Annotated in this window: 51 protein-coding genes and 2 tRNA genes (2 of these 53 only partly in view); 23 read left to right on the top strand and 30 right to left on the bottom strand. The window is 66.9% G+C overall.

Going from position 1 to position 56,705, the window contains the following annotated elements; genetic code table 11:
• Positions 1-85, top strand: partial view of a hypothetical protein gene (locus tag AC5RUP_RS12420; protein WP_494091384.1) — the end only. 227 nt of this gene lie to the left of the window's left edge; the window shows 85 of its 312 coding nt (coding positions 228-312); the start codon falls outside the window, past its left edge; its stop codon occupies positions 83-85.
• A gap of 13 nt (positions 86-98) precedes the next feature.
• Here the strand turns inward: AC5RUP_RS12420 and AC5RUP_RS12415 are convergent, their stop codons facing one another.
• The 5 genes from AC5RUP_RS12415 to bcp all read right to left on the bottom strand — a co-directional run bounded on the left by AC5RUP_RS12415 (position 99) and on the right by bcp (position 4,823).
• Complete coding sequence (locus AC5RUP_RS12415) at positions 99-1,064, bottom strand: ABC transporter permease (protein WP_494067128.1); 966 nt, start codon at positions 1,062-1,064, stop codon at positions 99-101.
• A complete protein-coding gene (locus AC5RUP_RS12410; protein ID WP_493979914.1) occupies positions 1,065-2,066 on the bottom strand; it encodes an ABC transporter permease in 1,002 nt (333 codons plus the stop codon).
• 148 nt (positions 2,067-2,214) lie between these two features.
• Entirely contained in the window at positions 2,215-3,906 is a 1,692-nt protein-coding gene (locus AC5RUP_RS12405; RefSeq protein ID WP_494131761.1) for an ABC transporter substrate-binding protein, read from the bottom strand.
• Between the two features lie 276 nt (positions 3,907-4,182).
• Positions 4,183-4,264 (bottom strand) — tRNA-Leu (locus AC5RUP_RS12400).
• Between the two features lie 85 nt (positions 4,265-4,349).
• Positions 4,350-4,823 (bottom strand): thioredoxin-dependent thiol peroxidase, encoded by a 474-nt coding sequence (gene bcp / locus AC5RUP_RS12395; protein ID WP_493979916.1) that lies wholly within the window; start codon positions 4,821-4,823, stop codon positions 4,350-4,352.
• A 113-nt stretch (positions 4,824-4,936) separates the two neighbouring features.
• Between bcp and AC5RUP_RS12390 the strand changes: the two genes are divergently transcribed.
• Positions 4,937-5,395, top strand: a complete 459-nt coding sequence (locus AC5RUP_RS12390) for a MarR family winged helix-turn-helix transcriptional regulator (protein WP_494111265.1) — start codon at positions 4,937-4,939, stop codon at positions 5,393-5,395.
• Positions 5,396-5,728: 333 nt separating this feature from the next.
• Positions 5,729-6,169, top strand: coding sequence for a hypothetical protein (locus AC5RUP_RS12385; protein WP_494153412.1), 441 nt, complete (start codon positions 5,729-5,731; stop codon positions 6,167-6,169).
• On the opposite strand, the gene AC5RUP_RS12380 is transcribed toward AC5RUP_RS12385, so the two are convergent.
• The 9 genes from AC5RUP_RS12380 to AC5RUP_RS12340 all read right to left on the bottom strand — a co-directional run bounded on the left by AC5RUP_RS12380 (position 6,144) and on the right by AC5RUP_RS12340 (position 16,037).
• Positions 6,144-6,548: a GlcG/HbpS family heme-binding protein gene (locus AC5RUP_RS12380; protein WP_494153413.1), complete on the bottom strand. Its 405-nt coding sequence runs from the start codon at positions 6,546-6,548 to the stop codon at positions 6,144-6,146. The two genes, AC5RUP_RS12385 and AC5RUP_RS12380, sit on opposite strands and share 26 nt — an antisense overlap.
• A gap of 37 nt (positions 6,549-6,585) precedes the next feature.
• Positions 6,586-7,620, bottom strand: a complete 1,035-nt coding sequence (locus tag AC5RUP_RS12375) for an aldo/keto reductase (protein WP_494153414.1) — start codon at positions 7,618-7,620, stop codon at positions 6,586-6,588.
• Positions 7,621-7,752: 132 nt separating this feature from the next.
• Entirely contained in the window at positions 7,753-8,526 is a 774-nt protein-coding gene (locus tag AC5RUP_RS12370; protein ID WP_494131757.1) for a cysteine hydrolase family protein, read from the bottom strand.
• An 11-nt stretch (positions 8,527-8,537) separates the two neighbouring features.
• Entirely contained in the window at positions 8,538-9,329 is a 792-nt protein-coding gene (locus AC5RUP_RS12365; protein WP_494153415.1) for a gluconate 2-dehydrogenase subunit 3 family protein, read from the bottom strand.
• 47 nt (positions 9,330-9,376) lie between these two features.
• Positions 9,377-11,032, bottom strand: coding sequence for a GMC family oxidoreductase (locus AC5RUP_RS12360; RefSeq protein ID WP_494131755.1), 1,656 nt, complete (start codon positions 11,030-11,032; stop codon positions 9,377-9,379).
• Positions 11,033-11,069: 37 nt separating this feature from the next.
• The gene (locus AC5RUP_RS12355; RefSeq protein ID WP_494131754.1) at positions 11,070-12,254 is read right to left on the bottom strand and encodes a sugar ABC transporter substrate-binding protein; all 1,185 of its coding nucleotides are present in this window, start codon (positions 12,252-12,254) and stop codon (positions 11,070-11,072) included.
• 64 nt (positions 12,255-12,318) lie between these two features.
• The gene (locus AC5RUP_RS12350; protein ID WP_494067117.1) at positions 12,319-13,356 is read right to left on the bottom strand and encodes an ABC transporter permease; all 1,038 of its coding nucleotides are present in this window, start codon (positions 13,354-13,356) and stop codon (positions 12,319-12,321) included.
• 3 nt (positions 13,357-13,359) lie between these two features.
• Positions 13,360-14,457: an ABC transporter permease gene (locus AC5RUP_RS12345; RefSeq protein WP_494153416.1), complete on the bottom strand. Its 1,098-nt coding sequence runs from the start codon at positions 14,455-14,457 to the stop codon at positions 13,360-13,362.
• Positions 14,457-16,037, bottom strand: coding sequence for a sugar ABC transporter ATP-binding protein (locus AC5RUP_RS12340; RefSeq protein WP_494153417.1), 1,581 nt, complete (start codon positions 16,035-16,037; stop codon positions 14,457-14,459). Before AC5RUP_RS12340 ends, AC5RUP_RS12345 begins: the two co-directional genes overlap by 1 nt.
• A gap of 300 nt (positions 16,038-16,337) precedes the next feature.
• Here AC5RUP_RS12340 and xylA point away from each other — a divergent pair, with 300 nt between their 5' ends.
• Genes xylA through AC5RUP_RS12325 form a run of 3 tightly spaced genes read left to right on the top strand, consistent with a single transcriptional unit; the run spans position 16,338 to position 20,055 of the window.
• Positions 16,338-17,525, top strand: a complete 1,188-nt coding sequence (xylA, locus tag AC5RUP_RS12335) for a xylose isomerase (RefSeq protein ID WP_494153418.1) — start codon at positions 16,338-16,340, stop codon at positions 17,523-17,525.
• A gap of 50 nt (positions 17,526-17,575) precedes the next feature.
• Complete coding sequence (locus tag AC5RUP_RS12330; RefSeq protein WP_494153419.1) at positions 17,576-19,015, top strand: FGGY family carbohydrate kinase; 1,440 nt, start codon at positions 17,576-17,578, stop codon at positions 19,013-19,015.
• Positions 18,931-20,055 carry an aldose epimerase family protein gene (locus tag AC5RUP_RS12325; protein WP_494158590.1) on the top strand — a complete coding sequence of 375 codons (1,125 nt, stop codon included), beginning with the start codon at positions 18,931-18,933 and terminating at the stop codon, positions 20,053-20,055. The genes AC5RUP_RS12330 and AC5RUP_RS12325 overlap by 85 nt, the downstream gene beginning before the upstream one ends.
• A gap of 48 nt (positions 20,056-20,103) precedes the next feature.
• Here the strand turns inward: AC5RUP_RS12325 and AC5RUP_RS12320 are convergent, their stop codons facing one another.
• The gene (locus AC5RUP_RS12320; RefSeq protein WP_494131748.1) at positions 20,104-21,321 is read right to left on the bottom strand and encodes an ROK family transcriptional regulator; all 1,218 of its coding nucleotides are present in this window, start codon (positions 21,319-21,321) and stop codon (positions 20,104-20,106) included.
• Between the two features lie 129 nt (positions 21,322-21,450).
• Between AC5RUP_RS12320 and AC5RUP_RS12315 the strand changes: the two genes are divergently transcribed.
• Positions 21,451-22,518 carry a Gfo/Idh/MocA family protein gene (locus tag AC5RUP_RS12315; RefSeq protein WP_494153421.1) on the top strand — a complete coding sequence of 356 codons (1,068 nt, stop codon included), beginning with the start codon at positions 21,451-21,453 and terminating at the stop codon, positions 22,516-22,518.
• Between the two features lie 106 nt (positions 22,519-22,624).
• Here the strand turns inward: AC5RUP_RS12315 and AC5RUP_RS12310 are convergent.
• The 5 genes from AC5RUP_RS12310 to AC5RUP_RS12290 all read right to left on the bottom strand — a co-directional run bounded on the left by AC5RUP_RS12310 (position 22,625) and on the right by AC5RUP_RS12290 (position 25,340).
• Positions 22,625-22,697 (bottom strand) — tRNA-Lys (locus tag AC5RUP_RS12310).
• Between the two features lie 111 nt (positions 22,698-22,808).
• Positions 22,809-23,885: a PQQ-dependent sugar dehydrogenase gene (locus AC5RUP_RS12305; RefSeq protein ID WP_494158589.1), complete on the bottom strand. Its 1,077-nt coding sequence runs from the start codon at positions 23,883-23,885 to the stop codon at positions 22,809-22,811.
• Between the two features lie 3 nt (positions 23,886-23,888).
• Entirely contained in the window at positions 23,889-24,458 is a 570-nt protein-coding gene (locus AC5RUP_RS12300; protein WP_494158588.1) for a hypothetical protein, read from the bottom strand.
• Positions 24,459-24,615: 157 nt separating this feature from the next.
• Entirely contained in the window at positions 24,616-25,041 is a 426-nt protein-coding gene (locus tag AC5RUP_RS12295) for a hypothetical protein (RefSeq protein WP_494091403.1), read from the bottom strand.
• Between the two features lie 143 nt (positions 25,042-25,184).
• Positions 25,185-25,340 (bottom strand): hypothetical protein, encoded by a 156-nt coding sequence (locus AC5RUP_RS12290; RefSeq protein WP_494000036.1) that lies wholly within the window; start codon positions 25,338-25,340, stop codon positions 25,185-25,187.
• A gap of 72 nt (positions 25,341-25,412) precedes the next feature.
• On the opposite strand from AC5RUP_RS12290, the gene AC5RUP_RS12285 reads away from it, so the two are divergent.
• The 8 genes from AC5RUP_RS12285 (at position 25,413) to AC5RUP_RS12250 (ending at position 37,589) form a co-directional block, all read left to right on the top strand.
• Positions 25,413-26,330, top strand: a complete 918-nt coding sequence (locus tag AC5RUP_RS12285; RefSeq protein ID WP_494131744.1) for a LysR family transcriptional regulator — start codon at positions 25,413-25,415, stop codon at positions 26,328-26,330.
• Positions 26,331-26,504: 174 nt separating this feature from the next.
• Positions 26,505-28,208 (top strand): dihydroxy-acid dehydratase, encoded by a 1,704-nt coding sequence (ilvD, locus tag AC5RUP_RS12280; RefSeq protein WP_494067105.1) that lies wholly within the window; start codon positions 26,505-26,507, stop codon positions 28,206-28,208.
• Positions 28,209-28,562: 354 nt separating this feature from the next.
• Complete coding sequence (locus tag AC5RUP_RS12275) at positions 28,563-30,464, top strand: acetolactate synthase large subunit (protein WP_494154131.1); 1,902 nt, start codon at positions 28,563-28,565, stop codon at positions 30,462-30,464.
• A gap of 2 nt (positions 30,465-30,466) precedes the next feature.
• Positions 30,467-30,979, top strand: a complete 513-nt coding sequence (gene ilvN, locus AC5RUP_RS12270; protein ID WP_493979937.1) for an acetolactate synthase small subunit — start codon at positions 30,467-30,469, stop codon at positions 30,977-30,979.
• 35 nt (positions 30,980-31,014) lie between these two features.
• On the top strand, positions 31,015-32,040 hold the full coding sequence (ilvC, locus tag AC5RUP_RS12265) for a ketol-acid reductoisomerase (RefSeq protein ID WP_493941723.1): 1,026 nt from the start codon (positions 31,015-31,017) through the stop codon (positions 32,038-32,040).
• 282 nt (positions 32,041-32,322) lie between these two features.
• Positions 32,323-33,912, top strand: a complete 1,590-nt coding sequence (gene serA / locus AC5RUP_RS12260) for a phosphoglycerate dehydrogenase (RefSeq protein ID WP_494154132.1) — start codon at positions 32,323-32,325, stop codon at positions 33,910-33,912.
• Positions 33,913-34,077: 165 nt separating this feature from the next.
• Positions 34,078-36,891: an ABC transporter permease gene (locus tag AC5RUP_RS12255; RefSeq protein ID WP_494158587.1), complete on the top strand. Its 2,814-nt coding sequence runs from the start codon at positions 34,078-34,080 to the stop codon at positions 36,889-36,891.
• Positions 36,888-37,589, top strand: a complete 702-nt coding sequence (locus AC5RUP_RS12250) for an ABC transporter ATP-binding protein (protein ID WP_494067101.1) — start codon at positions 36,888-36,890, stop codon at positions 37,587-37,589. The genes AC5RUP_RS12255 and AC5RUP_RS12250 overlap by 4 nt, the downstream gene beginning before the upstream one ends.
• Positions 37,590-37,918: 329 nt before the next feature.
• On the opposite strand, the gene AC5RUP_RS12245 is transcribed toward AC5RUP_RS12250, so the two are convergent.
• Complete coding sequence (locus tag AC5RUP_RS12245) at positions 37,919-38,935, bottom strand: type IV toxin-antitoxin system AbiEi family antitoxin domain-containing protein (protein ID WP_494154388.1); 1,017 nt, start codon at positions 38,933-38,935, stop codon at positions 37,919-37,921.
• A 222-nt stretch (positions 38,936-39,157) separates the two neighbouring features.
• On the opposite strand from AC5RUP_RS12245, the gene metG reads away from it, so the two are divergent.
• The gene (gene metG / locus AC5RUP_RS12240) at positions 39,158-40,717 is read left to right on the top strand and encodes a methionine--tRNA ligase (RefSeq protein WP_494154387.1); all 1,560 of its coding nucleotides are present in this window, start codon (positions 39,158-39,160) and stop codon (positions 40,715-40,717) included.
• 2 nt (positions 40,718-40,719) lie between these two features.
• Here the strand turns inward: metG and AC5RUP_RS12235 are convergent, their stop codons facing one another.
• A complete protein-coding gene (locus AC5RUP_RS12235) occupies positions 40,720-41,238 on the bottom strand; it encodes a hypothetical protein (RefSeq protein WP_494092521.1) in 519 nt (172 codons plus the stop codon).
• 226 nt (positions 41,239-41,464) lie between these two features.
• Positions 41,465-42,871, bottom strand: coding sequence for an APC family permease (locus AC5RUP_RS12230; protein WP_494092522.1), 1,407 nt, complete (start codon positions 42,869-42,871; stop codon positions 41,465-41,467).
• A gap of 183 nt (positions 42,872-43,054) precedes the next feature.
• On the opposite strand from AC5RUP_RS12230, the gene AC5RUP_RS12225 reads away from it, so the two are divergent.
• Positions 43,055-43,381 carry a cupin domain-containing protein gene (locus tag AC5RUP_RS12225; RefSeq protein WP_494092523.1) on the top strand — a complete coding sequence of 109 codons (327 nt, stop codon included), beginning with the start codon at positions 43,055-43,057 and terminating at the stop codon, positions 43,379-43,381.
• Positions 43,382-43,430: 49 nt separating this feature from the next.
• Here the strand turns inward: AC5RUP_RS12225 and AC5RUP_RS12220 are convergent, their stop codons facing one another.
• Both AC5RUP_RS12220 and AC5RUP_RS12215 read right to left on the bottom strand, forming a co-directional pair.
• Positions 43,431-45,947, bottom strand: coding sequence for an ABC transporter permease (locus AC5RUP_RS12220; RefSeq protein WP_494158586.1), 2,517 nt, complete (start codon positions 45,945-45,947; stop codon positions 43,431-43,433).
• Positions 45,948-45,949: 2 nt separating this feature from the next.
• A complete protein-coding gene (locus AC5RUP_RS12215) occupies positions 45,950-46,723 on the bottom strand; it encodes an ABC transporter ATP-binding protein (protein ID WP_494131733.1) in 774 nt (257 codons plus the stop codon).
• A gap of 180 nt (positions 46,724-46,903) precedes the next feature.
• Here AC5RUP_RS12215 and AC5RUP_RS12210 point away from each other — a divergent pair, with 180 nt between their 5' ends.
• Positions 46,904-48,025, top strand: a complete 1,122-nt coding sequence (locus AC5RUP_RS12210; RefSeq protein ID WP_494131732.1) for an LCP family protein — start codon at positions 46,904-46,906, stop codon at positions 48,023-48,025.
• Between the two features lie 130 nt (positions 48,026-48,155).
• On the opposite strand, the gene AC5RUP_RS12205 is transcribed toward AC5RUP_RS12210, so the two are convergent.
• From AC5RUP_RS12205 to AC5RUP_RS12195, 3 genes are all read right to left on the bottom strand, one after another.
• The gene (locus AC5RUP_RS12205) at positions 48,156-49,040 is read right to left on the bottom strand and encodes a DUF2382 domain-containing protein (protein ID WP_494153716.1); all 885 of its coding nucleotides are present in this window, start codon (positions 49,038-49,040) and stop codon (positions 48,156-48,158) included.
• 489 nt (positions 49,041-49,529) lie between these two features.
• The gene (locus AC5RUP_RS12200) at positions 49,530-50,231 is read right to left on the bottom strand and encodes a response regulator (protein ID WP_494131730.1); all 702 of its coding nucleotides are present in this window, start codon (positions 50,229-50,231) and stop codon (positions 49,530-49,532) included.
• 84 nt (positions 50,232-50,315) lie between these two features.
• On the bottom strand, positions 50,316-51,497 hold the full coding sequence (locus AC5RUP_RS12195) for a sensor histidine kinase (RefSeq protein WP_494131729.1): 1,182 nt from the start codon (positions 51,495-51,497) through the stop codon (positions 50,316-50,318).
• Between the two features lie 125 nt (positions 51,498-51,622).
• Between AC5RUP_RS12195 and AC5RUP_RS12190 the strand changes: the two genes are divergently transcribed.
• The 3 genes from AC5RUP_RS12190 to AC5RUP_RS12180 all read left to right on the top strand — a co-directional run bounded on the left by AC5RUP_RS12190 (position 51,623) and on the right by AC5RUP_RS12180 (position 54,364).
• Positions 51,623-52,687 carry a 3-isopropylmalate dehydrogenase gene (locus AC5RUP_RS12190; RefSeq protein ID WP_494153717.1) on the top strand — a complete coding sequence of 355 codons (1,065 nt, stop codon included), beginning with the start codon at positions 51,623-51,625 and terminating at the stop codon, positions 52,685-52,687.
• 64 nt (positions 52,688-52,751) lie between these two features.
• Positions 52,752-53,855 carry a branched-chain amino acid aminotransferase gene (locus AC5RUP_RS12185; protein ID WP_494153718.1) on the top strand — a complete coding sequence of 368 codons (1,104 nt, stop codon included), beginning with the start codon at positions 52,752-52,754 and terminating at the stop codon, positions 53,853-53,855.
• A 134-nt stretch (positions 53,856-53,989) separates the two neighbouring features.
• Positions 53,990-54,364 (top strand): DUF1304 family protein, encoded by a 375-nt coding sequence (locus AC5RUP_RS12180; protein WP_494153719.1) that lies wholly within the window; start codon positions 53,990-53,992, stop codon positions 54,362-54,364.
• A gap of 104 nt (positions 54,365-54,468) precedes the next feature.
• Here AC5RUP_RS12180 and AC5RUP_RS12175 read toward each other — a convergent pair whose 3' ends face one another.
• On the bottom strand, positions 54,469-55,089 hold the full coding sequence (locus AC5RUP_RS12175) for a hypothetical protein (protein WP_494153720.1): 621 nt from the start codon (positions 55,087-55,089) through the stop codon (positions 54,469-54,471).
• A gap of 63 nt (positions 55,090-55,152) precedes the next feature.
• The gene (locus AC5RUP_RS12170) at positions 55,153-55,584 is read right to left on the bottom strand and encodes a DUF7793 family protein (RefSeq protein WP_494158585.1); all 432 of its coding nucleotides are present in this window, start codon (positions 55,582-55,584) and stop codon (positions 55,153-55,155) included.
• A gap of 205 nt (positions 55,585-55,789) precedes the next feature.
• Between AC5RUP_RS12170 and AC5RUP_RS12165 the strand changes: the two genes are divergently transcribed.
• Both AC5RUP_RS12165 and AC5RUP_RS12160 read left to right on the top strand, forming a co-directional pair.
• Entirely contained in the window at positions 55,790-56,581 is a 792-nt protein-coding gene (locus AC5RUP_RS12165; RefSeq protein ID WP_494153722.1) for an MBL fold metallo-hydrolase, read from the top strand.
• Between the two features lie 63 nt (positions 56,582-56,644).
• Positions 56,645-56,705: the beginning of a fumarylacetoacetate hydrolase family protein gene (locus AC5RUP_RS12160; RefSeq protein ID WP_493986890.1), read on the top strand. 713 nt of this gene lie beyond the right edge of the window; the window shows 61 of its 774 coding nt (coding positions 1-61); it begins with the start codon at positions 56,645-56,647; its stop codon lies beyond the right edge, outside the window.

The raw sequence follows: 56,705 nt of genomic DNA, 5'->3' as shown, positions 1-56,705 counted from the left end.
CGCCGGCTTCGCCGCCATGATGCACATGGCGCGCCAGCGACGGCGGCACGACGGCGGGGCCCCGCCGGCCACCCTGGCCGGCTGACCCGCACCTGCCGCTACTTGGCCCGGGTCTTGGGGTCCAGCGCTTCCCGCAGGGATTCGCCCAGCAGCGTGAAGCCCAGCGCGGTGACGGCGATGCACAGGCCGGGCAGGAACGCCAGCTGCGGCGCGATGCCCAGTTCGGCCTGCGCGTAGGTGAGCATGCGGCCCCACTCGGCGGTCTGCGGGCGCCCGCCGCCCAGGCCAAGGAAGGAGAGCGCGGCGGCGTCGATGACGGCGGTGGCCAGCGTCAGCGTGGCCTGCACGATGACCGGTCCCACGCTGTTGGGCAGCTGGTGGTTCATGATGATGGTGCCCCGGCTCAGGCCCAGCGTCTGCGCCGCCAGCATGTAGTCCGCGCTGCGCTGCGAAATCATCGACGACCGCAGCAGCCGCGCGAAGATCGGCAGCTGGGCCACGCCGATGGCGATCATCACCGCGTACGCCCCCTGCCCCAGGATGGCCGCGATGGACACCGCCAGCAGCAGGTTCGGCACCGAGAGCAGGATGTCGACGCCGCGCATGATCACGCTGTCGATCCAGCCGCCGAAGCCGCCGGCGAGGATGCCCAGCAGCATGCCCCCGGCCAGCCCCATCGCGGTCGAGACGACGCCGATCAGCAGCGAGGCCTGCGCGCCCCAGATGAGTTTGCTCAACAGGTCCCCGCCGAAACGGTCCAGTCCGAGGGGAAAGCCTTCCACCTCGCCGAAGCCCGGAATGTGGGTGGGGGTGATGTACGTGCGGCCGGGGAGGTCCTGGCCGCCGTAGGGTGCCAGCACCGGAGCCAGCACGGCGGTCAGCACGAACAGGCCCACGATGACGGCGCCGGCGATGGCCTGCGGATTCCGGCGGAGCCGGCGGAACGCGTCCTTCCACAGGCTGGTGCCGCCGGGTCCGACGCTGGCGGGAGCGCCGGGTGCGCCCGGTGGCTCGGGGGTGGTCCGGAGGTCGCCGCCCGACTGCGGCGGAAGTGTTGTGCTCATTTAGACACGCACCCTCGGGTCGATGATGCTGTAGGACACGTCCACGACCAGGTTGATCAGCGAATACAGCACGGCGATGAAGATGATGAATCCCTGCAGGACGGGGTAGTCCAGGTTGAAGATCGCGTCGCGCAGGAACCGCCCGATGCCGTTGAAGGCGAACACCGTCTCGGTCAGCACGGCCCCGGAAATCAGCAGCCCCAGCTGCAGGCCGATGGTGGTGGTCACCGGCAGCATCGCGTTGCGCAGGATGAACCGGTTGCGGATGGTCTTCTGCAGCAGCCCCTTGGCGCGGGCGGTGCGCACGTAGTCGGCATTCTGCACCTCCAGGACGGAGGCCCGGGTGATGCGCACGATGATGGCCAGCGGGATGGTGCCCAGCGCGATCCCGGGCAGCGCAAGGTGCAGCAGCGCATCCCAGGCGGCATCCCATTCGCGGGTGAGCAGACCGTCGAGCACATAGAAGTCGGTGACGTGCGTGGCGTTGATCCTGGGGTTCTGCCGGCCGTCGGTAGGGAACCAGGGCAGCTGGATGGCGAACAGCCACTTGAGGATGAAGGCCAGGAAGAAGACCGGCACGGTGATCCCCACCAGCGACAGCACGACGGAGGAGTGGTCCGGCCATTTGCCGTAGTACCTGGCGGCCTGGTAGCCCAGCGGGATGCCGATGCCGACGGCGATGATGAGGGCGACGATCGTCAGCTCGACCGTCGCCGGGAAGCGGGTGGCGAACTCCGTCAGCACGGGCCGGCCGGTGAGGATCGAGGTGCCGAAATCGCCCTGGAGCAGCTTGCCCATGTAGACGAAGTACTGCTCGATCAGCGGCCGGTCGAAGCCGTAGAGCTCGTTGATCCGCGCCACCGCCTCGGGCGTGGCACGGTCGCCGAGCAGCGCCGTGGCGGGCCCGCCTGGCAGGCTGCGGACCCATAGGAACAGCAGCAGGGAAAGCCCGAAGAGCGTCGGGATGAGCAGCGCGATGCGCTTGATAATGACTCTGAGCACAGCGTCCTTCCGGATCCCGGTCCCGGCGTCGCGCCGGATGCGGTGGAAATTGCCTCTTCGGCAGCAGGCCCGGCGCCGCCCGCGCTATTCGGGCCGGGGCGGGCCTGCCTGCCGGGGTCCGCGGTGTGCGGACCCCGGCAGGACGGGGCTACTCGCTGAGCTCGATGGCGTTGAACACCTCGTCGTTCACCGGGCTGGCCGGATAGGAGGTCACCCGCGGGGCGAAGGCGAGCGACGGTGCCGGATGCGCCAGCGGGATCGCCGGGACGTACTGCGCAATGTCCTCGTTGATCTCCTCGTACAGCGGCGTCGCCTCCTCGATGCTGCTGGTTTCGCGTGCCTTGGACAGCTTGTCGAACAGCTCCTTGTTGTTGAAGCCGAACTCCGGCTTCTCCTGGCCGAAGAAGACCCCGACGAAGTTGTCGGTGTCGTTGTAGTCGCCGGTCCAGCCGAGCAGGTGGATGTCGTGGTCGGCGCTGGCCTGGATGCGGTCCAGGTAGTCCGGGGACCACTTGTCCGGCTGGGCCTCGATGGTGATGCCGACCTCTTCGAGCTGGGCGCTCAAGTTGGTAAACACCTGTTCCGGCGTCGGCATGTACGGCCGGGACACCCCGGTCGGGTAGTTGAACATCAGCTCCAGGCCGTCGCCGTAGCCGGCCTCTTCGAGCAGCGCCCGCGCCTTCTCCGGGTCGTACTCGTAGGTGGTGACGTCGTCGTTGTAGCCGTTGACCGTGTCCGGAACGAACTGCGTGGCGACCTTGGTGCCCTCGGGCAGCGTCTGGCGGACCAGCGCGTCCTTGTCGATGGCGTGGGCGATCGCCTGCCGGACCTTGAGGTCCTTCAGCGCCTCCTGCTCCTGGTTCATGCCCAGATACAGGATGGTGAACGGATCGCGCGCGATGACGTTGAAACCGGCGTCGGCCAGCGACTGCGTGTCGGCCGGCGCCACCAGGTCGTAGCCGTCGATGTCCCCGGCCTCCAGCGCCTGCCGGCGGGCATTGGGGTCTTCGATAATGCGGAAGATGATCTCCTGGACCTGGCCCTGTTCGCCCCAGTAGCCGTCGAATGCGGAAAGCTGCAGGGACTCGCCGACCGACCAGCTGTCGAACTTGAACGGGCCGGTGCCGACCGGGTGGCCCATGGCATATTCGCTCAGCTCCGGAGCCTCCTCCGAGCCCCCGACGTCGTCGGCGTTAAACTCCTCCAGGGCCGTGGGGCTCTGCATTGCGAAAGCCGGCAGCGACAGCGCCGGGATGAAACCGGCGAAGGGCTGGGCCAGGTTGACGGTCACCTCGGTGTCACTGACCGCCTCGCAGGAGTCGTAGACGGCGGTCTCGGGGGAATCCGAGTATCCGCGGAACAGCGAGCCGTAGTAGTAACTCACCGACTGGGACTGCTGGATCCCCTCGAAGTTGTACCAGCGGTCGAAGTTGAAGCAGACGGCGTCGGCGTTGAAGTCGGTGTCGTCGTGGAACTTCACGCCCTCCTTGAGCTGGAAGGTGTAGGAGAGCCCGTCGTCGGACATCTCCCAGGATTCCGCCAGCAGCGGTTCAGGGTCGGGCGTTCCTTCCTTGACGCCGACCAGACCCTCGAAGATCTGGCGGCTGACGCGGAAGGACTCGCCGTCGCTGGCGAAGGCCGGGTCCAGCGACTTGGGATCCGACGACGCGGCGAACACGAACGTCGGATTGACTCCCTCTGTCTCGCCCTGCGCTCCGCCGCCGCGCTCGCTTTCGGCACAGCCGGACAGGACGAGTGCGCCGGCGGCCAGGCCGGCAACAACCGCTCCGGCGCGCCGGCCGCTTCGCTGGCCTCCGGAAAAGATGTCAGCAAATGACATGGACTGCTCCTCGGGGACGTGAGGTGTGACGCCGACTTTGTGTACGGCAGCCGGCGGAGGCGCGGTGGCGCGTCCGCTTGATGAGAGCTTAGTCACATGTCTGATCGAAAGCATCGGTTTCAGGTTCGGCGGTTGGCCAAAACCATCACAATTTGGTGACAGTCCCGCGCGGGATGGCGCGACGACGGGGACGGAAGCCTCGGAGGACCGGGACCCGGAGCCCGCCGTGGAACGGCAGGAGCCCCGCAACTGACGCTGCGGGGCTCCTGTTGATCGTGCGCAAGGCGGGACTTGAACCCGCACGTCCGAAGACACTGGAACCTAAATCCAGCGCGTCTACCAATTCCGCCACTCGCGCATTCGTTCCGGGCCTGCCGGAACAGGAATCAGTCTACCGGCACGGCGGCACTCGTTTGGCGGGGTCTTATGCCTCCGGCGGACGCCTAATTGTCCAGGCCGAGGTCGCGGCGCAGCTTGGCCACGTGGCCGGTGGCCCGGACGTTGTACTGGGCGAGCGTCACCTTGCCCTCGGGATCCACCACGATCGTGGAACGGATCAGGCCCTCGTAGACCTTGCCGTAGTTCTTCTTTTCGCCCCAGGCCGCATACGCCTCGGCCACGGCATGGTCTTCGTCGGAGAGCAACGGGAAGTTCAGCTCTTCCTTCTCCGCGAACTTCACCAGCTTCGGCAGCGGATCGGGGGAGACTCCCAGCACCGCGTATCCGGCCCCCTTCAGCGAGTCGAGGCTGTCGCGGAAGTCGCAGGCCTGCTTCGTGCAGCCCGGCGTCGAAGCTGCGGGATAGAAGTAAACCACAACGTTTTGGCCACGATAATCGGCCAGCGAGACGGTGTTGCCCGCCGAGTCCTGCAGTGTGAATTCCGGCGCGATGTCGCCTGTCGACAGTCGTTCGGCCATGGGGCAGCTCCTTAGCGATCCGGGGTTTCACACCAGCATAGCCAAGACAGCCCTCTGGCTGTTCGGACTCCGTACGTATACTTGAAGGCATGCCGGATTTGAAGAATTGGCCGATGCCACGGTTGCTCTCCACCGCCGCCCGGCTCGTCGAGCACGAATGGAACGACAAACTCGCTGGCCTGGGCCTGACCCACGCCGGCGTCATTGCGCTTGAGGTGCTGGCCGCCGAGGGCGAAATGACGCAGGCGCAGCTGGCGACCCGCGTCCGGGTGCAGGCGCAGACCATGGGCAAGACCCTGGGCAGGCTGGAAGTCCACGGGCACATCATCCGTGCCCGCAGCGACGTGGATCGCCGTCGGCAGATCGTGCAGATCACCGACGAGGGCAAGCGGGCCCTCAAGCATGCCGCCGAACTGGAGCGGCTGCTCAGCAGCGGCAGCGGCGACCAGATGGATGAGCTCAAGGAGCGGCTGACGGTGATCATCCGCAGGCTGGGCAACAGCCGCTTCGGCATCGGCTCGGTCGAGACGATCGACATCGCCGAGATCGACGGCTACGAGGACGGCGACTGACCCGCCGGCGTCCCGGTCGGTCTACGCCAGCGGTCGCTCCACCACCGGCCGCCCAAGCGAGTGCAACCGCCCGGAAACCATCGAAGGTATGGCCCGCGCCGCAGCGCGGAACTCGGTGGCGCGGTGTTGCCGGCCGTCGTCGATCATATGGATCCCGAGCAGGTTGCCGGACTGATCCGTTGTACTGCCAGACCGGTGTCTCCCATTCGATTTGTCGTCGATGTCGCGGAAATTGCAATTGGGGTAGAGGATCCGCAGGAACTAGCCGAAGGCTGACGCTACTAGCTGCACAGGAACCTGCTCGTGCGCGGCCTAAATGATCCGAAACCCCGGATGGCTGCTCTCGAAACTCCGGCAGAATCGGCCGACACTTTGACCGGCGACGCGAAGAAGATATTCGGCGTCAAGGCAGACAGCACGCGGCTGGTCGTCAAGGACGACGACTGCGCGTTCTATGCCGCAATACCGAGCGATCCCAACCAAGGTGATACGTGTGTGGCCGTGAAGAACCTGACAGCCGACACAGCTGCTGCCAGCTGTGGTGGCGTCCCCGGTGTGGAGCGGGGCGCCGCTGGCGTAAAGCGAAGCTGGTTGTCGATGACTACGGCGCCAGCAAGGAACTGGCTGAAGGCTGGCGCCGGCTGCACAAAACCTGCCGGTGTATCCCCTGATCAGCTGACGCCGCGGCATTGTATTTGTCCGGTGGTCGGCCGACGCGGTTATCCGGCAGAGGAGAGTCGCAGCGGGTTTAGGGAATGGTGCGGGGTGAAGTAAGAGCGGCCTTGAGGATATGAATGTCTTGTTCAGTGGTTCCTCCCGAGATCCCGACACCGACTCTTTCGCCTCGTTGGAGCTGTACAGGTGCTCCACCGCCGAAGGCGATGAGTTGGCTGCCCGAGTTCACGGCCAGGCCGTAAAGGGGCTGCCCTGGTTGTACTTGCGACGTGAGTTCTTCTGTTTCCACGTTAAACGAGGCGGCGGTGTAGGCCTTGCGGAAGGCCATGTCCAAAGAGTGGAGGGGTGCGCCGTCCATGCGATGGAGAAGCACCGGGTTGCCGTGGATGTCAACGACACTGACGACGATGCGGATTGCCAGTTGTTCGGCTGCTTCTTCGGCGATGGCGGCGATCTTGATGACTTCCTGCAGCATCATGGGGGGCCTTCCTGGATTTGCTGATCCTTAGTTGTCCTTATTGGGAGGTTCCGGGTGTGGGAGAGGCGGAGCTAATGAGTTGCTGGTGCTTCAGTTCCTGCCACACCTCGACGGGGATCCGCTGACTCAGCCATTGGTAGTTCTGCTCTTGTTGAATGATGGTGCGGGCGCCGAGGCAGACGTTGGTGACGGCAGGGTGGGCGGCGCCAAATTGCAATGCCACCGCCCCCAGAGGCACTCCGTGGCGGTCGGCTACCTCTTGGTAAGGTCGGATCTCGTTGAGGGTTTCAAGCGTTGCCGGAGCATAGTCCTTGCGGGCTCCGGGTTTAGGGCCGGTGGCTAGGATGCCCGATCCAAAGATTCTGCCGTTGATGACGGCGATCCCGCGTCGCAGGCAGAGTGGGAGAAGCTCGTCCTGCGCCTCGGTGTTCAGTAAGTTGTAAGTACCGGCGATCAGAATGCAGTCAATGTCGGCTGCTTCTGCCGCTGCCATGCAGACATCGACCTCGTTGACGCCTATTCCCACGGCCCGCACTACCTTTTGGTCCCGCAGGGAAAACAAGGCTTTGAACGCACCGTTTAGGGCTTCCTGAAATCGGCGGGGTTGGTCGGCGCCGTGAGTCCAACGGTCCGTGTCGTGAACCAGGAGCACGTCGAAGTAATCCGTCCCCATTCGCTGCATGCTGTCTTCGACCTGGCGCATCACACCGTCGTAGGAGTAGTCGTATTCGATGCGGAACGGCGGGGTGTTGCACCAGGGGGCGGTACTGAAGGTCCCCGGGCTTGCGGGTTTTAGGGTTCGCCCGACTTTTGTGGCCAAGACGAACGTTTCTCTGTCCTCATCGGTGAGGACATCGGCCAGCCGATATTCGGCAAGGCCATGGCCGTACATGGGTGCAGTATCGAAGAACCGGACGCCCGCGTCCCAGGCATGACGTACCAGTGCCCGGGCATCCTCTGTAGGTATGGGGGTACGCATGTTTCCAAGCGCCACTGAACCGAATCCGGCAAGTGTGCAAGACCAGTGGAGCCGCCCGAACCTGCGCCATTGCGTGGGAGCGTACGGTGCCATGGGTGTCTTCCTCAAGGTGGATCAACGTGCTGGGTGCCCGGGGAGGTGGTGCCGCGTCGTTGGTCGTGGGGAACCTCTACCGGTTCCTTCGGCGGCGCATTCATAACGGTCCCACCTCCCCTGTACCGCGGTTTAGCGGGCTGAGGCGTCTGCACTTACTGAGGCTTCCTGTCCCGCCGCCCGGGATGAGCGTTCGACGAGGGCAGCGAATTCATCGCTGGACATCACGTCCGCGTACTGAGCCTGGATGTTGCGCAGGGATTCCCAGTACTGTCCGTATCCTTCAGGGGTTTCGTGGTCGAACTCCGGGTTGCGGCCATGGGTATTGAGGGGAATGGCCGTGCCGGAATCGGCCACGACTATCACCTTGTATCCCCGGTCGAAACCGTCGCGGGCCGTGGTCGGTACGCAGTTGGCGGTCGAGGAGCCGACGATCACGAGGTACTCGGCGCCGTCCTGCTGGAGGTATTCGTTGAAGGCCGTTCCGTAGAAGCTGCTGTTGCGGTGCTTCTGGAAGACGGGTTCGCCCTTTTGAGGCTCGAATCCTTCGCAGAGTGCGCCGTTCCACGTTCCGTGGTTGAAGGGCGAATCGGGCTCCCTCCAGGACGGGTACTTCAGCCCCCAGATGCCGATGTCGTAACCCTCGGGGTGCATGCCCCACATGGACCAGACGACTTTGATTCCTTTTTCCCGGGCGAGTTCGATCATTCTCTTGGCCGGCCCGAGGGATTCCTGCCCCGAGGGCGCTCCACCAACACTCTGGATGTAGTCTGCGCCCTCCGGGTCGAGGCAGAGATTCTGGATGTCGAGCGCGTGGACCACGGTCTTGCTCAGATCGATGGTCTCGGGGATGAAGGTGTAGGAACGGTCGACGTACTTGTTGAGCTTGTCTTCGTAGGCGGTCATTGTCTTTCCCCTTACTTACTGGATTCCTCTGTACGGTCCGATGCCGAAGCCGTGTCGGCGGCTTGGCTGCCGGCGGCGTCTTCGCCACCTTCAGTCACGTTTTGTTCCGAGCCGTGTTTGAAGCCCGGGATCAGTTCTTCCCAGTCAAATTCCTGGACGAAGTACTTGGCCGTGCTGTAGGTGCCGTCCATGGTGTCGCGCAGGTTTTGCGGCCCGTCGAAACCGAGCATCTTCCAACCCATCTGGTCTTTGTTTCCGCCGTAGACCGGGTCAGCGTAGAAACCTTGGCGGACATGCAGGCACAGCGTGTCGAAAAAACTCTTGTCTTCATCGGTGTTTCCCTGGAGCCGCGAGTAGTACACCTCCATGGAGGTCAGCGAGAGCGGCACCGGTTTGGGAGCGCCGCTGACCTGTTCGAGCACCTGGTCCTGGACGTCGGCGGTCGCGTCCTTGAAGGACTCTGCCCGCAACTCGCGCGACCGTCGGTCGAGTTCACGAACCCCTTCGCGGTAGAGCCGCTGCAGGTCGGTGATGCGTGCCCGGGCAGAGCGCGCTTCTTGACCTGCCAGGGCCAGGAAGCCGGAACCGTCCGCTGCCGCGTAGAGGTAGTCGATGCCTGAGAGGTAACGGTCGATGAAGACGATTACCCTCGCCTCACGTGCCCCGGGATCATGGTCGGTGGGCATCACCCGCGCCGCGGCGGCTTCGATGGTCTCCCACTCGTGATCGGTGAAGAACAGTTTTTCGTCCGAGTCCGGGTCTATGCGGAGGGGGACGATTTCCCAGTCGGCTTTCGAAACCATCTTGTCTTCCTTTCTGCCATTCTCTAACCGGCGGTGAGGTTCAGCCGCTAGCTGCGGCCCTTGAGGTAGGTGCCGGCGATGTAGTCCGCGCAGCGCCAGGAGTGGGCCATGATCGTGAGGGTGGGGTTGACGCCCATGGCGGTGGGGAAGCCCGCGCCGTCGACCACGAAGAGGTTGTCCACCGAGTGGGCCTGGCCCCATCCGTTCAGTACCGACTTGCCCGGGTCGGTTCCCATCCGGACAGTGCCCTGCTGGTGGCAGGCATTGCCGGTGAATTCGTCTCCCAGGTAGACGGGCGTGGTTTTCGTTGCTCCGGCCGCCTGGAGGATTTCCACGTTCTTGTCGATCTGCCACTTGCTCATGGCGATGTCGTTGGCGTGGGGCTTGTTCGTGATCCGCGCTACCGGCAGCCCCCAGGCGTCCTTGACGTTGGGGTCGAGGTCGACCCGGTTGGTCTCCTGGGGCATGTCCTGCAGGATGAAGCCGATCTTCATCGAGTAGTCGAAGTAATTCCGGTCGGCGTCCTTCATGGCCTGCCCCCAGGTCGGGCGGCCGGGCATGATCGCGTTGATCGCCTGGCCGATCTGAGTGGTGGCGATGATGCCGCCGCCGATGTGGCCCCTGCTTTCGTCCGTCTCGTAGAAGTGCGTGGAACCGCCGCTTTGGTAGTTTCCCGTCCAGCCGCGCAACGGTTCCTCGATGTCCTTGTCGAACAGTCCGACCGCGAAGATGTATTCGTGGAAGGTGGCGTTCTTGCCGACGAGGCCGGAATCGTTCGCGAGCCCTTCGGGGAACCGGTTCGATGCGGACAGCAGCATGAGCCGCGACGACTCGATGGCGCCGAGCGCCAAGACAACGACGGCGGCATCCTGTTCGACCTCATGGCCTTCGGGGTCGATGTAGACGACGCCGGTGGCACGGCCGTCCCTGCCCAGTTTGACTTCCCTGACGTAGCTGTCGGCCCGTACCTCCAGGTTGCCGGTGGCGAGGGCTTCGGGAATGTACGTCGTCGCCACGCTGGAACGGGTTTGGGTGGGGTCGCCGTATTGGTTCCAGAAACTGGTCCGGTTCACCGCAGCCCGGCCCAGGGCGTTGCCTTCGGTCAGGTGCGACATGGGCAACGGGAAGGAATTGATGCCCAGTTTGTTGGAGCCTTCATAGAATTTCATGCCGAACCTGGTCGGCGGCAACGGGCCGCTGGGGTACGGCTTGCTGCGGAAGCCTTCCCCCCGGTCCGCGCCGGTCAGGCCCGAGATGCCGTAGCTCCACTCAACCTTGGTCAGGTACGGTTCCAGGTCCTCATACCGGTACGGCCAGTCGGCCAGGCTAGCGCCTTCCAGATCCCCGTGGAGGGAGTGGAAGATGAAGTCCGACTCCCGTGGCCTGGGCATCCAACCGGCCATGTGGCTCGTTCCGCCGCCGACGTTCGAGGGCACGGGGGAGAAATTAAAGATCCGGGCTTCGGAGTTTTCGTCCTGGCGCACCGTCCTGGGCATCAGCTTCACATCCGGCCACAGGTAGCTGCGGTTCTGGAACTTCAACTCGTCGCCCGAGTAATGCTCCTCCGGCCGTAGCCACGGTCCCTTGTCGAATCCGACGACTCTGTAGCCGGCTTCACTGAGAACCTTGACGGCCGGTCCACCGCCCGCTCCGAGTCCGACGACGACGACGTCCACCGGGTCCATTTTTCGATTGCTGCTCACGGTAGAACCTCTCAGTTCGGTGGTTGGTGCGAAAGGTTTAGTAGCTTCCCTGGCCCTGCTGGCTCTCCTGCAGGACGGACTGGTGCCATTCGACGTTCGCGGCGTCGACGACATCGGTCGGGATGCGGACGAACTGGTTGACTTCCATGCCCAAGACCTCGTGAGCGAAGAGGGTTTCGATCATGCTGTGCCCCATCTCGACGCTGTTCACGTCGACGGTGGCGGTGAGCTTACCGGCCTTGATGGAGTCCATTCCCGAAATCAGGCCGTCAGCACCGATGGTGATGATGCCGTCCTGCCCGTCCCAATGCTTGAGGCCGCGTGCATCGATGGCCTGGGACGCGCCGAGCGCCATGTCTTCGTTTTCGCCGTAGATCGCGTTCACATCGGGGTTTTTGGTCAGCAGGTCTTGCGCGGCCCTGAGGCCTTTGTCCCGCACGTAGCCGCCGTCGGCCTGTCCGACGATTTCGATACCGGGGTACTCGGAGATGGCTTTCTTGAAGCCCTGCTGGCGCAGCTTGGTCCAGTCGGATCCGGAGGGACCCATGATCTGGATGACCTTGCCTTCGCCCTTGAGCTGGTCGCCGATGTATTTTCCAGCGATGTAGCCCGACTGCCAGCGGTCGTCATAGCCGATGTTCGACACGGTGTTGAGGCCACCGGTGGGGTCCTCGGCCTGGGAAGGATTAGCCAGCTCTTCCGTGGAATTGAACTGGTAGAAGTCGACGCCTTCTTCCTGCCCGCGGCCGTACAGCTCCTGCATGGTGGCGGCGTTGGCGGCCGAGCAGACGAAGACCGCGTCGAAGTCGCGCGCTATATACCCCTGCACGATGCCAAGGGTTTCAGTGCCTGAATGGGCGTCGTTGAGGGCACCCTGGCGCTCCCAGGTCCATTTCACACCAAACCGGTCCTCGTATTCCTTCATCTTGTTGAAGGCAGCTTTTTCGACCTGGGTGTAGAACTCGGAGAGGATCGGGGGAGCAAAGCCGACTTTGATTTCCCGGCCGTCCACCAATTCGCGGATGGCGGCATCGGCGGCCGAGTCCGGGTTGACCGCGGCACCGGCGCCTCCGCCGCCGCCTCCACCGGTGCCGGCCGGCGTCTCGACCGTGGTGCAGCCGGTGAGGATGAGGGCTGCCGTGACTGCTCCGGAAGCGAGGGCGCTGCGGGTCCGGGCGTACCGACGGCGGCCTGTCGGCCGGGTGGTGTCAGTTGTGGACATTGTCTTGCCTTTCATTTTTTGGTGGTCCCCGCAGCAACGGGGAGATCGGGGAAGCTGGTTTCGGCTACACGGTGGCGACGTCGAGCACAACGGCCCGCCGTTGCCGGACGCGGGCGTTGATGATGGCGCTGATCCGGTTGGCGAGGACGGCGACGATGAGAATCGAACCGATGACGATTTTTTGGTAGCTGGACGGAACGCCGGCAAGGTTGATGATGTTGATCGTCGCCGCCAGCGTGATGGCGCCGAGGATGGCTCCCAGGATGCGGCCCCTGCCGCCACTGAGTGCCGCACCGCCGATGACGGCGGCGGCGATGGCTTGAATCTCGTAACCGACGCCGAGGTCCGCCGGGACGTTGGTATTCCGGCCGGCCAGGATGACGCCGGCGATCGCGGCGCATAGCCCGCTGATGACGTAGGCGATGATCCGAACCCGGTCCACCCGCACGCCGGACTGTACGGCACCGGTCCGGCTGCTGCCGACAGAGAAGAGGTGCGTCCCGAGGCGGGAGGATCCCAGGATCCCGCCAAGGAGCAGCGCCACGATGAGGGCGATGACCATGGGCAGCGTGAGCGCGCCGGCCAGCGGGCTCAGCCCGCCGATGACATAGAACTCGGGGACCATGTAGCCGATGATGGGCACGCCCTGGGTCCAGATATAGAGGATGCCGCCGGCGAAGCCGAGCATTGCGAGCGTGGCAATGAAGTCCGGCAGCCCGACCCGGGTGACGAGCAGCCCGTTGCCGATCCCGATCAAGGCACCGGCAAACAGTGCGGCGAGGATTGCGGCGAACAGCGGCATCCCTGATTTCATCGTCTGCGCCGCTACCCCCGCGCAGAGTGCCATGGCGGCCCCGATGGAGAGGTCGATGCCTCCGGCGATCAGGACCACGGTCATCCCCATGGCCAGAATCATCACCGTGATGCTGCTGTTGAGAATGTTGAACAGGTTCGACGGAGCCAGGAACACCGGCAACGTGAACGCCGCGATCAAACAAGCCAGTACGAGCATGGCCAGCACGCCCAGGGTGGGGTCCAGCAGTATCCTGTCGACGATACGGCCGATCAGGCTGGTGTTGCGGGTAGGTGTTGAGGTGCTCATGAGTCAGTCCTGCTGCTGTTTGGTCACGAACGGGCGGGGGCGGGCGGCGGGTTTCTGTGCCTGCTGCTGAGCCTCGGCGGGGGGAGCGTCGTGCCGGGGCGGAGCGTCTGTGGGAGGAACGTCGCGCCTTGAGCGTTTGCCCATATTGAGGGCGTATTGCTGGACGCGGCGGTCGAAGACCACCCCGGCGACGATGCAAAGGCCGGTGACAATGCTGAAATAGACGGGGTCGACGCCGTTGAGGCGAAGGCCCTGCTGCAGGGTTGCCAGCAGCAGGCCGCCGACGACGGCGGCCCACACGGAGCCGCGCCCGCCGGCAAGGCTTACGCCTCCCAAGACGGCACCGGCGATGGCAATGAATTCGTACCCTCCGCCCAGAAAGGCCTGTACAGCGCCAAGGCGGGAGGCAATCAGGACGCCGGCGGCCCCGGCCAGCATGCCGGAGACAACGAAGGTGCCCATCCTGACGCGGAGGACGTTGACGCCGGCCACGTTCGCCGCGTCGGCGCCGATGCCGATGGCGTATATGCGCCGGCCGAACACCGTCTTGGCCAGGAAAAGCTGCATGATGACCAAGAGGATTGCGGCGATCCAGAAGGCGCTCGGGATGCCCAGGAAGCGGCCGTAGACGATGTCTGAAAAGCCCGGCGTCGTCACCCCTTGGAGGGGTACCTGTTCTGTCAGGACGATGAGCAGTCCACTGGCGATGTTCAGGGTGGCCAGCGTGACGATGAAGTCGTTGATGCCAAACTTGGTGATAAGCCACCCGTTAAACAGGCCGAATACCGTGCCGGTGGCGACCCCCACGAGGACGCCCACCAGGGTCGGCGCACCGCTAATCAGCGCCCACATGGTCGTACCGGCGCTGAGCCCGGCTACCGTGCCGACGGACAGATCGATGCCGCCCGCGACGATGACGATTGCCACCCCGACGGTAATCAGCAAGACAGGGATGGCGTTGTTGATGTAATCCGTGAGGCTCCCCGGTTGCAGGAAGACAGGCGACATCAGTTGGAAAACGATAACCAGGACGACCAGGGCGACCGCAATGGGAACGCCGCTGGTCGACAGTGTGCGGGACACGGTCCGTTGGAGATTCATCACTCGCTCCTGCCGGCGGATAGCGCCAGAATTCTGTTCTTCACGCCCTCAAAGTTCCCGGCGGCCAGTTCCTGCGGCAACGAGGCCACTGAACCCACGAGCCGGCCTTTTTTCATGACCAGCACACGGTGGCTCAGCTCCAAGAGCTCGGCGATTTCCGAGGCGATAACGATCGCCGCCCCGCCCGCGGCGACAAAATCACGGATGAGGTTGTGAACCTCCACCTTGGCCGAAACATCGATGCCCTGGGTCGGTTCGTCGAAGATCAGCAGTGACGGCTTGGTGTTCAGGCAGCGGGCCACAATGGCCTTCTGCTGATTGCCGCCGCTGAGGTTTCGAATCTTCTCCTTGACGCTTGGGGCGCGGATCGCCAGGCGCTGCCGGTAGTTTTCGGCCTGGGCCATTTCATCGCGGCCCTTAAGCAGGAAACCCAGCTGCGTGACCCCGCCCAGACTGGAGATCGAAATGTTTTCGGCCACGGAAAATTCCGGCAGAATACCCAGCTGCTTGCGGTCTTCCGGGAGCATGGCCAACCCGTGACGGTATGCCGAGCTGGAATCGCGGAGGCGGAGGGGTCGCCCGTTGAGGTGCATCGTTCCGCTGCTCATCTTGTCCAAGCCCATGATCACCCTGGCCAACTCGGTCCGCCCGGCACCAGCCAGGCCCGCTATGCCCAGAATCTCGCCCTTGCGAACCGACAGCGAGATGTCCTTCAAGACGTGGCTGCGGTGCACATTCTCCAGCCGCAGCACTTCCTCGCCGGCGTCGGCCGCAGTGTGCGGCGGCGTGCCGCTGGCCGCACCGAATTCGCCGGCTGCGACTCCAAACATCATGCCCAGCAGGTCATCGACGTCCGTTTCTGCGATGGCGGCAGTTCCGGCGTTGGCCCCGTCGCGGAAGACGGTGGCGGTGTCCGCCAGACCGAACAGTTCCTCCAGGTGGTGGGTTACCCACAGCAGCGGTACGCCCCGCGCCCTGAGCTTGCGCATGTGCTCGAACAGGTGCCGCTTCTCTTCTTCTTCGAGCCCGGAGGTCGGCTCGTCCAAAATCAGGACGCGGGGGTCGAAGGCCAGTGCCTTGACGATCTCCACCACCCGCTTTTTCAAAGCACCGAACTCCCCAACGGGAAGCTTCAAGTCCTCCCGGGTGAGCCCGAAGTCGGCGGCCAGTTGCTGTACGCGCTCTTCCATGCCCTTGCGGTCAAGCCTGACCTTCAAACCGAGGAATCGGGCATTGACCTCGCGGCCCAGGAAGATGTTGTCCAAGGCCGTGAGCGCCGGCACGAGCGACAGCTCCTGGTGGATGGTCGTGATGCCTGCGTCGAGGGCGTCGCTGGGATGGCGGAACCGCACTTCTTCCCCGGCCAGGGTGACAGTGCCCGCATCCGGGGAGACCACGCCCGACAGCACATTGATCAGCGTGGACTTGCCGGCCCCGTTGCCTCCCAGCAGGGCATGGATCTCGTCGGGCCGGATGTCCAGGCTCACCCCGCGCAGGGCGGTCACGCCTTGGTACTGCTTCACCACGCCTTCAACTTTCAGCAGCGGAGAATGACCGGCCGGTTCGGTGGGGTGCGCCATGGGATCGCTCCTGTTCGTCGCTGGAGGTGAGGCGGCACGTGAAGCTCGGCGTGTGAGCAACATCATGTGAAAACTCAATATAGTAATCAGTCACAACAAATGCAATAGCCTTTTTCGCCGCCAGGGACGATATCGGCTTTAGCTAGCGATCCCGCGGAGCCTCTGCGTGCCATGTCGGGCCGGAGGCGTCGGCGGCTTAGCAGGGTGCGAGCGGCCCGTGCGGCCGGTGACCCGTTGACTTGGGCCGCCGCGGCTAATATGTTGTTGCTCACTACTATTGCTTCATGATGGGAGAGGGCAATGAGGCAGCCAAGCCGCGAAGACAAGTTTTCCTTCGGCCTATGGACGGTGGGATATACGGGGGCCGATCCCTTTGGCGGTCCTACCCGGTCGCACGTTGATGTCGTTGAAGTGGTCGAACGCCTGGCCGGTCTCGGGGCGTACGGCTTGACGTTCCACGACGATGACCTCTTCGCCTTCGGCAGCAGCGAGGGAGAGCGGCAGAAGCAGATTGACCGCCTGAAAGGTGCCCTCGAGGACACGGGCCTTCAGGTTCCGATGGTCACGACGAACCTTTTCAGCCCCCCGGTTTTCAAGGACGGTGGGTTCACCTCCAACGACAGGGCCGTCCGGCGGTTCGCGCTCCGAAAGGTCCTGCGGAACATTGATCTGGCGGCAGAGCTCGGGGCCCGGACTTTCGTCATGTGGGGCGGCCGCGAGGGCGCAGAGTACGACGCCGCCAAGGACGTCCGGGCAGCCCTTGAACGGTATCGGGAAGCGCTGGACGTTTTGGCGGCCTTCGTGACCGATCAGGGGTACGACCTGCAGTTTGCGATCGAGCCCAAGCCCAACGAACCCCGAGGCGACATTTTGCTGCCGACGGTCGGCCATGCGCTGGCGTTCATCGAAACCCTGGAACGGTCCGAACTTTTCGGTGTAAACCCTGAGGTCGGACATGAACAGATGAATGGCCTGAACTTCACCGCCGGCGTTGCCCAGGCGCTGTACCACGGCAAGCTGTTCCATATCGACCTCAACGGCCAGCGGGGGGTGAAGTACGACCAGGATCTGGTCTTTGGCCACGGCGACCTGCAGAACGCTTTCTCTTTGGTGGACCTGTTGGAACACGGCGGCCCGAACGGCGGCCAGGCCTACGACGGTCCGCGCCACTTCGACTACAAGCCGTCGCGGACCGAGGATGCCGAGGGAGTGTGGGATTCGGCTGCGGCGAACATGCGGATGTACCTGCTGCTGAAAGAACGGGCCGCCGCCTTCCGCTCGGACCCGGAAGTACAGGAAGCGATGCGCGCTGCTCGGGTTACCGAACTGGCGCAGCCGACCCTTGGCGAAGGAGAGACCTACGCCGACCTGCTCCAAGACCGTTCCTCGTATGAGGATTTTGCCCCGGAGGGGTACTTTGACGGCTCCGGGTTCGGGTTCGTCAGGCTTCAGCAGTTGGCTATGGAACATCTGCTCAACGCGCGCTGATCTGCCGGAACCGGTGAGGTTTAGGCTCGGCCAACGTATCTGGAGGCATCGTGGCGCTTGTCGCGGGTGTTGATTCTTCGACACAAAGCTGCAAAGTGGTTTTCCGGGATGCCCGCTCCGGCCGGGTGGTTTCCGCGGGACGGGCCACCCACCCGGCGGGCACCGAAGTTGACCCGGAGGCCTGGTGGAATGCGCTGCAGGCAGCGCTGGCCGAGGCGGGAGGTCTTGGCTCGGTCAGCTGCCTTGCCGTAGCAGCACAGCAACACGGGATGGTGGCCCTCGATAAGGAGGGCCGGGTGATCAGGCCGGCTTTGCTCTGGAACGACACCCGCAGCGCGGGCGCTGCCGCTGCCCTGGTGCGCGAAGTGGGCGCCGATGAATACGTGCAAAGGACGGGGCTGATTCCGGTAGCGTCTTTCACCGCGAGCAAACTGCGGTGGTTGCGTGACGCCGAACCCGCCAAAGCAGCAAAGGTCGCCGCGGTCGCTCTTCCCCACGACTGGCTCACCTGGCGGCTGCGTGGGTATGGACCGGCCGCTTCAAGTCCGCTTGGGCCGGTCCTTGAAGAACTCAGGACAGACCGGTCGGATGCCAGCGGTACCGGTTATTGGGATCCGGAGGTGAACCGGTACGACATGGATCTGTTCACTTTGGCCCTCGGACATGCTGCCATCGTGCCCAGTGTCCTCCGCCCCCATGAGCCGGCGGGAAAGACACCCGGGGGAGTCATTCTGGGCGCGGGAGCCGGAGATAATGCCGCTGCGGCGCTGGGCCTGAACGCTTCCGGCCAGGAAGCCATCGTTTCGATCGGCACCAGCGGAACCGTGTTCGCCTCGTCCGCCGAACTGCATCGGGACAGGACAGGTTCCGTCGCCGGCTTTGCAGACGCTGCAGGGGCCTTCCTCCCGATTGCGACCACGCTCAATGCGGCCCGCATCCTGACGTCCGTCGCCGAGGTGCTGGGCGTCGACAACGACGAGCTCTCGCGTCTCGCCCTGGAGGCTCCCCCCGGAGCCGGGGGAGCCGTCCTGATCCCCTGGTTCGAAGGGGAACGCACCCCAAACCTGCCCAATGCGACGGGCAGTCTTCACGGGCTGTCGCTGACCGCTATGACAAGGCCCAACCTTGCGCGCGCTGCCGTTGAAGGAATGCTGTGCAGTCTCGCCGGCGGGCTTGATGCGCTGCGGCAGGCCGGTGCCCTTCCCGAGCGGGTCCTTCTGATCGGCGGGGGTGCTCAGAACCGGGCGGTGCGGTCGATTGCCGCGCAGGTCTTCGATATGCCGGTCTCGGTTCCGGTACCCGGCGAGTACGTGGCCGAGGGGGCCGCGGTGCAGGCCGCCTGGGTCCTGGGCGGAGTACGCCCTGACTGGCCGCCGCACTTCGATGCGGAGCTGCGACCCGATCCGTGGCCTCTTATCCGGGATCAGTATCGCAGCCATGCCGAACCGCAAGAGACGTGGTTCCGCCGTCACACCGAGGGCGCGGCGTGAAGAAGCAGGCGGGCTTCGGCAGGCAGGAGACGGGCCTGGTCCTCGCCAATGCGCGCAGCACCCGCCTGACGGTGGACCCTTACGGAGCCAGGATCGTCGAACTGCTCCTGCCGGACAGGGGCGGCAGGCTCGAAAACGTGGTGCTCGGGTTCGACTCTGTGGACGATTACCGCCGCCACGCGAACTGCTACCTAGGCGCAACGATCGGCCGAACAACGGGTCGCATTGCGGGCGGCCGGTTCTCCTCAGCAGGGGTCACCTTTCCCGTTGCCGCGAACGAGGGCCGGAACCATCTCCATGGCGGACCCAGCCGAAGTTTTGACCGCGTCCTGTGGTCCCGATCGGATACGTCCCCGGAGCCGGCGCAGGGCGACTTTGTCAGTTTTGAATACCGCAGCCCCGAAGGCGAAGAAGGCTATCCGGGAAACCTCTCCGCGCGGGTCCGGTACTCACTCTCCGACGCCAACGAGTTGTCGATCCTCTTCACGGCCAGGGCGGATGCGGACACCCCGGTGAATATGACCAATCACGCTTACTGGAATATGGACGGGGATGGGGCGGGGCCCGTGACCGATCAGCAGTTGATGGTTGACGGGGATTACATCCTGGCGACGGATTGGGAGCTCATTCCGACCGGTAGCCACCTGCCGGTCGCCGGGTCGGCTTTCGACTTCCGCAAGCTGAGGCGGATCGGAGCCTTCCTGCCGAAGTCGGGCACCGAGCCGTGGCCGGGCATCGATAACACGTTCCTGTTCAATCCCGGCAGGGACAGCGCCAAGCCCGCGGCAGTACTTTATTCTCCCAAAACCGGACGCATGATGGAGCTGTACACCACGGAATTCTGTCTTCAGGTCTATACAGCGAACCGGCTGCCTCCGCTGGCCGGTCGCGGCGGAACCGTCTACGGGCCCGGCAGCGGCATATGCCTTGAGCCCCAAAAGATTACCGATTCCAGCCGTTTCCCCGACTTTCCTTCCGTGGTCCTTCCGGCCGGAACGGAGTACCGGCACCTCAGCCGATACCGGTTCTCGACAACGTGAAACCGGTCAAGCAGTAGCAGCGCCCCTCGTCGGGGGACGCGCGCCTGGTCAGGCGACGAAGGAGTAGGCAGCCGGGTCGGCCAGAAGGTCAGCGAATACCAGTTCAGCCGCGCCGACCATGAGAAGGTTGGCGCCCAGCTGCGGCCGGGAGATGTGGACGCTTTGGTGTGAAACCGGCAGTGATTCCCGGGAAACGAGGCGCTCCAGCCGCTCCGGATCAGCGGCGTGCAAGGAACCCAGAAAGCCGCCCAGGATGATCAACTCCGGATTCAGGATGTTGATTGCATTGCCAAGGGCAATGGCGAGGTACTCCTGCTGCCGGTCCACAACAGCCCGAACCTCGGCAGAAGTGGACGAAAGCAGCGCCTCCTCCAGTTCGTCCACGTCCGCGGATGCCAGTCCGAGGGCGTCAAGCAGGGCATCGCGGGTAACTTCGGACTCCAGGGTGCCTCGGGCGCGGGCAGTATCAAGCCCTCCGCCGCTTCGAATCCGGGTGTGGCCCAGCTCTCCGGCGTGACCGGCGACGCCCGTCAGGGCGTGGCCTCCGCTGATGATCCCGCCGCCGATGCCGCTCGCCCCGCCATTGAGATAAATGAGGTCACTGACCCGTCGGGCGGCCCCAAAGGTTCTTTCGGCAAGAGCACCAAGGCTTGCATCGTTGGCCGCTTTCACGGGATACCCGGTGGCAGTGGCCAGCATTTCGGCAATCGGTTCATCCGTCCACTCCAGATGCGGGGCCAGCCGCACGAGTCCGTCCTGGGTCCGCACCAAACCCGGTACCGCGACGCCGATCCCTGCGATTCGGGTCCCGTCGGTCTTCATTCCCTCAATGATCGCCGCACTGATGTTGACTGCCTCCCGGACGCTGGGAGCCTTGTCTGTCTCGTAGCGGATCCGTTTTTGGACAACCCCGCCCAGGCTGACGGCACCGACGGTCACCGCGTCGATCTCGGGATTGACCGCGATCGCCACCGTCGCCGGGTTGGGGCGCACGACGGCACTCGGCCGCCCGACACCGTTGCTTGAATCGGGGCTGGTTTCCAAGACCAGTCCGAGCTCGGCCAGCTCGCCGACCAAGGCGCCGACTGTCGACCTGTTCAGCCCTGTTTTCCGCGTCAGCTCAGAGCGCGGGACGGGGCCGGCATGATGCACGAACTGAAGAATGGTGGAGAGGTTATGCCGGCGAATGCTGTCGAGGTTGTTCCCCGCCCGCTGGGCCGGCAGCCGCCCGTGGCTGGTGCGCGCCGGCGCGTCTGCTGAATTCAACCAAGCCTCCCTGGATTGTGGACAAGAAACAACTGCGTAACTTATCGTTCAACCGCAGGCTACTCCATCCCCGCTGCCATCAATTGTTTATTCCTTGAACAAATTATGGCACAAGAGTAATCTTCCGGTATGTCGAACGCCGAAGGCCCTTCGCGGCCCGTCCGCACCGGTTTGGTGGGCTACGGGCTGGCCGGCAAAGTCTTCCATGGGCCCTTCCTCGGTGCCCTTCCGGAGTTCTCCTTGGGCGTCATCGCGACGGCCCACCCGGAACGCAAGCTGCAGGCCGCGAGGGACCATCCCGACGCAGAAATTGTTGCAGACGCCAACGAAATGCTGGCTGCTGGCCTGGATCTGGAATTGGTGGTGCTTGCCGGCCCTCCCCACACCCATGTGGACCAAGGGCTGGCAGCACTGGACGCAGGCCTGGCCGTGATCGTGGACAAGCCCTTCGTGCCGACGGTCGGCGACGGCGAGCAACTGATCGAACGGGCAGAACGCGTCGGGAAACCCCTGATCGTGTTCCAGAACCGCAGGTGGGACGGGGACTTCCAAACCGTGCGGAAGGTGCTGGCCGAGGGGCATCTGGGCCGCGTCTATCAGTTTGAATCGAGCTTCGAGCACTGGGCACCCAAAGTCGTCGACCGCTGGCAGGATACGACGCCTCCGAGCTTGGCAGGCGGGATCACTTTTGATTTGGGCAGCCACCTCATAGACCAGGCCTTGGTGCTGTTCGGTCCGGTTGAAGAGGTCCGTGCCGACGTGCGCACTGTCCGTGATGGCGGTGGCAACGACGACGTCAGCCTCCTTGAGTTATTCCACTCGAACGGCGTGCGTTCGCGGCTCTGGATGAGCCGGGTGGCGGCACAGGCCGGGCCCCGCTTCCGCGTCCTGGGGACCGAAAACGCCTACGTCAGCTACGGCCTGGACGGCCAGGAGCCGGCCCTGGCAGCCGGTGCAGTCCCAACCGATCCAGGGTTTGGTGTCGAGGCCGAAAGCACGTGGGGCACGCTCGGCATCCGGGCGCCGGGCCATCCCGCACCCGTTGCTGTGCCGACCGAAAGGGGCGACTACCTTGGGTTTTACCGGGCTGCGGCTCAGGCGATTCGGGGAAGCGGGCCCATCCCGGTCGATCCCAGGGAGGCTTTGGAGGTCGTCCGCGTGATCGAGCGGATTCATCAGCTCGCGAAGCATGGCTAGGGAGGCTGCGGGCGCCGGTTTCTTCCCCGGAGGCCTTGCTCAGCCGTCCGGAGAACGGAAAAACCCCGTCTGTCCGGCTTGCGCCAGTCAGACGGGGTTTTGGTTGTGCACCCCCCGGGACTCGAACCCGGAACCCATTGATTAAGAGTCAATTGCTCTGCCAGTTGAGCTAGAGGTGCAGCTGTCGGTGAGGGTCAGGCGGCGGTTTCCCGGAAGCTTTTTCCCTCGCAACGACATGTAACTCTAGCAGGACATTTCCGCGAATGTGAAATTGAGGCGGCCTTTGTCGCCTACTTCACAGGAACCGCCAGCATCCGGTCCTCGTCGGTGCCGTTGGTGAGCACCCAGAGCCGGCCGTCCGGGGCAGCGGCCACGTCACGCAGCCTGCCGTATTCTCCTTCGTAGAAGGCCTCGGGTTCTCCGGCCTCGGTGCCGTCGAGCTCTACCCGCCACAGCCGCTGGCCGCGCAGCGCAGCGATCCACGCCGTCCCGTCCACCAGTGCCATGCCGCTGGGGGAGGCATCGGCCGTGGACGGCCAGACCACCTTGGCGTCGATGAACCGCTCGTCGCCGGGGGCTCCGGTAACGTCGGGCCAGCCGTAGTTGCCGCCGGGCTCAATCAGGTTCAGCTCGTCGTCCCGGTCGGGGCCGAACTCCGTGATCCAGAGCCTGCCGTCGGCGTCCCACGCCAGCCCCTGCACATTGCGGTGGCCGAAGCTGTAGACCGGGCTGTCGCCGAAGGGGTTGCCGGGGGCAGGGTCGCCGTCGGGCGTGACCCGCAGGATCTTGCCGCCCAAAGAAGAGAGATCCTGGGAGCGGGATGAATCGGCGGCGTCGCCGGTGGCGATGTACAAGTAACCGTCCGGTCCGAACTTGAGCCGTCCGCCGTTGTGAATCCCGGCTTTGGGAATGCCGGTGACGATTTCCTGCCCGTCGCTGAGCCGGCCGTCGTCCCAGCGGTAGCTGAGAACCCTGTTGTCCTCCGGCGAGGTGAGGTAGACGTAGAGTCGGGCATCGGCGTCGAAATCCGGGCTGGGCTCCAGCCCCAGCAGGCCGGCCTCGCCGGTGGTTTCCAGCGCAGATTCCACGGGCACGGCGGCAACCGTTTCGCCGTCGACCACGTGTTTGATCAGGCCGGTGTCGTTCTCGGAGATGAGTGCGCTGCCGTCGGGCAGTACGGCTATGGACCACGGATCGGCCAGGCCCGAGGCTGCCGCCTCCACGGCCGGGCTGGTCCCGGCGCCGCCGCCAGTGTCCGGCCGGCCGCTGCCGCCGCTGCAACCGGCCAGGACGGTGGACAGCGCCACGGCCAGGGCCAAGGGGGCAAACCGAAGCGGCTGGATGCGCCGATCCGCTTCGTCGTCCATCCGTCAGCCTCGTTTCCGGTCCGCTCCGTCTCCATCCTCGGCCTCGACGGACGGTTCGATGACCGCCTCGCCCGCGTAACCGAGCCATTCGGTCTCATCGTAGAGCGGTTTGTCTGTGACGGCCGCCTGCTCCGCTGCCGCGTCCTCGACATCGGCCGGCACCGGCTCATCGGCGCCGAAGCCGCCGGCGGCCGCCGTGCCGGTGTCGCCGGGGGACTCCGGCATGGTCTCCTCCACCATCAGGTCTTCGTCGGCGGCCGGCGCCGCGCGGCCGATCGCGGGGTTCCCGCTCGCCGTGCCGGAGGGGGGATGCGCCGGGTTCGATGGCGTGGGGGCGGCCTCGGAGGGGGTGTGCGTCAGGTTCGCCGGCGTCGATCCCGCCTCGGATGGGCCGCGTGCCGGGTTAGACGGCGTGGATCGGGCCTCGGAGGCGGTGCGCGTCGGGTTAGTCGGCGTGGGGGCGGCCGGGGAGCCGGCCTCCGGGGAGCGGGACCTGCGGCTAAGCAACCGGCAGAGCAGGGCGGTCGCGATGGTGGCTGCGAGGGCGGTCCTGATTCCCCATCTCCGGTCCATGGCCTTCACCTTCGGTTGATGGTTGTGCTGCATCCGGTCCCGACGTTACGTGCGGGACAGGGCAGTGTCCATAGCCGCCCGAGGCCGGTCCCCGGGGGCAGATCCGTGAGGCGGACCGGGAGGTCGAGGCGATGCTTTGCGGGCCCGGGGCGAGCGCCTAGGCCCGGAAGATCAGCTCCGCCATGAAGCTGTGGAAGTCGGGCTGGTCTTCGGACTGGTCGATCGTGTGGCCCTCGGCGGGCAGCCGGCCTTCGGCCTGGACACCGAACCGGAACGTCCTGCCGGTGCTGGTGCCCACTTCGTATTCCCCGCCGCCGAGCTGGACTGCATGGGACATGTTGGTCATGTTGATCGCGACGGGGGTGCCGCCGGCCGTCAGCGCGGAGCCGTCGAACGGCGCGATCACCAGCTCCTGCGGCCGCCAGCGGTAACCGATCACGTAAAAGTCGCCGGTCCCGCCCTGCGCCCGGTGCGCATCGTCCTGGCGGCCGCTGGCGAAGACGAGGTTGTAGTCGCCGTAGTTGGGAATCTGGGAGTCAAAGATGGCGCTGAGCGCGTCCTTGAGTTCGTCACTGGTGGGCATGTGGCCTTCGGAAGTGCGTGATCGGGCGGGGGAGCTGGCGCCTGCGGCGCCGGAAGCGCGGGGCGCTGCCGTCAGTCTAAGGAACCGGGCCCACAAAAAAGCGCCTGGCCCATGTGGTGCCCGGCGCTTGATTGAAGGGGAAGTCAGACGGCGTCGACCGCTTTCACCGGCATGGCCGAATGGTCGGTCTCCCACGTGTGGCTGCGCGGCACCGGGCCATGGTCACGGCGGACAACGACGGCGAGGCGCGCCAGGACGGCGGCCATCCCTACTGCGGTCAGGGCAACTGAGACTGTCATGCCACTATTGTCAACCGGGGCAACCGTCAAGTTCAAGCTGACGTTACTTACCTCACTATGTAGTATCTCTTTATGGACATGAGGCGGCTGCAGATTCTGCGGGAACTGGGCGACCGCGGGTCCGTCGTCGCCACCGCCGCTGCGATGAAGATCACAGCCTCGGCCGTCTCGCAGCAGTTGAAGGCGCTGCAGCGGGAGGTGGGCGTCACGCTGGTGGAGAAGGCCGGCAGGGGAGTGCGGCTGACCGAGGCCGGGCTGGCCATGGCCGCAGCCGCCGCGGACGTCTCCGCGGCGATGGAGCGGGCGCAAGCCACCGTGGACGGCTACCGCAGCGGCTGGCAAAACCAAATCCGTGCCGCGTTCTTTCCCAGCGCGGCGGAAATGTTCCTGCCGGGACTGATGTACCGGCTGCAGGAGATCGAGGGGCTGCACTTCGACCCCTGCCTGGAAGACCCGTCCGTCGAGGGGTTCCTGCCGCTGGCGGCCGACTATGACCTGGTGCTGGCCCACAGCCAGCAGGGCGCCGAGGCCTTCGCCCGCAGCGGCATCACCGTGCTTCCGTTGCTCGACGAACCACTGGACGTGGCCATGCCCGCCGGCCATCCTCTGACGGCACTGGACGTCCTCAGGCCGGAGGACGTGGTGGACCACCCGTGGATCGGCGTCCCGCAGGGCTTTCCGTTCGAGCAGGTGCTGCGCCAGATCGAAGCGCGCACCGGCAGGCTCGCCAAGCGCACCACACGCTACGCCGACCTGCGCGTGATGGAGGCCATGGTGGCCGCCGGTCACGGGCTCGCCGTGGTGCCGCGGTTTACCTCCCGGAAGGCGCAGTCCACCCGCGGCTTCGTGATGCGCCCGCTGGAGGGGATCCGCGCCAGCCGGACCATCGTGGTGCTGGCCCGCAGCGATGTGGCCGAGCGCAGCAGCGTGCACCGCGTGATCGGAATGCTGCAGCAGGAGGCGGCGGCGATCGCCAGCCAGCAGGGCTGAGGGCGGCCGGATCCGGGCAGCCAGCAGGGCTGAGGGCGGCCGGATCCGGGCGGCCCAAACCAGGGCTAAGGGCGGCCGGATCCGGGCGGCCCGGGACGCGGGCGCCGGGCCGGGCGAGGCGCCGCCGTCGTAATATGGCCCTGCCATGGCGGCGCGGGTCATAGAATCGATGCCATGAGTGCGGACGCAACCCCAGACATCAAGCCCCGTAGCCGGGTAGTAACCGATGGCATCCACGCCGCTCCGGCGCGCGGCATGCTCCGAGCCGTAGGGATGGGCGACGAGGACTTCGTCAAGCCGCAGATCGGCATCGCCAGCTCCTGGAACGAAATCACCCCCTGCAACCTGTCGCTGAACCGGCTGGCCCAAGGCGCCAAGGAAGGCGTCCACGCCGGCGGCGGTTTCCCGATGCAGTTCGGCACCATCTCCGTCTCCGACGGCATTTCCATGGGGCACGAGGGCATGCACTTCTCGCTGGTCTCCCGCGAGGTCATCGCCGACTCGGTGGAAACGGTCATGATGGCCGAGCGCCTCGACGGTTCCGTGCTGCTCGCCGGCTGCGACAAGTCGCTGCCGGGCATGCTGATGGCCGCCGCCCGCCTGAACCTCTCCTCGGTGTTCCTCTACGCCGGCACGATCATGCCCGGCTTCGCGAAGATGGAGGACGGCTCGGAGAAGGAAGTCACCCTGATCGACGCCTTCGAAGCCGTGGGCGCCTGCGCCGCCGGCAAGATGAGCCGCAAGGACCTGGACTCGATCGAACGCGCCATCTGCCCGGGCGAAGGCGCCTGCGGCGGCATGTACACGGCCAACACCATGGCCTCCATCGGCGAGGCCATGGGCATGTCGCTGCCGGGTTCGGCCGCGCCGCCGTCCGCGGACCGCCGCCGCGACAACTTCGCGCACAAGTCCGGCGAGGCCGTGGTGAACCTGCTGCGCAAGGGGATCCGCGCCCGCGACATCATGACCAAGAAGGCCTTCGAGAACGCCATCGCGGTGACCATGGCCTTCGGCGGCTCCACCAACGCCGTGCTGCATCTGCTGGCGATCGCCCGCGAGGCGGAGGTGGACCTGACGCTGGACGACTTCAACCGGATCGGCGACAAGGTCCCGCACCTGGCCGACATGAAGCCCTTCGGCCGCCACGTGATGTTCGACCTGGACAAGATCGGCGGCGTCCCGGTGGTGATGAAGGCGCTGCTGGATGCGGGCCTGCTGCACGGCGACTGCCTGACCGTGACCGGCAAGACCGTGGCCGAGAACCTGGCGGCCATCAACCCGCCGGACCCGGACGGCAAGATCCTGCGCGCCCTGGACAACCCGATCCACAAGACCGGCGGCGTCACCATCCTGCACGGTTCACTGGCTCCCGAAGGCGCCGTGGTCAAGTCCGCGGGCTTCGACGCCGACGTCTTCGAGGGCACCGCCCGCGTGTTCGAACGCGAGCAGGGCGCCCTGGACGCGCTGGACAACGGGCAGATCAAGGCCGGCGACGTGGTGGTCATCCGCTACGAGGGCCCCAAGGGCGGCCCGGGCATGCGCGAGATGCTGGCCATCACCGGCGCCATCAAGGGCGCCGGGCTCGGCAAGGACGTGCTGCTGCTGACCGACGGCCGGTTCTCCGGCGGCACCACCGGCCTGTGCATCGGGCACGTGGCGCCGGAAGCGGTCGATGGCGGCCCGATCGCGTTCGTGCGCGACGGCGACGTGATCCGCGTGGACATCGCGGCCCGCAGCTTCGACCTGCTGGTCGACGAGGCCGAGCTGGAAGCGCGCCGGGTGGGCTGGGAGCCGCTGGCGCCGAAGTTCACCACCGGCGTGCTGGCCAAGTACGTCAAGCTGGTGAACTCCGCCTCCACCGGCGCGTACTGCAGCTGAACCACGACGGCGGGCGCCTCCCTCCGCGAGCCGGGCGCCCGCCGTCGTACCCCTCCCAGGGCGCAGAGTCCATCTTTTGGACTCAAGTGCCCAAATAGTGAGACGGCGATGTCTCAGGTTGACACTGATATCCGCGTGGCACGAGACTGAAGCCATGCAAAGCGTATCCGTGGTCGTCCTTACCAAGCGCGTGGCGTAACCGCCCGTCTGGCACGACCACGTCACGCGCGAAACCCCATCGGAGCCAACCGGCTCGACGGGGTTTTTTTATTTGCAGAAGAGAACAGGGCCTTCCCCCGCTCGCGGAGGACGGCAAGCACATCAGAGAACATAAAGATCCGCAAAGGAAATCCGATGACTAAGGGATCGCCAATCAGCCCCTCGCTGATGGCCAATAAGGCGCCGGCCTCGCCCGACGCCCTCAAAACCAAAGATGTAGCTGCCTCTGTCTCTTCCGTCGTGGACGGCCTCAGCCCGGTAGTCGGGCCGAACAACATCGTGCCGCCCACGGAAATGACCGGCTCACAAGCCGTTGTCCGTTCGCTGGAAGAACTGGGCGTCGATGACGTCTTCGGGTTGCCGGGCGGGGCCATCCTCCCCACCTACGACCCGCTCATGGATTCGGCCAAGATCAACCACGTCTTGGTCCGTCATGAACAGGGTGCAGGCCACGCCGCACAGGGTTATGCCATGGTCACCGGCCGCGCCGGTGTCTGCATTGTCACCTCCGGCCCGGGGGCCACCAACCTGGTCACCGCCATTGCCGACGCGCACATGGACTCGGTGCCGATGGTGGCGATCACCGGGCAGGTCTCCTCGGCCGTGATCGGCTCGGACGCGTTCCAGGAAGCGGACATCGTCGGCATCACCATGCCGGTCACCAAGCACTCCTACCTGGTCACCAAGGCGCAGGAGATTCCCCGCGTGCTGGCCGAGGCGTTCCACATCGCCACCACCGGCCGCCCCGGCCCGGTGCTGGTGGACATCACCAAGGACGCCCAGCAGTCCACGATGAGCTTCTCCTGGCCGCCGAAGATCGACATCCCCGGCTACCGCACCGTGGTCCGCGGGCACTCCAAGCAGGTCCGCGAGGCCGCCAAGCTGATCGCCGCGGCGGAGCGGCCGGCGTTCTACGTGGGCGGCGGCGTGATCAAGGCCCACGCGTCGCAGGAGCTGCGCGAGCTGGCCGAACTGGTGGGCGCCCCGGTGGCCACCACGCTGATGGCCCGCGGCGTGTTCCCGGACTCGCACCCGCAGCACGTGGGGATGCCGGGCATGCACGGCTCCGTCTCGGCGGTGACCGCGCTGCAGCAGGCCGACCTGCTGATCACGCTCGGCGCCCGCTTCGACGACCGCGTCACCGGCGTGCTCAGCACCTTCGCCCCGGGCGCCAAGGTGATCCACGCGGACATCGACCCGGCGGAGATCTCCAAGAACCGCACCGCCGACGTGCCGATCGTGGGCTCGGTCAAGGAGATCATTCCGGAGCTGGCCGAGGCCTGCCGCGAGCGGTTCGCCGCCGAGGGAACCCCGGACCTTTCCGCCTGGTGGGCCACGCTGGACCGGCTGCGCGAGACCTACCCGCTGGGGTTCGCCGAGCCCGACGACGGCCTGATGGCCCCGCAGCAGGTGATCCAGCGGATCGGCGAGCTGACCGGACCGGAAGGCGTCTACGTTGCCGGCGTGGGCCAGCACCAGATGTGGAGCGCGCAGTTCATCAAGTACGAGCGCCCGCACGCCTGGCTGAACTCCGGCGGCCTCGGCACCATGGGCTACTCGGTGCCGGCCGCGATGGGCGCCAAGGTGGGCAACCCGGACCGCGTGGTCTGGGCCATCGACGGCGACGGCTGCTTCCAGATGACCAACCAGGAACTGGCCACCTGCCGGCTGAACAACATCCCCATCAAGGTCGCGGTGATCAACAACTCCTCGCTGGGCATGGTCCGCCAGTGGCAGACCCTGTTCTACGACGGCCGGTACTCCAACACCGACCTGAACACCGGCCACGACACCGTGCGCGTGCCGGACTTCGTGAAGATGGCCGACGCCTACGACTGCGTGGGCCTGCGCTGCGAACGTCCGGAGGACATCGACGCCACCATCCAGCAGGCGCTGGCGATCAACGACCGCCCCGTGGTGATCGACTTCGTGGTCAGCCCCAACGCGATGGTGTGGCCGATGGTCCCCTCCGGCGTGAGCAACGACCTGATCCAGATTGCCCGCGACATGACCCCCGAGTGGGAAGAGGAGGACTAGGAATGTCCCGCCATACCCTTTCAGTGCTGGTGGAGGACGTCCCGGGCGTGCTCACCCGCGTCGCCAGCCTCTTCGCCCGCCGGGCGTTCAACATCCATTCTCTGGCCGTCGGCCCCACGGAAGCAGACGGGTTCTCCCGCATCACCGTGGTGGTCGAGGCCGAGGGCGACCTGCTGGAGCAGGTCACCAAACAACTGAACAAGCTCATCAACGTCATCAAGATTGTCGAGCTGGTTCCCGAAACTTCCGTGCAACGCGACCACATCCTGGTCAAGGTCCGCGCGGATGCCGCAACACGGCTGCAGGTAACCCAGGCAGCAGACTTGTTCCGCGCCTCCGTGGTCGACGTGTCCACCGACTCGTTGGTCCTGGAGGCCACCGGCACCGCCGATAAGCTCGAGGCCCTGCTTGCAGTGCTGGAGCCGTTTGGCATCCGCGAAATAGTCCAATCCGGAACGCTGGCCATTGGCCGCGGCTCCCGCTCCATGAGCGACCGCGCGCTGCGTTCCGCCTGATTCCTTTCCACGCAATCCCAACAGGAGAAACCTAAGTGACTGAGCTGTATTACGACGACGACGCCGACCTTTCGATCATCCAGGGCCGCAAGGTCGCTGTCATTGGCTACGGCAGCCAGGGCCACGCCCATGCCCTGAGCCTGCGCGACTCCGGCGTCGACGTCCGCGTCGGCCTGGCCGAGGGCTCCAAGTCCCGCGCCAAGGCCGAGGCCGAGGGCCTGAAGGTCCTCTCCGTCGCCGACGCTGCCGCCGAGGCCGACGTCATCATGATCCTCACCCCGGACCAGGTCCAGGCCAAGGTCTACGCCGAGTCCATCGCCGACAAGCTCGAAGAGGGTAACGCGCTGTTCTTCGGCCACGGCTTCAACATCCGCTACGGCTTCATCCAGCCGCCGGCCAACGTCGACGTCGCCCTGGTCGCCCCGAAGGGCCCGGGCCACATCGTGCGCCGCGAGTTCGAGGCCGGCCGCGGTGTCCCGGACCTGATCGCCATCGAGCAGGACTTCACCGGAAACGCCAAGGCGCTGGCGCTCTCCTACGCCAAGGGCATCGGCGGCACCCGCGCCGGCGTCATCGAGACCACCTTCACCGAAGAGACCGAGACCGACCTGTTCGGCGAGCAGGCCGTGCTCTGCGGCGGCGCCTCGCAGCTGGTGCAGTACGGCTTCGAGACCCTGACCGAGGCCGGTTACAAGCCGGAGATCGCCTACTTCGAGGTGCTGCACGAGCTCAAGCTGATCGTCGACCTGATGGTCGAAGGCGGCATCGCCAAGCAGCGCTGGTCGGTCTCCGACACCGCCGAGTTCGGCGACTACGTCTCCGGCCCGCGCGTGATCACCCCGGAGGTGAAGGAGAACATGAAGGCCGTCCTGGCCGACATCCAGAACGGCTCCTTCGCCAAGCGCTTCATGGACGACCAGGCCAACGGCGCCAAGGAGTTCCTGGAGCTGCGCCAGAAGGGCGAAGACCACCCGATCGAGGCCACCGGCCGCGAACTGCGCAAGCTGTTCTCCTGGATCAAGTCCGACGACGACTACACCGAGGGCGTAGCAGCCCGCTAGGTCCGTCCGACGGCCGGCGCCCACCGCGGGCGCCGGCCGTCGCGTTTCCGGAGGCGCCGCCGTCGTAGCCGCGACCTTTCCCGTGGCCCCGCCGTCGTCGTCGTGTTTCCCCGGAGGCGCCGCCGTCGTCGTCACGTTTCCCTTGACCCGCCGTCTCTCCGGGCGATGCCGGCCGGCCGGTACCGGTAACAACTGTGGGACAGAGCCGCAGCCGTTCTAGACTGGACCCACCCCCATCTATACGCACGGCCATCACCATGCTTGCAGCGAAGGAACACCCCTGTGGAAAAACCAGTAGTCCTCCTTGCGGAGGAACTCTCCCCAGCGACCATCGAAGCCCTCGGGCCTGACTTCGAGATCCGGCAGACCGATGGAGCCGACAGGTCCCAGCTGCTGGCCGCGATCGCCGACGTCGACGCCATCCTGGTCCGCTCCGCCACCAAGGTGGACGCCGAAGCCATTGCCGCGGCCAAGAACCTGAAGGTCATCGCCCGCGCCGGCGTGGGTCTGGACAACGTGGACATCAAGGCCGCCACCCGGGCCGGTGTCATGGTCGTGAACGCCCCGACCTCCAACATCGTCTCCGCCGCCGAACTGACCGTCGGCCACATCCTGGCCCTGGCCCGCCACATCCCCGCCGCCAACGCCTCGCTCAAGGGCGGCGAGTGGAAGCGCTCCAAGTACACCGGTACTGAGATCTACGAGAAGAAGATCGGCATCATCGGCCTGGGCCGCATCGGCGCCCTGATTGCCGCGCGCATGCAGGCGTTCGAGACGCAGATCCTCGCCTACGACCCGTACGTGACCAGCGCCCGCGCCGCGCAGCTGGGCGTGCAGCTGGTCAGCCTGGACGAGCTGCTGGAGCAGTCGGACTTCATCACCATCCACATGCCGAAGACCCCGGAGACGGTGGGCATGATCGGTGCCGCCGCCTTCGAGAAGATGAAGCCCACCGCGTGCGTGGTCAACGTGGCCCGCGGCGGCCTGATCGACGAAGCCGCGCTTTACGACGCGCTGAAGGAAGGCAAGATCGCCGGCGCCGCCATCGACGTCTTCGTCACCGAGCCGAGCACCGACCTGCCGTTCTTCGAACTGGAGAACGTGGTGGTCACCCCGCACCTGGGCGCCTCCACCGAGGAAGCCCAGGAGAAGGCCGGCATCTCCGTGGCCAAGTCCGTGCGCCTGGCGCTGGCCGGCGAGCTGGTGCCCGACGCCGTGAACGTGGCCGGCGGCGTGATCGCCCCGGACGTCCGCCCGGGCATCCCGCTGATCGAAAAGCTCGGCCGGATCTTCACCGCGCTGACCCACGACTCGGTGACCCAGATCGACGTCGAAGTGGCCGGCGAAATCGCCGAGCTGGACGTGAAGGCGCTGGAACTGGCCGCGCTCAAGGGCGTGTTCAGGGACGTCGTCTCCGAGCAGGTCTCCTACGTCAACGCCCCGGTGCTGGCCGAGCAGCGCGGCATCAACACCCGCCTGATCACCACCACCGAGTCCGAAGAGTACCGCAACGTGCTCACCATCCGCGGCGCCCTGTCGGACGGTTCGCAGATCTCCGTCTCCGGCACGCTGACCGGCCCCAAGCAGATCCAGAAAATCGTGGCCATCAACGGCTACGAGGTGGAAATGCCGATCAGCGAACACGTCATCGTCTTCCTCTACGAGGACCGTCCGGGCGTCATCGGCACCCTGGGCCGGCTGCTGGGCGAGCAGGACATCAACATCGCCGGCATGCAGGTGGCCCGGAACGACGCCAGCAAGCAGGCGCTGGCCGTGCTGACCGTGGACAGCGCCCTGCCGCAGGACCTGCTGGACCGGCTCAGCGCGGAGATCGGCGCCGTCGTGGCCCGCGAAGTGGACCTGCAGGACTGACCCTCGCCGCACGGTAAAGCGCGCCCGGTCCCTGCTCCGTACCCGGGGCCGGGCCCGCTTTACGCAGACGCGCGGGTCGATTCCTCGACTGCGCTCACCTCGTGAGAACCTTAATGCCGGGTCAATTCGACCTCTGGCCTTTTTGCTGCCGTATGGAGTGATTCTGTGGAAATCCGGTTCAACGCTGCGTCACGCTTCATGCGCAGCCGTTCGCTCGTGCTGACGGTCGCCGTCCTGATCGCGGCAATGGTCCTTTCCATTTTCGTCCAGGGCCGGGCACAGGCATCGCTGACCCGGATTGTCGACGCCAACACCCGCGGCGTGTACGACATCCTGGTCCTGCCCGACGGCACCGCGGGCGACGAACTGCGCCAGCCGGACTTCCTCAGCGGCAACGGCGGCATCGCCGCGTCGGACCTGGAGCAGGTCAGGGGGATCGACGGCGTCTCCGTCGCCGCCCCGATTTCGCTCGTGTCCAAGGTGGTCCAGGACATCGAGTTCCCGCAGCTGAAGGCCACCGACTACGTCGGCTACAACCCGAACATCGAGCAGTACCTCAAGGCCCAGGGCATCAAGGACGCCGTGCCGAAGGAAGAGTGGCCGGCGCCGGATTCCGTCTTCAACGAGGAACCGACCAACTACCGGATCACCGCCAAGGCCGTCAGCTCCGACGGCCTGACGGACACCGTCCTCTTCGAAACAGCCGCCGAAGGCTCCCTGGGCCAGGCGAAGCTGGAGGAGCTGAAAGTACCCGGCGGCACCAGCCTGCGCACCGTGGCGCCCAAGGGCGAAACCGGCATCAAGTTCCCGGACCCGGCCGGCGGCAGCATGCACGGCGACTTCGACACCACCATCGCGCTGCCCATGCTCCCGCAGATCACCGAAACGGTGGTTGCCGTGGACCCGGCGGCCGAATCCGCGTTGCTCGGCGAGGCCGGCGACTTCCTGGCCCCGCTCAAGCAGGCACCGGAACCCACCGACCGCAACGCCCGGGAACTGGGCCAGCACTTCTCCTCGCAGTTCGGCATGGGCATGTTCTCCGAGGGCGGCGAAGGCGCCGCCATCGACGGGCACCCGTTCAAGTTCTGGAGCCCGTTCTTCGTCCAGTACCAGAACGCGGTGGAAGCCGGCACGCTGGACGAGGAATCCCAGGTCATCCCCATGGTGGTCCGCTCCGGCACCGACCTGGACCTGACCTACTCAGTCACCATCGAAGAACTGGACGACGCCGGCAACACCGTCAAGGAGGTCGGCACCGTCAGCAAGGAGCTGGGGGAGGGCTACCTGCCCTTCGCCTCCAGCAAGCCCTTCCAGCTGCGCTGGCCCGGCGGGGAGGACTACAACTACCTGCTGGGCTCCGGCGGCGTCCAGATGGTCGCCGGCCTGCACCAGCCGCCGGTCTGGACCACCGACTTCATGTCCAACCCGGAGTTCACCGCCGGGGACGCCGCCAGCGACGGGAGCGCGGAGCAGACCGCCACGCCGCAGGGCTGGATCCAGGTCAACAAGCTGCCGGAGAAGACCCTGCAGTGGCAGCTGGAACCGGACCAGAGCCAGCGGGAGCCGGTGGAAGAGCAGTCCTACCGCAGCACCGTGGATTCCGGCGGCGAATCCGCCACGCCGCTGCCCTTCGTCTACGGCACCTTCGATGCCTCCGCCGTGCGCGAGGCCGCCGGCGACGTGAACTACCTGCCGTTGGGCGGGTACGACCCGACGCCGGTGACCATCACCGAAGACGCCGAGGGCAAGAACGTCGACGACACCGTGATGAAGCCGGGCCTCAGCGGCGCCGGCCTGTCCGTGCAGTCCGCCGGCGCCATCACCGACTTCGCCGGCCTGGCCGCCGTCCGCGGCACCGGCGCCGAGGAGCCCGTCATCGACGCGGTCCGCGTCCGCGTCGACGCCGCCGGCTCCTGGGCCGACGCCGAAGACCAGATCAACGCCGTGGCCGCCGCGATCGAGGACCTCGGCCTGCAGACCCAGGTGGTGGCCGGCTCGGCCCGCGAGGACGTGTCCATCTACGTGCCGGACTACTACAAGGACGCCTCCGGCACGGTCAGCGACCTCGGCACCGTGCAGCAGTCCTGGGTCCGCCAGGGCGCGGCCGGCGAGGTGCAGGGCGCGCTGAGTGCCTCCAGCGCGGCGCTGCTGGCCCTGACCGTCGGCGGTGCGGCCCTGCTGACCGCCGCCAGCGCCGTCGCCTTCACCCGCTCCCGCCGGACCGAAGCCGTGACGCTGCGGGCCATGGGCTGGAACCGGCGGCGCATCCGCTCCTGGTTCCTGAACGAACTGCTGGTCGGCGGCGTCGCCGTGCTGGTGGTGGCCGTCGTTGCCAGCGCCATCAGCCGCAGCGCCGTGACCCTGTGGGTGTCGCTGATCGCCCTGGTCGTCTACGGCGCCGCCGCCTTCATCTCCGCCGCCATGCTCAAGCCGCACCCGGCGAAGGACGTCGAACCCTCCGGGGCGGCCGGCGTGCCGTCGGTGAAAACCCCGCTGCAGTTCGCCGCCCGGCAGCTGAGCACCAACCGGTTCAACACCGTGGCCATCGCGCTGGGCGTCGCGGTGCTCGGTGCCGCGGCCGGAGCCCTGGTGGCGGTGCTGGCGGACATCCCGCGGGCAGCCGGCAGCACGGCGCTCGGTTCGCTGGCCGCCTCGCAGCTGAGCGGCCTGAACATCGCGCTGGCCCTGCTCGGCGTGGTCACGGCGCTGCTGCTGGCGCTGATGACCACCCGGTTCGAGGCGCGCCGCAAGCGCGAACAGTTTGCCATCCTCGGCGCCATGGGCTGGACGCCGACGCTGCTGCTGCAGGCCCGCCGCGGCGAGGCCGGCATCACCGCCGCCGTCGCCCTGCCGCTGGCGGTCGTCGGCGCCGTCGTGACCGCCCTGTTTATTGCACCGCATACTGCGGTGTGGGCCGCTGCCGCTGGCATCGCGGCCGTGCTCCTCTGGTTTGTTTTGATGACAAGGACCCGGAAATGATTGAAGAACCCCTGACCCGCGCCGCCACCAAGGAGCGCACCGCGGACCACGCCATGCCGGTGGAGCTGCGCGGCATCACCATCAGGTACGACGGCGGTGCCGAGCCGCTCGTGATTGCCGAGGACTTCGACCTCGGCCTGGAAGCCGGCACCATGCACTGCCTGGCCGGCCGCAGCGGCTCCGGCAAGACCAGCATCCTCACCGTGGCCGCCGGGCTGCAGCAGCCCACCGCCGGCGAGGTGTTCTGGCAGGGCGACGCCCTCAGCACCATGGACGACGACGAGATCTCCGACCGCCGCCGCGCCCTGATCGGCTACGTGGACCAGGGCGGCGCGCTGATCGACGGCATGAGCGCGCTGGAGAACGTCCTGCTGCCGGCCGTGCCCGACGGCAAGGTGGAAGAGCGCACCGAGATGGCCAAGGACCTGCTGGACCTGGTCGGGCTGGGCCGCCGCATGCGCCACCGTCCGGGCCAGCTCTCCGGCGGCGAACGCCAGCGGGTGGCCATCGCCCGGGCGCTGATCCTGGGCACCAAGGTCCTGGTGGTGGACGAGCCCACCGCCAACCTGGACCGCGAACAGGCCAACAAGATCATCCACATCCTGAAGGACACCACCAAGGACGGCATTGCCGTGCTCGTGGCGTCGCACGACCAGGAACTCATCAAGGCCGCGGACAGCAGCACCCGGATGAACTAGGGGTCCGCGCAACATCCCAAGGCGCGCGGGCACCCGAGGGCAGAGGGCACCCTCCAAACCTCCGCACGCGTAAACATGCCGGCGGCCGGCGGACCTCGATCATTAGGCGGGAGGCCGTGACCTGCCCGGCGTCCGCCGGCAGCAGGCTCGGGCGGGGCACGTCCCAACCGCCGCCCGCGTACCGGATCCCGCCACCAGGTCAGGGATTGGCGTTCGAGATCATCGCTCACGGCCCCTGATCTGGAGACGAGGTCAGGGGTCAGCGTCCAGATCACCGGTTGTAGCCCCTGCCCTGGCAGCCAAAGGGGGATCTGGTGGATGGCGTTCGCTCACGCCGTCCGGCCGGAGGCCTTGCGGAACGCCTCGTTGTACTTCCTGACCAAACGCTGCCTGAGCGCATCGTCGTCGTCGAGATGGCTCCACCGGACGCGGACGATCGTCCAGCCGTCTTCCATCAAACTAGTCTCCCGCTTGCGCTCGTCCAGAATTACCTGGTCCGTCGGGTGATAGGCGCGGTACTTGCTGTCGCCGTCGAACTCGAAGATGAGCTTCAGTGCCGGCCAAGCGAAGTCAGCGCGATAAGTGCCCTCTGCCGTCCTGATCTCGTGTTGAAGTACCGGCGGCGGGAAGTTCCAACTGCGCAGTTTCAGCCGCAATCTGGTCTCACCCGCCGATTCGGACCGCCCATCGACGGTGTCGAGCACTTGCCGGACGCGTGTCAAGAAGCGTGAACCGGGGGCGGCGTCCGCCAATTCATGCATCCGTTCGAGGCTCGCACCGAGCTGGAGGGCCGAATCGGCGATGACCACGGCGGGTTCGAACCGCAGCGCCCGCGCGCAGTCCAGCACCGTCCGTTCACGGGATGTCACGCGGATGCCTCCGTCCAGAATCCGCACGTCCCGATCCGGGACCTGGTGGGTGTGCCGCACCACCCCGGTGCCAGCGGACTTCTCGCCACGGCGGCCGCGCTGGATCACATGGATCTCGTTCGGCACGTTCCAGATGTGCAGGCCCCACAGCCGTGCGGCCGAACTATGGCTGTAAACAAGGTTGCCGTCGGAAGCCGCGTGGTGGGCTTTGATCATCAGCACGTGCTGGTCCCACGGTTTATGCGCCCGCCAGTATTCCTCCGAGACGTAGATGCCTCGCCGCAGGCGGTGCAGGATCTTGCGGCGCACGGCGGCAGTGATCTGGCGTTCCTCGATCCCGTGTTCGCGCAGTTCCCGGTAGCTGACTATTCGGTCAATGCGGCATGACTGCCCGAGACTGCCGATGAGTTCGTCCATCGAACCAACGTGCCCCACGTCCCGCCCGCCGTCGATCCCCGCGGCCTCATCTGTGGACAAAGCACGACGGCGGCGCTCCTCGCCTGGCGGCACTCCGGTGAGGCTTCCGTGGATGGAGCACGACGGCGGTGCTCCCTCCCCGGGTGCGACACGGCGGGTGCTGGGTGCGCACCCGGTGCTGGCCGTTGCCGCGATCCACTCAGAGCTTCCGTCCCGCATGGACGCACCACCGCGGGCGTGGCACATTTCGACAGCGCCGAACGCAGAGGGTAATTTCATAGGGTGACCGCATCCGAGCCCAAGCCCCCGTTCTACATCACCACGGCCATCACGTACCCCAACGGCGTGCCGCACATCGGCCATGCCTACGAGTACATTGCGACCGACGCGATGGCGCGTTTCAAGCGCCTGGACGGCTACGACGTCATGTTCCTGACCGGCACGGACGAGCACGGCATGAAGATCGCCCAGACCGCCGCCAAGGAGGGCATGACGCCCAAGGAATTGGTGGACCGGAACACTGCGGCCTACAAGTCGGCCCATCAGGTCCTGGAAATCTCCTACGACCGGTTTATCCGCACCACCGATGCCGACCACTACGCCGCCTCGCAGGCCATCTGGAAGAAAATGGAAGAGGCCGGGGACATCTACCTGGGCAAGTACGAGGGCTGGTACTCGGTCCGCGACGAGGCCTACTACGCCGAGGACGAGACCGAACTCCGCGACGACGGCAAGCGCTACTCCATCCAGACCGACACCGAACTGACCTGGACCGAGGAGGAAAGCTACTTCTTCCGGCTCTCCAACTACCAAGACAAACTGCTCAAGCTCTACGAAGAGCACCCCGATTTCGGCGCCCCGCGCAGCCGCTTCAACGAGGTCATCAGCTTCGTCAAGGGCGGCCTGGAAGACCTGTCGATCTCCCGGACCACCTTCGACTGGGGCGTGCCGGTCCCGGGCAACGACAAGCACGTCATGTACGTCTGGGTGGACGCCCTGACCAACTACCTCACCGGCGTCGGCTACCCGGACACGGAGTCGGAGTCGTTCAAGAAGTTCTGGCCGGCCGACGTCCACGTGATCGGCAAGGACATCTCCCGCTTCCACGCCGTCTACTGGCCCGCCTTCCTGATGTCGGCCGGGCTTGAACTGCCCAAGCGCGTCATGATCCACGGCTTCCTGAACAACAACGGCGTGAAGATGTCCAAGTCGCTGGGCAACGTGGTCGCTCCCGCCGAGTGGGTGGCACAGTACGGCCTGGATCAGGTGCGCTTTTTCCTGCTGCGCGAGGTTCCCTTCGGCGCCGACGGCTCCTACAACCACGACGCCGTGGTCGGCCGGATGAACGCGGACCTGGCCAACAACCTGGGCAACCTCGCCCAGCGGTCGCTGTCCATGGTGGCGAAGAACTGCGAGGGCAAGGTCCCGCAGCCCGCGACACTCGCCGCCGAGGACCACGAACTGCTGGCCCGCGCCGAGCGCCTGCTCGAGAAGTCCCGGGCGGCCTACGAGGTCCAGGATTTCCACGGGTCGCTCGAAGCCATCTGGACCGTGCTCGGCGACACCAACGCGTACTTCGCGGAACAGGCCCCGTGGGTGCTGCGCAAGACCGACGTGGAGCGGATGAACACCGTGCTCTACGTGACGCTCGAGGTGCTGCGCATCGTCTCCATCCTGGTTCAGCCGGTCATGCCCACCGCGGCCGGCAAGCTGCTGGACGTGCTGGGACAGGACGACGACGGCGCCCGCGACTTCGCTGCCATCGGCACGGCTTTGGTGCCGGGCACCCCGCTGCCGGCGCCCACGCCGATCTTCCCGAAGTACGAAGAACCGGCAGGGTAGCCCTACCCGCCCGGCAGGAAGCGGCGGCCCGCAGTAGCGGCCATGATCCGCTCCACCCGCTTCTGCTGGTCCACGGCTTTGGCTTCCAGTTCCTGGAAGCGGGTGGCGTCCAGCCGGTGGTCCCGCGGCGCCAGGACGGTCAGGACCTGCCACATGCACTGCTTGCCGCGCAGGGCGGACAGCAGCGATTCGAGTTCCAGCTGGGCGCCCACCCCGCCCGAAGCGCGCGTGGGATTGAGCGGGTTCACCTTGCTGGCGATGGCGCCGGCCATCGAGCCGAGCTGCTTGAGCTTGTTGCGCCGGTAGCCGAGGCTGCGGTGCAGGGCCTTCAGTTCCTTGCGCTCTGCGGACACCTCGTCGCGCAGCTTCCGGAACTCGGCCTCCTCCGGGGTTCCCGCCCACGACTGGCGGACGGCGTCGAACAGCTGCACGCCCGCAGCCGAACCCAGCAGGTGGTAGTCCAGATAGGCGGCGAGGTTCTCCTGGTCCAGTGTCCGGGTCCGGTGTTTCTTGGCGGCCATGGCCTTCCTTCCTGCTGGCTCTCATCGCACCCGCGGCGCTCTCATCGGGCCGCCGGCGTCGTCGTCACGCGGACGGCCTCCGCCGTCGTTGTTTCACTGTCCTTACCCACCCATGCACCGGGTCAATCGCCCGAGTTCCGTCAATCGGCCGCTCCGGTCCATCGGCTGCTTCGGTCAGGTGCCGGTGCGGCCCAGCGCCCGGTGCGATCCGTACGCCCCGGTCCCGTCAACCGCCCAGTTCCTCCGGGCTGCGGAACCGCGTCTTCCTGCCGTACGCGCCGCGGTTCCAAAGCCAGGTGAGCAGCCACAGCACCAGGCCGAGGCCGATCAGAACGCCGGCAATCTGGTATTCGATGGGATCCTGCGCCCACGGGCCCACCAGGAAGAGGCAGGTGGCCATGCCGAAGTAGGGCAGCACGGTGGGGGTGCGGAAGTGTTTGCGGTCGACCGGTTTGCGGCGTAGGACCAGCACCGCCAGGTTCACGATCGTGAAGACGCCCAGCAGCAGCAGCGCGGTGGTGCCGCCCAGCGCGGCCACGGTGTCGGTGCCCATCAGGTTGGTGACCACGAAGATCAGGACGAACGCAATGAGCGTGGTGAAGATGATCGAGGCCCAGGGCGAGCGGCGGTTGGGGTGGACCTTTCCCAGGAACCGCGGCAGCACGTCCTGGCGCGCCATGCCGTAGAGCAGGCGGCTGGCCATCAGCATGTTGATCAGCGCCGTATTGGCCACGGCGAACATGGACAGGAACGGGTAGATGACGTCCACCGGGAAGCCCGGCGCGCCGACCGACACGACTTCCAGCAGCGGGGTCGGGCTTTCCGAAAGCTGCCCGATCGGCACGATGGCCACCGCGGTGATGGACACCAGCACGTACACGATCACGGTGATGCCCAGGCCGGTGAGCATGACCTTGGGGAAGGTCGTGACCGGATCCTTGGTCTCTTCGGCCATGTTTACCGAATCCTCGAAGCCCACGAAGGAGAAGAAGGCGAGCGAGGTGGCGGCGGTGATGGCTAGGAAGACGCCCTTGTCCTCCGAGGTCTCGAACACCATGACCCGGCTGAAGTCGACATTGCCCTGGCTCATGGCCCAGAAGCCGATGAAGATCACGATCAGCAGGCCGGTGAACTCCACCACCGTCAGGACCACGTTGAACTTCACCGACTCGCTGACGCCCCGGAAGTTGATTCCCGCCAGGACCGCCATGAAGATGATCGCCACCCATGTCACGCCGGTCTGGTTCCAGTCAAGGTTGAACCCGGCGATGAAGTTCTCACCCAGGAACTTGGCGGCGGTGGAGGCGGAGGTGATGCCGGAACTGAGCACGGCGAACGTCACCAGGAAGGTGAGGAAATGGACGCCGAAGGCCTTGTGCGTGTACAGCGCGGCCCCGGCGGCCTGCGGGTACTTGGTGACGAGTTCCAGGTAGGAGAAGGCGGTGATGGTGGCCACGACGAACGCGAGCAGCAGCGGGGCCCACGCCGCGCCGCCCACCTCGCCGGCCACCTGTCCGGTCAGCGCGTAGACGCCCGTGCCCAGGATGTCACCCACGATGAACAGGAGCAGGAGTTTGGGTCCTATGGCCCGTTTCAGCTCCGGTTGTTTTTCGGTTGCGGTGGAACCGCTCATGCCTTTCCTCCGTCCACACGGCACTCTGCACTGGTCTTGTGCGGCCAACGTAGCATCAGGGCCCGCAGATGTCTCCGCCGCGGGCGGCCGCCGGGGGAGGCGGGCGGCTTGATTGCCGTCCCTAGGAGTGCGGTCGCGCAGTGGGTAGAGTGTCGGCTACCCGCCGACCGGAAGGCCGCTCCGATGACCTACAAGGCCCTGTCCCTTGCCAGCCTGCGTCCCGCCTCGGGAGCCGCCGTCTTCCATGGCAGCGAACACGGCGCCCACGCATCCTTCTTCGTGAACTCGCGCGGGGCGGAGCGCCACCGCCATCCCTACGAGGAAATCTTCGTACTGCTCGACGGCGAGATCGACTTCACGATCGACGGCCAATCCGGCCATGCGGGCGCCGAAACCGTGATCGTCATCCCGGCCTATGCCTGGCACGAGTTCACGGCCACCACCCCGGACGGCGTGAGGATGGTGAACATCCACCCCGTCGCCGAAATGCAGACCGAATGGGCCAGATAGCCGCCGTCCCGCGCCTGCCGAAGGCCGGGCTGGGACGGCGGCGCTCCGGTCAGACGGTCGCCAAGCCTTCCACGGGGGAGAGGCGGGCGGCGCGGCGGGCCGGGAGCACGGAGGCCAGGAGGCCGGCCACCACGGCCACGGCCAGCACGCCGAGCAGCTGCAGCCATGGGACGTCCGGAACTACGGTGGCGAACGCACCGAGCGCCGACTGCGCGCCCAGCCAGCCGTAGACCGCGCCGAGCACCGATCCGATCAGCGCGGCGACCCCGGCGATGAGCACGGCCTCCAGCGCCAACATTCCGCGCAACTGCGACGTGGTCAGCCCGAGCGCCCGCAGCAGCGACGACTCCTGCGTGCGCTCCAGCACGGAGAGCGAGAGCGTGTTGGCCACACCCACCAGCGCGATCAGCACCGCGACGCCCAACAACCCGGTGACCACCAGCAGCAGCACATCGATCACCTGATTGAACGCGGCACGTTCCACGGCGGCGCCGGACACCTGGTGCTCGTCCACGTCGAGCCCGGCGGCCAGTTCGGTCCGCAGTTCCAGGAGCGCCCCGGCATCCAGGTCCCGGTCCACGGACACCCATAGCTGCGGCAGGGCGGAGTAGTAGTCCGGGGAGTCGGCGGCGGGCAGCTCCGGCACGCCGATCTCGGCGGCCACGGCGGCGGAGATCAGTGGCGGCAGCGTGCGGCTGTCGGCCTCCACCACGCGCAGTTCCTTGGACCCCCGGCTGCCGGTCACGGTCAGAGTCTCCAGGCCCGAGCCCTGTGGCATCAGCACCGTGGTCCCGTCCAGCTCCAGCGAGCCGTCCTGCAGCAGGCCCAGCTGCTCCGGCGCCAGCTGGTACACCCCGATCCGCTGGCCGTGCAGGTCGGCGAAGCCGCCGTTCGTGACCAGACCGGCGGCAGCAACGCCGTCGTACGTGACGGCGGTGGCCGCGGCGGAGGCGTCCAGCGGTTCTCCGCCGAGCGTGAGGTGCCCGACCGCCAGGTCCACCGGATACTCCGCGCCCAGCTGGGCGTCGAAGGCGGTGCGGGCGGTCTGCGCGCCGGTCATCATCATCGCCACCAGCGTCACGCCGATCAGCAGCGCGGTGGCGGTGGCGGAGGTCCGCCCCGGGTTGCGCACCGCGTTCACCGCGGCCAGCTTGCCCGGCACTCCCGCGGGCTTCGCCAGCGTGCCGACGGCGGTGACCAGCGGCGGCACGAACAAGGTGGCGCACAGCAGCAGCCCGACGAAGGAGAGCATGCCGCCGGGCAGGGCAATCAGCAGGTTCGCGGACAGCGCTCCGAAGGCCAGCAGGACGGAGCCGCCCACCGTGAGCGCGACGCCGATCGCGAGCCGGACCTTGCCTTTGCGGTTGCCGGTGCGCGCCTCGTCGGCCGGGCGCAGGGCGGCCAGCGGTGCCACCCGGGTGGCGGCACGTGCCGGAGCGAGGGCGGCCAGCACGGTCATCAGGATGCCCGCCGCGAGGCCGACGGCGACGGCCGACGGCGGCACCGCCAGCGCGGCGAACTCGGTGTCCGGGTGCCCCTGCAGCACGGCGATGACCCCGGCCATCAGGGCCACCGCACCCAGCACGCCCAGCACGGAGGCTCCGACGCCGACCAGCAGGGCCTCCGCCAGCACGGCGTTCCGGATCTGCCCGCGGTCCGCGCCGATGCAGCGCAGCAGCGCCAGCTCGCGGGTCCGCTGGGCGATCAGCACCGAGAAGGTATTGGCTACCACCAGCGCCGAAACCAGCAGGGCCACCAGCGCGAACGCCAACAGCACAATGGTCAGCTGGTCGCTGCCGCCGGTGAGGCCGGCCACCACGGCCTTGGTCTGCTCCGCGGCCGTGTTCACGGTGGCGTCGTCGAAGCCGGCCTCCGCCAGTGCCGCGGCCACCGAGCCCTGCACCGTGCCGGCAGCGCCGCCCGGGGCCAGATCCAGCTGGATGTTGTGCAGCTGCGGTCCGGCCTCGCCGGCCAACTGCCGCACCAGGGCGCCGCCGGCGTAGAACTGCGCCTGGCCCATCATGAACGGGTCCTTGGACGGCTTCACGATTCCGGAAACCGTCAGCCCGGTCCCATCGGCGGCAATGTCCTCGGCGGCCACCATCCCTACGGTCGGCGCCAGCTCCAAGGTGTCGCCGACCGCCAGCGCCTTCTTCTCGGCCGTCGCGGCGTCCACCGCGACCTCTCCCTCCGCCGGCAGGGCTCCTTCCAGCAGTTCCAGGTTGTCCAGTCCGTCGGGGGCGGTGTTCTGCAGAACCCCGTAACCGGCGTCGGCCCGGGATCCGAACGCGACCGGCGCCATCTCCCGCGCGTACACCTCGCCGGCGCCCTCGGCGGCGGCGACGGCGTCAACGGCCGCCGCGTCCAGCGGCCGGTCCGGAGGGCCGGAGACCACCAGGTCGGCGTTCCGGAAACCGGCGCCGATGCTGTTGCCCAGCGAGGCTTCGGTGGACGCGTTGACCATCAGCGTGGCGGTCAGGAACCCCACCGCCATCATCACGGCCAGCCCGACGGCGATGAACCGCCGCGCGTGCTGCCGCACCTGTGCAAGCGCTACCTGCAGCATGGTCAGGCCCCCAGCTTGGCCAGGGCGGCCAGGATCGCGTCGGTGTCGGGCCGGTTTAGTTCGCCCACCAGCTCGCCGTCGTTCATCAGCACCACCCGGTCCGCGTAGGAGGCGGCCACCGGATCGTGCGTGACCATGATGATGGACTGGCCCATCTCCCGGCAGGACCGGCGCAGCAGCGAGAGCACCTCCGCGCCGGATTTCGAGTCGAGGTTGCCGGTGGGTTCGTCGCCGAACACGACGTCGGGGCGGGTCAGCAGCGCCCGCGCCACGGCGACGCGCTGCTGCTGGCCGCCGGACAGCTCGTGGGGCCGGTGCGCGAGCCGGTCGGTCAGGCCGAGCGTTGCGGTGACATAGCGGAACCAGTCCTGGTCCACCGAGCCGTTGGACAGGGAAATCGGCAGGGTAATGTTCTGCTCCGCGGTCAGCGTGGGCACCAGGTTGAAGGCCTGGAACACGAAGCCCACACGCTCGCGGCGCAGTCTGGTCAGCTGGGAGTCGCTCAGCGAGGTGATCTCGGTCCCGCCGATCCAGAGGTTGCCCGCATCGGCGGTGTCCAGCCCGGCCAGGCAGTGCATCAGCGTGGACTTGCCCGAGCCGGACGGGCCCATGATCGCGGTGAACGAACCGGCCTCAAAAGTGGCCTCCACCTCCTTCAGGGCGTGCACGCGGGTGTCGCCGGTGCCGTAGGTCTTGTTCAGGCCGCGGGCCGCGGCCGCCGGGGTGGTGCCGCCCGGGGCAGCGGCGGCGGGTGATTGCTCAGTACTGGTCGTCATACCCTTACGCTATGGAAACCGCGCCTGGTGCGGATCAGCCGCAGGTCTGGTCTCCGCTGCCGCCGGCTCATACCCAGGGTGGAGAGCGCGGGCGCGACGGGAAGGGCTGATCTGGCGGGCGCTCAGCCGTCATGCGGTGAAACCTTTGCGCGGCGGCCGGGTACGCGGGAACATGAAGCCATGAAACTTGCCCGCCTCGCCGCGTTCCCGCTCGTATCCCTGCTCCTCCTGACCGGCTGCGCGCCGAAGGACGAGCAGCCCCGCCCGCTGCATTCGGCCACCCCCAGCCCCAGCATGGTGGAGACCGGCGGGATGCCCGAAGCCCTGGCGGAGCTGGCTACGGCCATCTACGAGGGCGGCGACGTTGCCGCCAACAAGCTGGCTGCCGGTGCGCTCGCAGACCGGACCCCGGTCGAAGCCAAAACCACTGTCAAAGCCGCGACCGGCAATTGGAACGGGCAGGACATGGCCGTCCTGATCTCCGGCGACGACGTGACCCTCGCCGTCGACAAGGACGGAACCTGGACCGCGGTGGGCGGCTGGTGGCCCTCGCTCGACGTGAACAAGACCGTTCTGGGCGGCAAGCGCCACGTCCTGCTCATAGGCTCCGACGCCCAGAAGAGCAAGGGCGAGAAGGTTCGTGAAGCACGGGCCGATGCCCTTCAGGTAATCGGCGTGGACGGCAAGGGCGGAGGCGGCATCCTGGGCATTCCGCGGGACCTTTGGGTGGAGATGCCGGGCGGCGGGCAGGCGAAGATCAATGCGGCCATGATGCGTGGCGGACCCAAGGCGCAGCAGAAGGTCGTGGCGGACGTGACCGGCCTGAAGGTGGAGGGCTACATCCTCACCGGTTTCAGGCAATTCGAGGACCTGGTCGATGAAATAGGCGGCGTCACCATTGACGCCCCGATCCCGGTGCTGGACGTTAAGGCGGGCAAGAGCAAGCTCGACGGCGAGACGGCGCTGGACTACGCACGGGAGCGGAAAACCCTGCGCAACGGCGACTTCGGCCGCTCCGCGCACCAGGGGGTACTGCTGCTCGGATTCGCCGCCATGGCCAAGATGAGCGGGCCGGCCGGGCTGGTCGACCTGCTCACCGCCGCCGATCCGGAGGTCGAAACCAACCTGAGCGCGGAGCAGGCGCTGACGCTGGGCGCCTGGGTCTACAAGACCAAGCCGGCCAAGGTAGGGCACCAAGTCCCCGAGCCCGGCTTCGGCTACAGCGCCGACGGCCAGTACATGCTGCCCATGGATGCCAAGACCCGCAAAATCTTCAATTCCTTCGCCGACGGCAATTTGTAGGCACGCGTCGGACTGGCAGGGGCAAAGGAACCGGGCTGCCCCCGGCAGGCGCCGCCCACACTGCCCGGACGAGCGAGAGGCCGGGGCGGGAGTGCTCCCGCCCCGGCCTTGCGCGTCGGCCTGACCCCGGCTAGCGACGACGGGTGTCGTCGTCCGTGCCGTCGGTCTCGATGCGTTCCTTACGCACCTCTTCGTCAACTCTGACCTCGTCGGTGACCGTGTCCTTTTCGAGCCGGACACGTTCCACCGGGACGGTCTCCTTCTCCACGACGGGCCGCTCCTCGTGGAGCGTGACTTCGTGTTCCTCGTCGCTCAAATCGGGGCCGGACATGGCGTCGCCGCGGTTGGCGTCGGTGATCGGTTCGCGTTCGATCCGCACTTCCTCGCGCTGCACCGGCACGGTCTGGGTGACATTTTCGGTGGTGACGTACTTGCGTAGCCTGGCCCGACCCGTCGCCTGCCTCTCGGTACCGACATTCAGGCGCTCCTCGGAGCGGGTCATGGCGTCGTCGGTCGTGGGACCGGAGGTGTCCCGGCCCACCGTGCCCGGGGCGTCCTCGGTGTAGGTGCCGCGGGTATCGTCGGTGCCGTACTTGCCGGTGGTGCCTGCGGTGCCCGTGCCGGTAGTGGTGCCCGTGCCGGTGGTGGTGAAGTCGGTGTCCCGGCCGGTCGTGGCGTCGGTATATGTCCGCCCGCCGCCGCCCAGCTGATAGTGCGCGTAGAGCCGGTCCTCCTCTGCGGGCTCAAGGTAGCCATCGACGTCGACCCGCGGGGCGTCCTTGATCTGGTCCTTGGTGTAGGGGACCACGATGTCGTCACCTTCCACGCGGGCGGCTTCGAGCGGGACGAAAGTTTCGGAGGAGCCGAACAGGCCGGTCTTGGCCGTTACCCACGTGGGGCGGCCGCTGTCGTCATCGGCGTAGACCTGGCCGATGGAGCCGATCTTGTCTCCGTCAGTCGAAACGACGTTTCCGCCGCGGCTGAGCAGGTTGTTGATTTGTTCTTGGGCGAGCATGGTGTCTCCTTAGGATTCGTCCGATGTCTCTGGAGGTCCGGGTCTTAGGCGGGTCCGGTTCTTTGGAGGGTCCGGCGTCCGTGTCGGGCATGATCCCCGCAGCCCTTAACGATTTAACCTAAGCATGCTTATTAATCCTTGGCAAGGCCCCCGAAGCGTGCAGCCGCAGGCGGGGGCAGGTGCTTTTTCGGGCGGGCTTTTGAGGTGGGCTGCAGCCGGCCCCGCCGCACGGCCAGCTGGGATTTCACTCAACCCGGCGGTCCCCGTTCTTGCGCCTCGGCGGCTATTGTTCCCCGGATTGACCCGCCTTCGGCCCGCAGTTCCGGGAAGACAGCCCACCACGCGGCCCGTCCATGGGCCCGCAGCCCCCCTGCGTGAGCCCGCCGCCTCCACCCGTCCAGAGCCAGCCCCCCTGGCGGAGGAGCTCACCTTCCTAGCCCGCCCTCCCCGGTCCACCGCCCCGGAAGCTTCGGGGCGCGGATCCGAGTCCTACGGGCTGACCACTCCGGTTTCGTAGGCGATCAGCACGGCCTGCACCCGGTCGCGGGCGTTCAGCTTGGCGAGGATGTGCCCCACGTGCGTCTTCACCGTGGCCTCCGACAGGAACAGCCGGGCGGCGATCTCGGGGTTCGACAGCCCCCGGGCGATCAGCGTGAACACCTCGCCCTCCCGCGGGGTCAGCGACTCGACCGCCCGATGGTTTCGGCTGAGGGACGGACTGGGGATGCGCAGCAGCGGGGCCACGTGGTCGAGCAGCCGCCGCGTGGTCGACGGGGCGATGACGGCGTCGCCCCGGTAGACGGTGCGGATGGCTTCGAGCAACTCCTCCGGCGGCGCGTCCTTGAGCAGAAATCCACTGGCCCCGGCCTGAATGGCGGCCAGCGCGTATTCGTCCAGGTCGAACGTGGTCAGCACCACCACCTTCAGCCCGGCCCGGTCCGAACCGCCGGGCTGCGCCCCGGCGCTCTCGAGCAGCCTGGTGGTCGCCTCAATCCCGTCCATGCCCGGCATCCGCACATCCATGAGCACGACGTCGGAGCGCACCGTGGCGAGCGCGGTCACCGCTTCGCGCCCATCGCCTGCCTCGGCCACCACCTCGAGGTCGGGCTGGGAGTTGATCAGCATCTTGAAGCCCCCGCGGACCAGCTGCTGGTCGTCCACCAGGGCAACGCGGATAGGGGAATCGGTCATCGGAATCTTTCTGGGTCGGCGGTCCTGCCGCTGGCGGCTAAGTTCCGCGCGCAAGGGCGGGTCGCTTCGGGGTGTGCCCGGGGCTCAGGCTTCGGTGTAGGGGATGAAGGCGCGGACGCGGAATCCGCCGCCGGTTTGCGGAACGGCCTCCACGGTTCCATCGTAAAGCGCCAGCCGTTCGGTCATTCCCGTCAGGCCCTGCCGGCTGCCGGCGGTGGCGGGATCGGCGGCGGCGCCTCGACCGTCGTCGTCAATGTGCAAGCCGAGCCCGCGGGCCGTCCAGTGCAGGTGGACCTGGGCGGAGGCTTCCGGACCGGCATGCTTGAGGACATTGGTCAGGCCTTCCTGCACCACTCGGTAGGCCGTCAGCTCGGCGCCGGCCGGCATCGGGCGCCGTGGCTCGCCGGACTGTTCCAGCTGCACCGTGAGCCCTGAGCGCCGGACGGTTTCCACGAGGGTTTCCACATCGGCCAGGGCGGGCAGCGGCCGGGTGGACGCGACCTCGTCTCCGCGCAGTACCCCCAGCAGCCGGCGCATGTCCCGCAGCGAGGTTCGCCCGGTGTCCGCGATGGTCGCCAGGGTATCCGTGGCAACCGCCGGGTTCTGTGCGCTGGCGTACCGGGCGCCGTCGGCCTGGGTGATGATCACCGAGAGCGAGTGCGCCACAATATCGTGCATCTCGCGGGCTATGTGGCTCCGCTCGTCGGCGGCGGCGAGGTCCCGCTCCTGCTGCCGCTCCACCTCCAGCCGGCGGGCCCGGTCCTCGAGCGCCTGTACGGTGAGCCGGCGGTTCCGCACCAGGTCGCCGAAGGTCCAGCAGACCAGCACCACGGCATCAATGGCCACGAGCGCGATCAGGTAAAACGGTGCCGTGCCCGCGGTGAGCGGCTCGGTGATCATGTACCGCACCACGTAGAGGGCACCGCCCAGCAGCGCCAGCACCAGTCCGCCAAGGCTCGCCCAGCGCGGTCCGTAGGCTGCCAGCGAGTACACCGTGGCCAGGACAAAAATGTGGGCCGGGACCGGCTCGGCCAGGAGCGCGACGTTCAGCAGCGCGGCAACGGCCATGGCCACGCCGGATTGCCACGGGCGCGTCCGCCGCCAGGCCAGCGGAATGATGAGGAGGGCGGAGAGGATAAACGGTGCCAGGCTGCCCATCGCCACGTAGGACAGCGGCAGCACGGCGAACGCCGCCAGCATCAGGATCAGGTCGACCTTGCCGGTGTTGGCCTGGAGCCAGCGGTAGATGTTGTGGTGCATGCCCATGACGGAAAACTCTAGGCTGTGGAGACCGCGGTCCGCGTCATGCCCAGGTCTGAGCCTCGGGCAAGAATGTTCACATTCTGGGACGGTTTGCCCAGAATGTGGAATGGTTTCCTAAACTTGAAGCCATGAGCGCAGCAGCGAAGGCATTCTCCCTGGCAGTCATTCCCGGCGACGGCATCGGACCGGAGGTCGTGGCGGAGGCGGTGAAGGTCCTCACGGCAGCCACTGCCGACGGTGGCGCCACCTTCGACCTGACCGAGTACCCGCTGGGCGCCGAGCACTGGCTGGCCACCGGCGAGACCCTGCCCGAGGAGACGCTGGAGCGGCTCCGCAAGCATGACGCGATCCTCTTCGGCGCCGTCGGTGCCGCCCCCGGCGACACCCGGATTCCGTCCGGCGTCATCGAGCGGGAGATGCTGCTCAAGCTGCGCTTCTCCCTCGACCACTACGTGAACCTGCGCCCGGCCAAGCTGCTGCCCGGCGTCCCCAGCCCGCTGGCAAACCCGGGCGAGGTGGACTTCGTCGTCGTCCGCGAAGGCACCGAAGGGCCCTACGTGGGCAACGGCGGCGCCCTGCGCGTGGGCACCCCGCACGAAATTGCCACCGAAGTCTCGGTCAACACCGCCCACGGCGTGGAGCGCGTGGTCCGCGACGCGTTCCGCCGCGCCTCCGCCCGCCGCAAGAAGCTCACCCTGGTGCACAAGCACAACGTGCTGGTCCATGCCGGGCACCTGTGGCGGCGCACCGTGGAGACGGTCGGCGCCGAGTTCCCGGACGTCGCCGTCGACTACCTGCACATCGACGCGGCCACCATCTTCATGGTCACCGACCCGGCCCGCTTCGACGTGATCGTCACCGACAACCTGTTCGGCGACATCATCACCGACCTGGCCGCCGCCATCACCGGAGGCATCGGCCTGGCAGCGTCGGGCAACATCAACATGGACCGCACCGCGCCGTCCATGTTCGAGCCGGTCCACGGCTCGGCGCCGGACATCGCCGGCCAGCAGAAGGCCGACCCCACGGCGGCCATCCTGTCCGTGGCCCTGCTGCTGGAGCACCTGGGCCTCGCGGACGCGGCCGCCCGCGTGCAGCAGGCGGTGGAGCACGACGTCGCAACCCGGGGGAGTGCCTCCCGCACCACTGCCGAAATCGGCGATGCGATCACCGCCGCTTTGGCAGTAGGGTAGTTAACGGTTACTAACCAGAATCATTATTTGACGCACAAGGGCGTGCCCTCACCGCGGAGGAACCATGACTGAACCCCTCGAATTTAGCCAGCAGCTCTCGGAACGTCCGAAGAGCGCCGAGGAGCGCGCCGCCATCTTGGCGAACCCGGGCTTCGGCAAGCACTTTACGGACCACACGGCCGTCGTCGACTACAGGGTCGACGCCGACGGCAAGGGCAGCTGGTCGAATGCGCGGATCGAGCCGTACGGGCCCATCATGATGGATCCGGCCGCCGCGGTGCTGCACTACGGCCAGGAGATTTTCGAGGGCCTGAAGGCCTACCAGCACGACGACGGATCTGTCTGGACCTTCCGGGCCGAGGCCAACGCCGCCCGCCTGAACACCTCGGCGCGCCGGCTAGCCCTTCCGGAGCTGCCGGAGGAAACCTTCATCGAGTCCCTGCGCCAGCTGGTCACCACCGACAAGGCGTGGGTTCCCTCCGGCGACGGCGAGGCGCTGTACCTGCGTCCGTTCATGATCGCCACCGAGGCGTTCCTGGGCGTGCGCCCCGCCCACGAGGTGTCCTACCGCGTGATCGCCTCGCCGGCCGGCAACTACTTCGGCGGCGAGCTCAAGCCGGTGTCCATCTGGCTCTCCGACCGCTACTCCCGCGCCGGCGAAGGCGGTACCGGCGAGGCCAAGTGCGGCGGCAACTACGCCGCGTCCCTGGCCGCGCAGCTGGAAGCCGAAGCCAACGGCTGCCAGCAGGTGCTGTTCCTGGACAAGTTCAACGACAACGCCATCGAAGAGCTCGGCGGGATGAACGTGTTCTTCGTGTTCAAGGACGGCAGCCTGGTCACTCCGGAGCTGAACGGCCACATCCTGCACGGCGTCACCCGTTCCTCGGTGATCGAGCTGGCCAAGGACCGCGGCCTGGACGTGCAGGAACGCAAGATCACCATCGACGAATGGCGCGACGGCGTGGCAGCGGGAGACATCACCGAAGCCTTCGCCTGCGGCACGGCCGCCGTAATCACCCCGATCGGCGAGCTGAAGGCCGACGGCTGGAGCATCGCCTCGCCGAGCGCCCGGTCCGGCGACGTGTCCATGTCCATCCGCCAGGAGCTGCTCGGGATCCAGACCGGCGCCGTGGAGGACTCCCGGGGATGGCTCACCCGCTTGGCCTGACCGCCCCTGGCCTGACCACCCGCCTGGCCTGACCGCCCGCTTGGCCTGACCGCCCGCCTGGCCTGACCGCCTTCCCCGCCTGCCTGGCTTAAATGCCGCTTCCGTTCGGGCATCGGCCGGGCCACACTGGGTCCATGACGGTGGCGGCGTACGTCCTGGCGGCGCTCTTCGGAGTGATGTTGATTGCCGTTGGTGCGGCGGAGGCCTTCTTCTACCGCGACCAGCGCTTCCACCGGTTGTTCCTCATCCGGCAGGAGGACGTGGGCGCGGTGCGGCTGTGGACGATCAACGTGGGCTTTTACAACATGGTCTGGGGGCTGGGCGCCCTCGCCGGCGTGATCATCGCCGCCGGCGGCAGCCCGGCCACCGGCGAAACCATCATCGTCTTCACCTGCATCGCCCACGTGATCCTCGGGGCCGTGCTCTGGTTCTCGGAACGCCGCCTGTGGCAGAGTGCGCTGGCCCAGTCGGTCCTGCCGCTGGTGGTCCTGCTCCTGTTGTTCCTCTGAGTCAGGACTTGTCCCTCTGACTCAGGACCACGACGGCGGGGCTCACCGTCCGGGCCCGCCCACCTTCCGGGGGCCCCTCGGGGAGCCCCCGGAAGGTGCTGCGGCTAACGCTTCCGGGCGGCTGCCTTGCGCTCGGCGGCCTTCCGGGCCTTCTTCGAGACCGGCTTCAGCGCCTTGCGCTCGGCCTCTTCGGCGGCGATCCGGTTCTTGCGAGCATCCACCAGGTCGTTCCACAGCGCGGTGGCAAAGCTGCCGCCGTCCCGCGCGTAGACCTCATACGGGAACGAAGCGAAGATCCCGGCCGGCGTCGCCGTCCCCGGGAGTTCCTTCCCGCTCTTCAGCGCGTAGGCGTCGCCGAGCGCCCAGGTTTCCGACAGGAAGCGGGCCAGGTTCTCGCGGATGAACACATTGGCGTCCGGGGCGTCGGCAGCCTGTTCCAGCAGTGCCTGCAGCCGGGAGGACGCCAGGGCCGCTGCGGATTCGGCGGCATCCGCGCCGCCTCCGGCGGCGGCCTCGAGTTCGGCGGAGAACTCCTGGACGGCGGCTTCCCAGTCGGTCGTCTCGCGGTTTTTCTGCCAGGTGGGGAACCACACAATGTCCCCGTTGGCGTGGTTATGGATGTGCTGCATCCCGCTGTTGCGCTCGGCCACCGCGTGGTCGTGCTCGGCCACGTCATATTCGGCCAGCAAATCGGCCAGGGACGTGGTGTTCTGGGTATCCGCCATGGAGTTTTCCTATCCTGCAGCTGCAAATGGTTCCATCAAGGGCAACCCAGCCGCAGTGCGGACTTATTCCGTCTCCACCGCGGCAAGGCGTCCGGCATGTGTCGCCAGCCACTGACGCGCCTCGGCCTCGTCGTCAAAATATCCCGTCGGGAAGTCATCCTTCGCGAGAATCCGCACGAAGAAGCTGGCGAGCACCCGATCGACCGCCCCGTTGCCGAGCACCGCGAGGGCAACGCACGGCGTGAAGGTATCTGCGATCAGCCGCGCCTCCGGAGTCACCCAGCGCACGCCGGCCATTTTCAGCAGCACCGCTACCTGCCGGTCCCCGGCGACGTCGAAGAGGTGGTCGACGATGTGCTGCGCGAGCTCGGCACCGACGCTGAGGCCGCGCCGGACACTCAGCACCAGGAGGCCATCCCGGCCAAGCTGCACGTCGTACTCCGAGTGGACTTCCGCGAGCACTGATCCCCCATCCGGCCGGGAAGATGCGCGCATCGCCCGGCCCTCGTCCGGCCGCCGTTGGCGGGACTGCAGGTGCCTAGCGTAGCGAACAACGTCAAGCCGCCGGTATGGGCCCGGCAAGTGTGACGGACGTTATGCGGCGAGTGTGAGGGATGCCGTCCGGCCCGGCGGGAATGACGACGGCGGCGGCCGCCTCCCCGGGGCGCCGGCCTGCGGCGGGGGGGCGGGGAGTGCGAGGATGAATCCTGTGACCGCTGAACAGAATCTCTCCCTTGTCCGCAGCAGTGAGCTGACCCGGTACCGGCTGGCCCCCAACCCGGGGCCGATGAGCCTGGACGGCACCCAGTCCTACCTGATCGCCGCCCCGGGAAACGGGGGAGTGGTAGTTGTCGATCCCGGGCCGCTGGACGAGCAGCACTTGGCTGAGCTGGCGGCGGCGGGACAGGTGGAACTGGTCCTGATTACCCATCACCACATCGACCACACCGAAGCGAGCGAACGCTTCCACGAACTGACCGGCGCTCCCGTGCGTGCCCTGGACGAAGCACTCTGTTACGCCGCCGAACCGCTGCGGGACGGCGAGGTGGTTCGGGCGGCCGGCGTCGATATCCGGGTGCTGGCCACGCCGGGCCACACGGCGGACTCGGTGAGCTTCCATCTTCCCGACGACGGACCCCACGGCTCGGTGCTCACCGGCGACACGATCCTGGGCCGCGGCACCACCATCATCGCCTACCCGGACGGCAGGCTCGGCCCGTACCTGGATTCGCTGGCCCGGCTGGAACTCCTCGGCCCGGCGAAGGTCTTGCCCGCGCACGGCGGCACGCTGCCGGACCTTTCGGCCATCTGCCGCGAGTACGCCGGCCACCGCCGGCTCCGCCTGAACCAGATCCGCGCCGCCCTGGAGCACCTCGGCGCCGACGCGACCGTCGGCGCGGTCACCGACCATGTCTACGCCGACGTCGACCCCGCCGTCCGCTTCGCCGCCGAATCCTCCGTCGCCGCCCAGCTCAAGTACCTGCGCGGATGAGCGGTGCGGGTTCGGGCCCGTCCCGTTTGAAATCCGCGGGCCGGAAACCAGTAGGCTAAACCCATGCGCATAGCCCGGTTTGTCCTTGAATCCGACCCCCAGTACGGCATTGTCGAAGGCGAGG

The sequence above is a fragment of the Arthrobacter sp. Y3223151 genome, from assembly GCF_059091125.1.
Note: the sequence above shows the minus strand (reverse complement) of the source record. Positions and strands in the feature narration are given on the sequence as shown.

Excerpts from the sequence above, each read along its gene's own strand:
- AC5RUP_RS12290 (WP_494000036.1), bottom strand. The coding sequence starts at position 25,340 with ATGACAGTCTCAGTTGCCCTGACCGCAGTAGGGATGGCCGCCGTCCTG.
- AC5RUP_RS12380 (WP_494153413.1), bottom strand. The coding sequence starts at position 6,548 with ATGATGCTGCAGGAAGTCATCAAGATCGCCGCCATCGCCGAAGAAGCA.
- AC5RUP_RS12185 (WP_494153718.1), top strand. The coding sequence starts at position 52,752 with ATGACTGAACCCCTCGAATTTAGCCAGCAGCTCTCGGAACGTCCGAAG.
- AC5RUP_RS12175 (WP_494153720.1), bottom strand. The coding sequence starts at position 55,089 with ATGGCGGATACCCAGAACACCACGTCCCTGGCCGATTTGCTGGCCGAA.
- xylA (WP_494153418.1), top strand. The coding sequence starts at position 16,338 with ATGAGGCAGCCAAGCCGCGAAGACAAGTTTTCCTTCGGCCTATGGACG.
- AC5RUP_RS12250 (WP_494067101.1), top strand. The coding sequence starts at position 36,888 with ATGATTGAAGAACCCCTGACCCGCGCCGCCACCAAGGAGCGCACCGCG.
- AC5RUP_RS12165 (WP_494153722.1), top strand. The coding sequence starts at position 55,790 with ATGAATCCTGTGACCGCTGAACAGAATCTCTCCCTTGTCCGCAGCAGT.
- AC5RUP_RS12200 (WP_494131730.1), bottom strand. The coding sequence starts at position 50,231 with ATGACCGATTCCCCTATCCGCGTTGCCCTGGTGGACGACCAGCAGCTG.
- AC5RUP_RS12225 (WP_494092523.1), top strand. The coding sequence starts at position 43,055 with ATGACCTACAAGGCCCTGTCCCTTGCCAGCCTGCGTCCCGCCTCGGGA.
- AC5RUP_RS12170 (WP_494158585.1), bottom strand. The coding sequence starts at position 55,584 with ATGCGCGCATCTTCCCGGCCGGATGGGGGATCAGTGCTCGCGGAAGTC.
- AC5RUP_RS12305 (WP_494158589.1), bottom strand. The coding sequence starts at position 23,885 with ATGGACGACGAAGCGGATCGGCGCATCCAGCCGCTTCGGTTTGCCCCC.
- AC5RUP_RS12285 (WP_494131744.1), top strand. The coding sequence starts at position 25,413 with ATGGACATGAGGCGGCTGCAGATTCTGCGGGAACTGGGCGACCGCGGG.
- AC5RUP_RS12355 (WP_494131754.1), bottom strand. The coding sequence starts at position 12,254 with ATGTCCACAACTGACACCACCCGGCCGACAGGCCGCCGTCGGTACGCC.
- AC5RUP_RS12375 (WP_494153414.1), bottom strand. The coding sequence starts at position 7,620 with ATGGCACCGTACGCTCCCACGCAATGGCGCAGGTTCGGGCGGCTCCAC.
- AC5RUP_RS12385 (WP_494153412.1), top strand. The coding sequence starts at position 5,729 with ATGGCTGCTCTCGAAACTCCGGCAGAATCGGCCGACACTTTGACCGGC.
- AC5RUP_RS12180 (WP_494153719.1), top strand. The coding sequence starts at position 53,990 with ATGACGGTGGCGGCGTACGTCCTGGCGGCGCTCTTCGGAGTGATGTTG.
- AC5RUP_RS12215 (WP_494131733.1), bottom strand. The coding sequence starts at position 46,723 with ATGACGACCAGTACTGAGCAATCACCCGCCGCCGCTGCCCCGGGCGGC.
- AC5RUP_RS12300 (WP_494158588.1), bottom strand. The coding sequence starts at position 24,458 with ATGGACCGGAGATGGGGAATCAGGACCGCCCTCGCAGCCACCATCGCG.
- AC5RUP_RS12210 (WP_494131732.1), top strand. The coding sequence starts at position 46,904 with ATGAAACTTGCCCGCCTCGCCGCGTTCCCGCTCGTATCCCTGCTCCTC.
- AC5RUP_RS12405 (WP_494131761.1), bottom strand. The coding sequence starts at position 3,906 with ATGTCATTTGCTGACATCTTTTCCGGAGGCCAGCGAAGCGGCCGGCGC.
- AC5RUP_RS12275 (WP_494154131.1), top strand. The coding sequence starts at position 28,563 with ATGACTAAGGGATCGCCAATCAGCCCCTCGCTGATGGCCAATAAGGCG.
- AC5RUP_RS12205 (WP_494153716.1), bottom strand. The coding sequence starts at position 49,040 with ATGCTCGCCCAAGAACAAATCAACAACCTGCTCAGCCGCGGCGGAAAC.
- AC5RUP_RS12190 (WP_494153717.1), top strand. The coding sequence starts at position 51,623 with ATGAGCGCAGCAGCGAAGGCATTCTCCCTGGCAGTCATTCCCGGCGAC.
- AC5RUP_RS12195 (WP_494131729.1), bottom strand. The coding sequence starts at position 51,497 with ATGGGCATGCACCACAACATCTACCGCTGGCTCCAGGCCAACACCGGC.
- AC5RUP_RS12340 (WP_494153417.1), bottom strand. The coding sequence starts at position 16,037 with ATGGCGCACCCCACCGAACCGGCCGGTCATTCTCCGCTGCTGAAAGTT.
- AC5RUP_RS12230 (WP_494092522.1), bottom strand. The coding sequence starts at position 42,871 with ATGAGCGGTTCCACCGCAACCGAAAAACAACCGGAGCTGAAACGGGCC.
- AC5RUP_RS12315 (WP_494153421.1), top strand. The coding sequence starts at position 21,451 with ATGTCGAACGCCGAAGGCCCTTCGCGGCCCGTCCGCACCGGTTTGGTG.
- AC5RUP_RS12295 (WP_494091403.1), bottom strand. The coding sequence starts at position 25,041 with ATGCCCACCAGTGACGAACTCAAGGACGCGCTCAGCGCCATCTTTGAC.
- bcp (WP_493979916.1), bottom strand. The coding sequence starts at position 4,823 with ATGGCCGAACGACTGTCGACAGGCGACATCGCGCCGGAATTCACACTG.
- AC5RUP_RS12415 (WP_494067128.1), bottom strand. The coding sequence starts at position 1,064 with ATGAGCACAACACTTCCGCCGCAGTCGGGCGGCGACCTCCGGACCACC.
- AC5RUP_RS12365 (WP_494153415.1), bottom strand. The coding sequence starts at position 9,329 with ATGGTTTCGAAAGCCGACTGGGAAATCGTCCCCCTCCGCATAGACCCG.
- AC5RUP_RS12345 (WP_494153416.1), bottom strand. The coding sequence starts at position 14,457 with ATGAATCTCCAACGGACCGTGTCCCGCACACTGTCGACCAGCGGCGTT.
- AC5RUP_RS12235 (WP_494092521.1), bottom strand. The coding sequence starts at position 41,238 with ATGGCCGCCAAGAAACACCGGACCCGGACACTGGACCAGGAGAACCTC.
- ilvN (WP_493979937.1), top strand. The coding sequence starts at position 30,467 with ATGTCCCGCCATACCCTTTCAGTGCTGGTGGAGGACGTCCCGGGCGTG.
- AC5RUP_RS12350 (WP_494067117.1), bottom strand. The coding sequence starts at position 13,356 with ATGAGCACCTCAACACCTACCCGCAACACCAGCCTGATCGGCCGTATC.
- AC5RUP_RS12370 (WP_494131757.1), bottom strand. The coding sequence starts at position 8,526 with ATGACCGCCTACGAAGACAAGCTCAACAAGTACGTCGACCGTTCCTAC.
- AC5RUP_RS12390 (WP_494111265.1), top strand. The coding sequence starts at position 4,937 with ATGCCACGGTTGCTCTCCACCGCCGCCCGGCTCGTCGAGCACGAATGG.
- ilvD (WP_494067105.1), top strand. The coding sequence starts at position 26,505 with ATGAGTGCGGACGCAACCCCAGACATCAAGCCCCGTAGCCGGGTAGTA.
- AC5RUP_RS12220 (WP_494158586.1), bottom strand. The coding sequence starts at position 45,947 with ATGCTGCAGGTAGCGCTTGCACAGGTGCGGCAGCACGCGCGGCGGTTC.